Below are 55,687 nucleotides of genomic sequence, written 5' to 3' on the forward strand. Positions count from 1 at the left end.
GCCGATCGCGACGCGCCAGCAGGCGCTCCCGTATCGCCTCCGGGAGGGACGGCGAGTGGACCACGTCGAAGCGCAGTTCGACGGCGCTCTCGGTGCGGTTCACATGCTGGCCGCCCGGGCCGTCGGCGCGCAGAAAGCGCTCGACCAGCTCGGACTCCGGCACGCTGATGCTGTGGCTGACGATCAACATGCGCCGAGTTTAGCTGGCGGGCGCGGCTGCTGCTGTCGGCGACTCAGGCAGCGAGGTCACCGCCTCCGCCAGTTCATCATCGATCGGCGGCAGCGACCAGCCGAACCGCGCCAGCAGATCGCTGTACTCGCGATCCAGCGCCGCATCGATGATCATCGGCCGCCCATCCCGCGGATGCGCAAACTGCAGCCGTCGCGCATGCAGCAGCATGCGGTGGCAGCCGAAATACTGCTTGTACAAACGGTTGTGATCGCCGCGGCCGTGCTGACAGTCGCCGATGACCGGGTGGTGAATATGCGCCAGATGCTTGCGGATCTGGCGAAAGCGCCCCGTCAGCGGCTCGGCCTGCACCAGCGCGTAGCGCTGGTGCGGATAGCGGCCCAGCGCGATCGGCACCTCGATCGTTGCCAACCGCTGATAACAGGTGCTGGCCTCGCGTCGCGGCCCGGTCTCGCGCGAACCCGGCAGCGCATAGTCGATCAGGCCTTCCTCCGGTTCCGGCCAGCCGCGCACGACGGCCAGATACTGCTTGCGCACCGAGCGACCCATGAACTGCTCGCCGAGCGCGGCAGCCATCTCGCTGGAGCGGGCGATCAACAGCACGCCGCTGGTGGCTCGGTCCAGCCGGTGCGCGAGATAGACGTTGCCACCGAGCTGCTCGCGCAGCAGGTCGATCAGAAACTCCTCGGCGTTTCCGACCATCTTCGACCGATGTACCGCCAGACCGGCCGGCTTGTTGACGGCGATCAGCTCATCGTCCTGATACAGAATCTCGATCATCGGCAGCGCTCAGCGCGAGCGTGGCCAGCCGACGGCAAACGCCAGCAGGCCGGCGATGCTTTCGAGAATCGGCGGCAGCGCGCCATGCTGCGGCGCCAGCGTCCACAGCAGCGCTGCGCTGATCATCAGCGAGCTGCCGAGCAGACTGCAGACGATGAGCCGCTGCTGCTGGCGGGCGCTGTCCTGCTGCAGCTTCAGCCACAGTGGATCGGGCACGCTGCGCTGTTCGCCGCGACCGAGCTGGCGCAGCGCGTCGCGCACCAGCTCGGGAAACTGCGGGGCGTCGTGCAGCCACACCGGCAGGCGCTTGCGCACCTCGCGCAGCGTGCGCAGCGGACTGTAGCGTTCGCGCAGGATGCGCTTGAGCACCGGATGCGCCACCGCCCAGATGTCGATGTCCGGATCGAGCATGCGGCCGACGCCTTCGATATTCAGCAGGGTCTTCTGCAGCAGGATCAGCTGCGGCTGCAGCGTCAGCTCGAAGCGCTGGGCGGTGCGGAAAAGCTTGATCACCAGATCGGCGAGCGAGATCTGCGACAGCGGTCGGGTGAAGTACGGCTCGCACACCGTGCGAATCGCGGCCTCCAGTTCATCGATGCGCAGATGTGCCGGCATCCAGCCCGCTTCCACGTGCAGCTGCGCGATGCGCGCGTAGTCGCGCTCGAACAATGCGATGAAATTCTGCGCCAGAAAATACTGGTCGGTTTCCGGCAGCGATCCCATGATGCCGAAGTCGAGCGCGATGAAGCGCGGCTCCTCCAGTCGCGACGGGTCGACCCAGATATTGCCTGGGTGTGCGTCGGCGTGAAAAAAATTGTCGCGGAACACCTGCTCGTAAAACACGCGCACGCCCTTGACCGCCAGCTTCTTGCGATCCAGCCCGGCGGTATCGATGGCTGCGACATCGTCGGTGCTGATGCCGTAGACGCGCTCCAGCGTCAGCACGCGCTCGGCGGTGAGGTCCCAGTGCACGGCAGGAACGTAGAGATCGAACCCGCTGGAGAAGTTGCGTTTGAGCAGGCTGGCGCTGGCGCCTTCGCGCTGCAGATCGAGCTCGTTTTCGAGCATCTTTTCCACTTCGGCCACGACTTCCAGCGGACGTATCTTGTCGGCCTTCGGATGCCAGCGCTGTGCCAATTCGGCCAGCGAATGCAGCAGGCGCACGTCGCGTGCGATTCGCTCATCGATGCCCGGCCGCAGCACCTTGACCACCACCTGGCTGCCATCGTGCAGCGCAGCGGCATGCACCTGGGCGATGGACGCCGAGGCAAGCGGCGTTTCATCGAAATGGCCGTATAGAAGGTCAATCGGCGACTTGAGTTCACGCTCGACGATGGCGCGCGCCTCGCTGCCCGGAAACGGCTCGACCTGATCTTGCAGCAGCGACAGCTCGTCGGCGATGTCCGCTGGAATCAGGTCACGTCGCGTCGACAGCACCTGGCCGGCCTTGACGAAAATCGGCCCCAGCTCGGTCATCGCCAGCCGCAGGCGTTCGCCGCGCGAAAGCGGCCCGACGTCCACGCGCGGTTTGGCCGCCAGCGGGCGGAAGAATTTCAGCGGATTGACGCCCTTTTCCTCGCCGACCATTTCATCGACGCGATAGGCCAGCAAGATCGAGATGACCCGCAGCAGTCCCGGCACCACGCGCAGCGGCATCATGCGACGTGGTCCTGCAGGCGGCGAACCAGCCGCTGCACGCGCGATTCCAGTCGGTCGCTGCGCTCGCGCAGCGTATCCACGCCGTCGAGAAAGCCCTCGACTTCGCCCGGCGCTAGCGCGAGACGCGACTCTTCGCGCAGCCAGTCGGCGCTGTCTTCGGTCAAATGGGTGGCCGTCTCCTTGGCGTGGCTGAGCGCCTTGCGCACGGCCCTGGCAATGGGTACGCCGAGCACGTCGCCAAAGGTGCGTGCGAAGGCCTCTTCAAAATCGGGCGCAAAGGTCGTGGCCAGCTTTTCCAGCCGCCGCGCCAGTTCGGCGTCACCGGCAATGTCGACCTTGCCCGGCGAGATGCCGTCGCCGTCGCGTTTGAACAGCATCGCCAGCAGGCTGCCCGGCGTGGCGGCCACGCGCAGCTGGCTGCCGGACGCATTTTCTTCGGGCGGTCCGACCACGAGACGCGCGTTTTCCACGGTGATGGCCAGCGCGATTTCCGGCCCGCGCAGATGCAGCAGCACGCGGCGTCCGTTCAGCGCGATCAGCCGCTGCTGGGTATCCGGATCCAGCGACAGCGTGTGGTTCAGCGCGGTTTCCAGCGCGCGACCGGCGAGTCGGCGCAGCGACGGCGGCAGCCAGGAGTTGGGAGTGGCGTCAGTCATCCGGCGATTGTAGCCGGCAAGCCGGCTTCAGACCTGCATCGCGCCATCGAAGCCAAGCTGCCGCCAGGCCTCGTATACGGCGACGGCGACGGTGTTGGAAAGATTGAGGCTGCGGCTGTCCGGTCGCATGGGCAGGCGCAGGCGCCGTTCGGCGGGAATCGCTTCGAGCACGTCGCCCGGCAGGCCGGCGGTTTCGCAGCCGAACAGCAGCGCATCGCCTGCGGCAAAGTGCGCGTCCACGTGGGCAACCCTGCCCTTGGTGGTGAAGGCGAACACGCGCGGCTGGCCGATGGACTCAAGGCAAGTAGCGAGGTCGTCATGCACCATGAGGCTGGCGTACTCGTGGTAGTCCAGCCCGGCGCGGCGCAGGCGCGCATCGTCCAGTTCGAAGCCCAGCGGGCGGATCAGATGCAGCGCGGCGCCGGTATTCGCACACAGGCGAATCACGTTGCCGGTGTTCGGCGGAATCTCGGGACGGAAGAGGATGACGCGCAGCATCCGGCCATTATCGCTCAGCCCGGCGCGTATCGCGGCTGGGCAGCATCGGAAAGACTCAACCGTGCACTGCGGGGCAAACAACACCGTCGGGCTTCATCGCGCACGCGGTCGGCGCCGTCAGCAGGGCGCTGGCCACTCGATTGCCGTTGGCATGCTGCAAACCCTGCGGTCGGGCATTCAACATGGCACCCATGATCAGCGCGCACACGGCGAAGCAGGCAACGAACAGGCCGCGAAGCATAAAGGTTTCGAATTTCATGGCGTTTCTCCAGTGAGGCGGGATTACCTCTAGTGACTGGGTATTTGCAATCGCTATGCCAAGCGCCTTTTCTCATGTAAATGAATGAAATTCATAGATTTATTCGGCAGCCCAGATGATCTATGGATTGTCCGCGGACGGTTGGCCGCGGCCAGCGGACAGCCGGACAGTGCGCGTAGCGCCGAATTCGCAGTCCACTCCGCGGAGCGCGCCCTTGGAGATGATCAGCGGATGCCACCGGTCACCGGTGGTTTCGCAGCGTCATTGACGGCGGCGGGCAATTGCGGACGCCACCGCCTCCTCGCGTTACGATGTGGGGATGCCGGGTTGGCGTCGGCACTTTCTTTCAAGTCACCGCTGCGGAGTCGTCCATGCGCAAGACCCTGTTGTTGCTCGTTCCTGTACTGCTGAGCGCCTGCACCTACGGCATCACGCTGGATGATGCGGCCAAGAATGTGCGTACGGCGTGGGGTGGCGATGTGTCGGGTTGCCGCGACATGGGCAAGGTCACCGTGTCCGTGCAGGATCACATCGGCCCCGTAGATCGCAACAACATCACCGTACGCGACGAGCTGGAAGTGCTGGCGCGCAATCAGGCGGCCGAGCTGCACGCCGACACCATCAAACCGCTGGCCGACCCGACCGATGGATCGCAGCCGTGGGGCGCCTACCAGTGCGGTTCACGACCGATCAATCCGCAAGCGCGTCCGCCGGCCGCGCCGAGCAACGCCACGTCGCCGCCTGGCAACGCGCAGACCTTTCCGGTCCACGGCGGCTGAAGCGCTTTGGCCGCATCGCGATGTCCGGGCGCCGTGTGGCGTGGCGGGCATGCTGTTGACCACAGATATCCATGAATAAGCTGATCAAGGCGCCGCGCCGACTGGCCAAGCGCATCTTGCCGTTTCGGCAGAAGGCGGCGTCGAAGGCGCTACTCAACACGCTGCCGGCGTTTGCGGTACCGGCCGAGGCGATCGAGGTGCTGCCCGATCCCGCCGCGTTCCGGCAGACCCTGCTGCGGCAGATCGCGCAGGCCACGCGCCGCATCCTGATCGTGGCGCTGTATCTGCAGGACGACGACGGCGGCCGCGAAGTGCTCGACGCGCTTTACGCGGCGCACGCGAGAAATCCATCATTGGAGATCGGCGTCTTCGTCGACTGGCATCGCGCGCAGCGCGGTCTGATCGGCAAAGCCAAGAGTGAGGGCAACGCCGGTATGTACCGCGAGTACGCCGAGCGCTTCGGCCCGGGTGTGGTGATCTATGGGGTGCCGGTACAGAACCGCGAGCTGTTCGGCGTGCTGCACCTGAAAGGCGTGATCATCGACGACACCGTGCTCTACAGCGGCGCCAGCTTCAACGACGTCTACCTGGCCAAGCAGGACCGCTATCGGCTCGATCGGTATCATCGGCTGCTGCACCGTGAGCTGGCCGATGCGATGGCCGACTTCCTGCGCCGGCACTTCGTCGAAAGCGAGGCCGTGCGCCGGTTGAATGTGCCCGACGTGCCGAACACGCGCAGCCTGTATCCGGCCATCCGCACGTTTCGCGACGATTTGCAGGGTGCCCGCTACGACGTGCCGCACGATGTGCTGGGCGCCGCGGATGTGGCGGTGACGCCGCTGCTGGGATTCGGTCGCGCGGACAACCTGCTCAACGACGTGCTGCTGGCGCTGCTGCGCGGTGCGCGCCGGCGGGTAATCCTGCTGACGCCGTATTTCAACCTGCCGCGACCGGTGCGGCTGGTGATCGGTCAGCTGCTGCGCCGCGGCTGCGAGATCCACATCATGGTCGGCGACAAAACCGCCAACGATTTCTATATTCCGCCGCCGCAGCCGTTTCGCACCATCGGCCTGCTGCCGTATCTGTACGAAAACAACCTTCGCCGTTTTGCGCGTGCTCACCGCCAGCAGATGGCCAGCGGTCAGCTGAATATTTATCTGTGGCGGGACGGCGACAACAGCTACCACCTCAAGGGCGTGTTGATCGACGACGACGTGGCTGTCATCACAGGCAACAATTTCAATCCGCGCGCGTGGGCGCTGGATCTCGAAAACGGCCTGCTGTTGCGCGACCCGGGCCACCTGCTCACGGCCAAACACGAAGCGGAATGGGCGGCATTGCGGCAGCACGCCGTGCGGCTCACGGACGATCTCGCGCTGGAAAGCACGCGCAGTTACCCGGCCGAGGTGCGCAAGAATCTGAAGCGGCTCAACCGCGTGCGTCTCGATCGGCTGGTCAACCGCATCATGTAAGGCGCGTGGCGCTCAGCGCGTTCGCGCAGCGACCAGGCGATCCAGCCGCATGCACAGCCAGCGATCCACGTCCGGCCATTCATCGGCGAGGATGCTGTAGCAGACGGTGTTGCGCAGGGTCCCGTCGGGGCGGCGCTTGTGCGCGCGAAGCACGCCGTCGCGCTGCGCGCCCAGGCGTTCGATGGCGCGCTGCGAGTCGAGGTTGCGATGGTCGGTGTGAAACTCCACCGCCACGCAGTGGATCGTCTCGAACGCATGCCGCAGCAGCAGGCGTTTGCAGGCGGTGTTGAGATGGCTTTTCTGCCAGCTTTTGGCATACCAGGTGTAGCCGATGGCCAGCCGCGGCAGCTCGGGCGCGATGTCGTAATAGCGGCTGGTGCCGACGATGGCGCCACTGGTTTTTTCGCGGATGGCGAACGGCAGCATGAGGCCTTCGGCTTGCCCCTTGAGTGCGGCTTTCACGTAGGTCTGGGCCTTTCCCGGTGCCGGTGCGCTTGTGAACCACAGATTCCACAGCTCGCCATCGGCGGCGGCCGCTTCGAGTGCGTCGACGTGATCGAGGCTGAGCGGTTCCAGCGCGACGTGGTCGTCCTGCAGCGTGGTCGGTACGAGTGGTGGCATCGGTAGTCCGGTGAGATGAGCCGCGCGTGGGACGGAAACGTTGCCGGTCAGGCATCCAGGTCGGGAATCAGCTTGCTTTCCAGGCGGGCAATGCTGTCTTTCAGCAGCAGCTTGCGCTTTTTCATGCGGGTAAGCTGCAGCTCGTCGCGGCTGAGGCCTGCCGCCAGCTGGTGAATGGCCGTATCGAGGTCGCGATGTTCCACCCGCAGTTCGGCCAATAGGTGAACGATGGCGGCGTGATCCTTGACCTGCATGGCAACTGGCAACGGCTGGGGAGTAAGCCTCCTAGTCTAGCGCCGATCCCTGACGCCGTTTGTCGCCGCGAGGGTGCAAACGGCGGGCGGCTAGAATGAGGTTAATCTTTACGTTCAACCTGCCGCGCCACGAGTCGCCATGTCTGCTCAACCCGATATCCGCCGTTCGCCCGTCGCCGAGGCCGACAAGCTGGCCCGCCGCCTGCGCCACCGGGTGGGGCAGGCGATTGGCGATTTCGGCATGATCGACGAGGGCGACAAGGTGATGGTGTGCCTGTCCGGCGGCAAGGACTCCTACACCCTGCTGGAGCTGCTGCTGCAGCTGCAGGTCAAGGCGCCGGTGCGCTTCGAGCTGATCGCGGTGAACATGAACCAGAAGCAGCCTGATTTCCCCGCGCACGTATTGCCTGATTACCTGCGTGCCCGCGGCGTGCCGTTTCACATCATCGAACAGGACACCTACAGCACGGTGACGCGCGTGATTCCGGCCGGCAAGACCATGTGCAGCCTGTGCTCGCGCCTGCGGCGCGGCGCGCTTTATACGTGGGCAGCGGCCAACGGTATCAGCAAGATCGCGCTGGGCCATCATCGCGACGACATCCTCGCCACATTCTTTCTCAACATGTTCTATCAGGCGCAGCTGAAGGCGATGCCGCCCAAGCTGCGTTCGGACGATGGCCGGCACGTGGTGATCCGCCCCCTGGCGTACTGCCGCGAGAGCGACATCGCCGACTTTGCTTTGCATAGACAATTCCCGATCATTCCGTGCAACCTCTGCGGCTCGCAGGAAAACCTGCAGCGCAAGGCCGTGCAGCGAATGCTGGACGAATGGGAAACGCTGCAGCCCGGCCGCAGCGAGAACGTTTTTCGCGCCTTGGGCCGCGTATCGCCCTCGCATCTGGCCGATCGCGAACTGTTCGATTTTTCCGGCCCGGACATGCATGCTGTGGATTCGTCCGCGTGGACCGTCGACGCGACGGATGAGACGGCATTCTCGTAAGCTTGGGCGCTGCCGCATCCCCGACCGACCCCCATTTCCTGAGTAGAGTACGCACCGTGTCTTTTTTTGCATCCGTTGAAATGGCCCCCGGCGATCCGATTCTGGGCCTGACCGAAACCTTTGTGGCCGACGCGCGCCCGGGCAAGATCAATCTCGGCGTGGGCATTTACGTCGACGAACAGGGCCGTGTGCCGTTGCTGCGCTCGGTTTACGAGGTGGAAAAGGCGCTGGCCTCGGCGGCCAAGCCGCGCGGCTATCTGCCGATCGACGGGATGGCCGCGTACGACAAACTGACCCAGCGGCAGCTGTTCGGCCCGGGATCGCCCGTGCTGGAAGCCGGGCGCGTGGTCACCGCGCAGACCGTGGGCGGCAGCGGCGCACTTCGCGTGGCGGCCGACCTGCTCATGCAGGTGAGCGGCGCCAGCGGCAAAGTCGCCATCAGCAACCCGAGCTGGGGCAATCACCATGTGATTTTCCGCACCGCCGGTTTTCAGCTGCTCGACTACCGCTATTACGACGATGCCAGCCACGGCCTGGATTTCGCCGGCATGCTGGCCGATCTGGGCAAGCTGGAGCCTGGCACGGTCGTGCTGCTGCACGCCTGCTGCCACAACCCGACCGGCGTCGACCTCGACGCGGCGCAGTGGGCGCAAACGATCGACTTGCTGAAGGAGCGCCAGCTGCTGCCGTTCGTCGACCTGGCCTATCAGGGCTTCGATCAGGGGCTTGATGCGGATGCGACGGCGGTGCGCCTGCTGGCCGCCTCCGGCATCGAGGCGTTCGTGGTGGCCAACTCGTATTCCAAATCGTTCTCGCTCTACGGCGAGCGCGTGGGCGCGCTGTCGATGGTCGCGGCCAACCGCGACGAGGCGGCGCGCGTACTGTCCAAGATCAAGCAGACCATTCGCGCCAACTACTCCAGCCCGTCGACCCACGGCGCAGCGCTGGTGGCCGGCGTGCTCGGCAGCACCGAGCTGCGCGCGCAGTGGGAGCAGGAGCTGGGCGAGATGCGCGAGCGCATCCACGCGATGCGTGCCGGCATGGTCGAGCGGCTGGCGGCGCACGGCGCCACGCAGTTCGCCTTTATCCAGAGCCAGGCCGGCATGTTTTCGTATTCCGGTCTGAGCAAGGCCCAGGTCCATCGCCTGCGCGACGAGTTTGCCATCTACGCATTGGACAGCGGCCGCATCTGCGTGGCCGCGCTCAATCGCGACAACCTGGAAACCGTGGCCGCAGCGGTCGCTACCGTCAGCCGCTGAAGTCTTCCGTTCGCCATACGTCGGTGATCTTCGAGATCGCCCGGGTGGCGGCGCAGTCATTCCTGCCCTCGGGCGACCATCATTCGGATATCCATGTTTTTTCGCAATCTCACGCTGTTCCGTTTTTCCCCCGCCGTTGCCACCGATCTGAAGCGCCTTGACGAGGTGCTGGCCGAACACCGCCTGCGTCCGTGCGGGCCGATGGAAATGTTCACCAAGGGCTTCGTGCCGCCGGTCGGGCGTGGCGAGGAAGCGCCGCTGACCCACGCGGTGAAGCAGTGCACGCTGATGACCGTCGGCGGCGAGGACAAGCTGCTGCCGGCGCAGGTCATCAACGAAGAGCTCTCGCGCAAGGTGCAGAAAATCGCCGAAGAAGAAGGCCGCAAGGTCGGCGGCCGCGAGCGCAAGCGGATCAAGGAAGATCTGCTGAACGAGCTGCTGCCGCGCGCTTTCGTGCGCACCTCGCGCATGTCCAGCTACGTCGACATGAAAAACGGCTGGCTGGTGCTGGATACGTCCAGCCGCAAGTCCGCGGAAAACGCGCTGACTCAGATCCGCGAGGCGCTGGGCAGCTTTCCCGCCGTGCCGCTGGCGCCGGAAGAGGGTCCACGCGTGCTGATGACCGACTGGCTGGCCAACGGCAATCTGCCGGCGGGCCTCACCCTTGGCGACGAGTGTGAGCTGCGCGATCCGGCCACCGCCACCGGCGCCATCGCCAAGTGTCGCCGGCAGGATCTGGATGCCGAGGAAGTGAAGGAGCACCTGCGTAACGGCAAGCAGGTGTTTCTGCTCGGCCTGACCTTCGACGATCGCATCAGCTTCGTGCTGGGCGAAGACCTGATCATCCGCAAGCTGAAATTTCTCGACGTGGTGATGGACGAGCTGGGCGACAGCCAGCAGGACGCGCAGGCCGAAATGGACGCCAGCTTCGCCCTTTTGACGCTGGAACTCGAGCGTTTGCTAGGCAAATTCGAGGAGTGGTTTGGGCTGCCGCGCCCCGCTGATGGCTAAGAGCCTGTCCAGCATCTCCCCATGACCCGCGTTGAGCCGTCGCGATTGCCACGACTCAACCCTTCGGGCCGGGCCGGTTTGCGCCCAGGCCGGCGTCATCACTCGGTCGTGTACCGACGTACACTTCCTCCTTCTTCCTTGTCCTGAACGCAAACCGCCACCGGCGCGGGCCACGAGGAAACGATGGACAGGCTCCAACGAAATATCCGCCCCATTTGGACGGCTAAAGCGGCATACTGGCTGTCCGGTGTGCTCGCGCGATTGGCGAAAACATCTCCGCGACAACAGCACGACGAGGCTCAAACGGGCAGCCGTATGGCGCAACATCTCGAAGGCGATTGGCTGGAACTGGCGACGGTCAGCGGCAACAGCATCATGGTGCTGAAGGCCGCCCACCCGCGCGCGCGGCGGCTGCGCCTCACCGTCACGCCCAAGGGCGCGCGCGTGTCGTACCCGCACGGCACACATCCGGCCCAGGTCAACGCCTTCCTGCGCAGCCACGCGGAATGGCTGGAGAAAAAGCTCGCCGAGCTCAACCTGATCGTCGACCCGATTCCGCCGCTGCGGCTCGGCTACGCCACCGAGTTCCCCCTGCGCGGCGAAACGATGACGCTGGACTGGGCCGAGGGCCCGTATCCGCGCATCGAGCCCAGCGTGACCGGCCTGACCCTGGTGATTCCGCGTCCGCATACGCGCGCGCTGCCGATTGCCCGTGGCCTGCTGGCGTCCTTTCTTGAAGGGCAGATGCGCCGCGACGTTTCGCGCTGGCTGGCCACCTATGTGCCCTTGCTCGGCCTGGCACCGACCTCGCTGAAAATCCGTCCCATGAAGAGTCTGTGGGGCAGCCTGGATACGCGCGACCGCATCAATCTCGATCTGGCGCTGGCCCTGGCGCCCTCGGCAGCCCTGCGCTACGTGCTGGTCCACGAGCTGTGCCATCTCAAAGTGCGCAACCACTCCGCGCGCTTCTGGGCGCAGGTGGCCAGCCTCTACCCCGACTGGCAGGAGCAGCGCGACTGGCTGCGCGTCAACGGCGGCATGCTGAAGGCCGAGCTCGACCGCCTGGTGGCCGACGTCGCCGACTGAGCGCACTGTCCTCCCGCTTCCGCGGCACCGTTGCCATCGACACCCGTTCCGCGCACCATCCGCAGCGAACGCCGCCATGTCGGCCATGCCAGCAGGGACTGACCATGCAACCACCGATTACGACATTGGCAGCCGCGGCGTGGCTACTGTTTTTGTTTTACTGGCTGTGGAGCGCGCGGCGGGTCAAGAGTTCGGCCCGCGGCGAGCCGGTCTGGTCGCGTTTTTTCAAGTACTGGCTGCCGATCATCGTGAACCTGGCGCTGATGTTTCCGACCTCGCTGTACGAAGGCACCCTGCTGGGCACACGCTTTATTCCCGACGTTTTGTGGCTGGCCGCGCTGGGTCTGCTGCTGGCCGTGGCCGGCCTGCTGTTCGCCTGCTGGGCGCGCGCCATTCTGGGCAGCAACTGGAGCGCGGTGGTGCAGGTAAAGCAGGACCACGAGCTGATCGAGCGCGGCCCCTACCGCTACGTGCGCCATCCGATCTATACCGGCCTGCTGCTGGCGCTGGTCGGCACGGCCTTGTTACTCGGCGAATGGCGCGCCGTGCTGGGCTTCGTGCTCATGTTCGTGTCGTTCTGGCGCAAGCTGCGGCTGGAGGAAACCTGGCTCAGCGAACACTTCGGGCCGGCTTACGGCGAGTACATGCAGCGGGTCAAGGCGCTTATTCCGGGCGTGCTCTGAAATCGCCCGATAGAAACGGGCGTCTCGCCGCCGTAAATCTAATTAGAGCTTGCGCGCCTGCCGCACGTAGCGTGTGCCAAGCAATACATCCCACAGCGGCGTGGTGACGCCGAAATTGCTGTCCGGATGGTAGTGGTGCACGTGGTGCGAACCGGCCCAGCGCCGCATCAGCGGGTGCTTGAAGCGCACATGGTGAATGGTGAAGTGGCTCAGACCGTAGGCGATATAGCCCAGCGTGACCGCGCCCATCATCAAAAAAGCGAATCCGAGCGGCAGGATCAGCATCATCAGACCGGTCAGGATGAAAAGCACCGCGCCGGGAAGAAAAAACGGCAGCGAGTCGTAGCCCAAAGGTTTCTCGTGGTGCAGCTGGTGGCCCTGGGCGAAGAGCGGAATGCGCGTGTGGAACATCCAGCGATGGAAGAAGTACTCCACAAAGCTGAAGGCGAACAGGCCCAGCACGATCGCCGCCACGCCTTCCATCAGGCCACCGGCCAAATGACGCCAGCCTTCGAAGAACAGCAGCAGGGCCAGCGTTCCGTCCACGACGACTTCGGCCCAGTAATTGGCCCGTGTGGAAGACATCCGCATGACGGCGTCCACAAAGGAGCGCCACAGGGTTCGTCTTATCGGTCGTTGCACCATGCCGTCTTCTTGCAAATACACACGCATGTCTCCGGAGCTATAGGGTCATTGTCACATGTTGCTGTGCGCAAATCACAATGATGGGCCATTTGCCGCTGACTCAAAGATAACCAGCCCGACCTGACTGGCAGCGTGAATGCAGCCGCCCTGCGCGGTGGCGCTAGTGCGACAGCGCGAAGCCCGTAAGGATCTGCGCCGTGGCCTCGGGCTTTTCCAGCATCGGAATATGGTTGCAGCCGTTGAGCGTGCTGCTGCTGATGGCGGCCGAATGGGTCAGACCGTCGCGCAGGCTGTCCAGCGCCGAGAGGTCGATGATCTTGTCGTCCCTGCACCATACGCCCAGCACCGGCATCGTCAGGTCGCCGAGCCGGTTCTGTACAGCGAGATATTGCGACGGCTGGCTCAGCTCCTTGAAGTTCTGCTCGATAAAAGCTCGATCGTCCTGATTGCGCTTGATCAGCACATCGACAAAGCGTCCCGGCAGGTCCAGCGGTTTATCCAGCGCCAAGGTGGTCATACGCTCGAAGCCGGCGCGATCGTCGAAAATGAACGGGTCTTTGCCGGCCATGGCGTCGCGTGCAAACGCATTCTCCTTGTACTTCAGGCCGAACGAATCGATCAGCGCGAGCTCGCTGACGTGGTCCGGGTGCTCCGCGGCGTACACCCCCGCAATCGCGCCGCCCAGCGAATGGCCCACCAGAATAAAGCGCTGCAGCCGCAAGGCCTGTGCAAAGGCATCCAGCCGCGCCGCCTGGGCGTCGACGTTGTAGCTGGCGCCGGCGACCCGCGTCGATTCGCCCCACCCGGGCAGATCGGGGATGATCAGGTGGAAGTGCGGCGTCAGCAGCTTGGCCACGTCCAGCCACACCTCCTTGCTGTCGCCCAGGCCATGCAGCAGCACGATGGTCTGGCCCTGGCCGCCTTCGTAATAGACCCACTTCGTGTCACCGACCTGCACCGAATGCTTGTCCAGATTCGCCGCCATCGCCTGGCGCATGAAATTCGCCTTCATCAGCCACTGCGGCGCAAACAGATAGCTGCCGCCCAGCACGATGATCAGAACCCCCCCGATCCACGCGAGAAACTTCAGCCGTCGCAGCAGCAGACGTTTCCAGAGGGGGCGGGTGGCCGGGATTGGCTTGGTCGATGGGGGAAGAGCCATAGCGGAATTCTTTGAAGTGTTTCGGTGAAGACAAGCGAGTCGGTGATATCTCTAGGCCGACGCGAGCATATACGCGCCACCGTTTACTTTTTAGCAGCGCTTGCTTTTGCCAGGATTCCTTCCACCGCCTGCTGGGTCAGCGGGTGATAGCCGGGCTTGGCTTTCGCGTAGACCTGCTTGGCATAAGCGAGGCCCTCAGGCGTTTTCGCGAAGGCCTTGTACAGCGGCAGCGTGAGATAGAGACGTCCGATGCGGGTCATGTGTTCGGCCGCGGCGGGCCAGACGTCCCTATCGCCGGCGGCGATGGCGTGCACATACCAGCGCATGCCGATTTCCGCATTGGGCGTGCCGGTGAGGTGCCAGGCGGCGTCGAGTTCCTTGATCTTCGCCAGCGCGGTGACGTCGGGCAAGCGGTCGAGGAAGTACATCCACTCCTGCGTGTTCCAGCCCTTCGCATCGAGCTTGTCAGCAGTGAGTTTGTCGCCGAGAAACGCCGTGCGCTCTTTGTCGATATCGTCGAAGCGCGGCGAGTCGGGCAGCGGCGCGTCCTTGGGAATGCCCGTGCCGTAGACCCAGTCCTGCACCTCGGCCCAGCGCATCTTGTCCGGGTATTTGTCGATCAGATTGGGCTTCATATAGGCCAACATCTGCTCGGTGGTGATGCTCTGAAACGCGAAGTGGTCGAAATAGCTGCGCAGATAGGCATCGAAATCGGCGCGGCCGAAGCGCTGCTCCAGCATGCGCAGAAACCACGAGCCCTTGTCGTAGGCAACGCTGGACAGCGCGTCGTCCGCGTCGACGCCGCGCAGGTCCGGGGTCAGCTTCTGCGCGTTGGCCGGCATGCTGCCGATGCTTTTTTCCAACGCGCGCGCCGACAGCAGCGCCTCTTCGTCGGCCAGCGACTTGCCGTACACCTCCTCGGTGATGCGCCCCTGCACGTAGGTGGTAAAGCCCTCATTGAGCCAGCCGTCGCGCCATGTGGCGTTGGTCACCAGATTGCCCGACCACGAATGCGCCAGCTCGTGCGAGATCACCGACGCCAGGCTCTTGTCGCCCACCACGATGGTCGGCGTGGCGAAAGTCATGTTGGCGTTTTCCATGCCGCCGAACGGAAACGACGGCGGCAGCACGATCAGGTCGTAGCGGCCCCAGCGATACGGGCCGTAGAGTTGCTCGGCCGTGGCGATCATCTTTTCGGTGTCCTCGAACTCGTGCGCCGCCTTGTGCACCATCGAGGGCTCGGCGTACACGGCGCTGCGCGGGCCGGTCGCTTCGGCGGCGATGTCGCCCGCGGCAATGGCCAGCAGGTAGGACGGAATCGGATGCGGCTGGTCGAAGGTGTAGTCGCCGTCGAGCGGGTGCTTGGCGTCGTTCAGCGCACTCATCACCACGCGCACGTCGCTGGGCGACTTGATATGGGCGTCGTAAGTGATGCGGATCGCTGGCGAATCCTGGATCGGCACCCACGAGCGCGCGTTGATCGACTCGGACTGGGAAAACATGAAGGGCAGCTTTTTGCCCGCGGTCTGCGCCGGCGTTAGCCACTGCAGGCCGGACGCGTCGGGCGACGTAGCGTAGACGATGCGCACCTGCGTCGGGTGCGTCGGCGTGGCGATGGTGAGTTTGCTGCCGAGCGCCTTGTCGCGCGGCGCCAGCGCATAGTTCAGCGGCGCGGTTTTGCCATCGGCTGAGACGGATTCGATCGAGGCGATTTTCAGATCCCGCGTGTCCAGCACCAGGGACGTCGCCCTCGGATTTTTCCAGTCCAGTTTCAACGTCGCCTGGCCGCGCAACTCGCGCTGTGGAAAGTCGATGGTCAGATCGAGATCCAGATGCGTGACGCGGACCTGATCCGGCTGCGCGTACGAGTAGGGTTCGGCCGCCATGACGGTCAGCGGCAACGTCGATGCAGCAGCGGCAAACAGGGAAAGCAGACGCATGCAGACTCCGGAGAAAGCGAAACGCAAACGAGGAGTATGGCACTGAGGCGTTTGAGGCGGACTTGTGTCTACAGATAGCCAAGACTCAGCGCCGGCCAGTGAGAGCGGCAGATGACAGCGTCAAAACCCGCACACTCAGCTACACAAAACGATCTGCCAGCCGATCCGTCGCCCTTACCAGCTGATCAACAATCGCCGGCTCCGACGCCGCATGGCCGGCCAGCACGATGTGCAGCTCCGCTTCCGGCCACGCGGCGGCCAGATCGCAGGCGCTTTTGACGGGGCAGATGATGTCGTAGCGGCCGTGGATGATGGTGGTGGGAATGTGGCGGATGGTGTCGACATGGCGCAGCAGCTGGTCGGACTCGAACCAGCCGTTGTGGCGAAAGTAGTGGGCCTCGATGCGCGCGAGGCTGAGGGCGACTTCGGGTGCGGCGAAGCCGGCTTCGGTCTCGGGGCTTTCGGCCAGGGTGATGCCGCCGCCTTCCCATGCGCCCCACGCCTGAGCGGCGGCGAGCCGAACGGTTTCGTCGTCCGAGGTGAGCCGGCGCCAGTAGGCTTCCATCATGTTGCCGCGCTCATCGGCGGGAATGGCCGCGGCGTAACGCTGCCATTTCTCCGGCAGGATCCACGAGGCGCCGCCCTCTTCGTAGTACCAGCGGATTTCCGCCGGCCGGCACAGAAAGATGCCGCGCAGCACCAGCCCCAGCACGCGCTGCGGATGCGTTTGCGCATAGGCAAGCGCCAGGGTGGAACCCCACGAGCCGCCGAACACCACCCAGCGTTCGATGCCGAGCTTTTCGCGGATGGTTTCGATATCGGCGACGAGATGCCAGGTGGTGTTGTCGGTGAGATCGGCAAACGGCGTCGATTGCCCCGCGCTGCGCTGGTCGAACAGCACGATGCGATAGCGTGCCGGATCGAAGAAGCGCCGGTGATACGTAGCCAGCCCCGCGCCCGGACCGCCGTGCAGAAACACCACGGGTAGTCCGTCGGGGTTGCCGCACTCCTCCACGCGCAAGGTATGCACGGCATCGACGGAAAGATGCTGCGTGCGGTAGGGCTCGATCTCCGGATACATCTCGCGCATGGGCTTGCCTGTTTGTTTGAGCGACTAAGGCCTTGCGGCCTCGTCGTAGAAGCGCGACAGGTCGGCCTTGACCTGCTTCAGCGCATTGACGTCGAAATAAATCATGTGGCCGGACGGGTAGAAGCCGAATTCGATGTTCTTGCTGATCGACGGCTCCAGCCCGAGGTGTCCCAGATCGAACTGCGTGGCATAGAAAGGCGTGGCCAGGTCGTAGTAGCCGTTGGCTGAAAATACCTTCAGATGCGGGTTGCGGCGCATGGCGCCGGCCAGGTCGCCGCCCACGTACGGGGCCTGGGTGAAACCGTGGCCTTCCGTGCGCTTCCAGTCCCAGCCGCGGTTGATCACGCCGTAGTTGTTCGGCAGGTACGGACGCTCTTCGTTGAACTTCAGCTGCTCGCTGGCGTACTGGTTGAAGGCGGCGAGATAGGCGCCGGTGGCGGCATCGCTGGCGGCATCGCCTTCGGGATTCTCGCCGGCAGCGTCGGGATCGATACCGACGAAACGGCCGTCCAGACGGCCAACTGTCCGGCGCTGATCGCGCAGCAGCTCCTTGCGGAAGCGGCTGGGATCGATGCGCAGATTGGCCTCGCGGATGTAACGCGGCGACAGGCCGATGTACTGGCTCAGCTGATTCGCCACGCGGTCGGCCTCGGCTGGCGTGATCGCGTCGCCCTTGGCCAGCGCCAGCGTGTAGTCGGTAGTGGCGAACTGGCGCACGCTCGCCAGAAAGGTGGCGATGTCGGCGGGCTTGTTCGGCCGGCCTTTATCACCGACTTTGTCGTGATACCAGGCAATCGCCGCCTCGGTCGGCAGGTTGACGATGAAGGCGTGGTCGTCGCCGGTGCTGGCCCAGACGTTGAAATCGAGAATCGACGACATCAGCACCACGCCGTTGAACTCCATGCCCTGCTCCTGCAGCACTTTCACCAGCACGGCCGAACGCGTGGTGCCGTAGCTTTCGCCGAACAGGAACTTCGGCGAGTTCCAGCGATGGTTGGTGCTGACGTAGCGCGTGATGAACTTCGCGAACGCATCGGCATCCTGATCGATGCCGTAGAAGTTCTTGCCCTCGGCGCCGCCGACCAGCTGCGAGTAGCCGGTGCCGGGCGCGTCGATGAAGACCAGGTCGGTCTTGTCGAGCAGGCTGTCGTCGTTGGCGACGGTCTGGTACGGCGGCGGCGGAATCGGCTGGTCGCCCTTGTTGGCCACGCGCACCGGGCCGAACGAACCCATATGCAGCCACATGCTCGACGAGCCCGGGCCGCCGTTGTAAATGAAGGTCACCGGGCGCTTGCCGGGCTTTCCGTCGTCCACGGTGTAAGCCACATAGAAAAAGCTGACGGTCGGCTTGTCCTTGTCGTCCTTGATCAGCAGCGTGCCGGCGGTGGCCTTGTAGTTGATCGTGCGGCCGCCGATGCGCACGCTGTGCCTGGTCACCACGCTGCGTTCGGGCGGGATGGGCAGCGCGTCTTTCTTGCTGTCCTTGTCGCTCTGCGCCTTGGCGTCCGCGGGCTTGTCGTCGTCGGCATGCACGGCAGTGCCGAGGGTCAGCAGCAGCGCGAGGGCGAGCGGTGCGAGATATTTTTTACGCATGGCGATCATTCCGTGTCGATAAGGTGCGATCAGCGCGCGGGTGCGGCGCGATCGTAGAAGCCCGTCAGATCGCTCTTCAGCTGCTTCAGGGCCTCGGTGTTGAGATAGATCATGTGACCCGACGGGTAATACAGAAACTGCAGGTTGCCGCGCAGCGTCGGGTCGAGATTCATATGTGCGAGGTCGTATTCGGTGATGAAGAACGGCGTGGCGAAATCGTAGTAGCCGTTGACCGAGAGCACCTTCAGGCCCGGGTTGGTACGCATGGCGTGCGCCAGATCGCCGGCCACGTAGGCCGTGGGCAGGGGCCGGCGCTGGTCGGCCGCCTTGTGCTTCCAGTCCCAGTCCTTGCTGATGTCGCCGAAGGTGGGGCGATAGTCGAGGTCGCTGTGGTATTTCAGCTGGCCGTCCAGATAGTCATGAAATGCGCTGACGAAGGCGCCGCTGATGCCGCTGTCCGAGGCGTCGTAATCGGGGGTTTCGCCGGCCGCATCCGGGTCGACGCCGGTGAAGCGGCTGTCGTAGCGGCCCAGCGTCAGGCGCTGGTTGCGCAGCAGCTCCTTGCGAAAGCGGCCGAGGTCGATGCGCAGGTTGGCCTCTTCGATGAACGGCACCGACAGCCCCGTGTACGCGGCAAGCTGACGCGCCACGGCGTCGCGCTGGTCGTCCGGCAGGTTCTGCCCCTGGGCCAGGGCGGCGGCGTACGGGCCGCGCGCGAAGGTGCGCACCTGCTCGAGAAACGTCTTGAGATCGGCCGGCTTGTTGGCCAGCTTGTTGTGATACCAGGCCGCCGCCGCGTAGCTCGGCAGATAGCCGATATAAATTTCGTCGTAGCCGGGCAGGCGGATGCCGTAGTTGAGGATCGACGACATCAGGACCACGCCGTTGAAGCTCATGCCGTCATTCTGCAGCGCATCCACCAGCGCGGCCGAGCGCGTGGTGCCGTAGCTTTCGCCGTAGAGAAACTTCGGCGAGTTCCAGCGTTTGTTGATGCTCACGTAGCGCTGGATGGCGCGGCTGAACGCGGAGATGTCCTGGTCAACGCCCCAGAAGTCCTTGCCGGTGGCCTTGCCCAGCGGACGCGAATAGCCGGTGCCGACGGCATCGATGAATACCAGGTCGGTCTTGTCGAGCAGGCTGTCGCTGTTGGGCACCAGATGGTACGGCGCCGGCGCGGTGGCCTCGGGGCTGGCGGTTTCGATGCGCACCGGCGCGAACGAGCCCATATGCAGCCAGACGCTCGACGAGCCGGGGCCGCCGTTGTACAGAAACGTCACCGGCCGCTTGTCGGACTTGCTGCCGTCCATGGTGTACGCCACATAAAACACGCTGGCCTGCGGCTGGCCCTTGTCGTCGCGGATGATCAGCGTGCCGGCCGTCGCCGTGTACTTGATCGAATGGCCGCCGATGCTGGCGCTGTGCTGCGTGCGCACGGCGCTTTCGGTACTTGGCACCGCGGCATCGTCGGCCGCCTGCTTTTTGCCGGCGTCGGACTTCACCGGCGCGGGCGCATCGTCGGCATGGCTGGGGATGGTCGGTGCCAGCGTCAGCGCGCCAGCCAGCAGCAATGAAATCAGGTGACGCATGGAGGCCCCGTATCGGTAACGCGTTTTGGAAGTATGCGTGCCTGGTCGCGGCGGCGACCGTGACAAAAGTACTGGTTGCGTCGATCGGGCCGGATAAATGCGTCGCGTGCCGCGGCCTCACGAATTACGATGAGGGCCTGTCCGAGCGTGAGTCCCTCCTGTGAATTTTCTTCGATGACCGGCACCGAACGCCTCGACGGCCGTACGCTTGCCTGTATTGGCACTGCGCTGCTGACGTGGTCGTCGGCGTACGCGTCGATCGCTTATGCGCTGCCGTCGTTCACGCCGGGCGAAGTGGCGCTGGCCCGGCTGGGCATGGCATCGATCTGCTTCGCGCTGCTGCTGCTGATTCGACGCGTGCCCCTGCCGGCGCGCCGCGACTGGCCGCAGCTGGCGCTGCTGGGCGTGATCGGGCTGACGGCGTATCACATCTGCCTCAACTACGCGGAGACGCGCATCGCCAGCGGCACGGCGTCGATCATGTTGTCGCTGATCCCGGCAGCGACGGTTGCCGTATCCGCCGTGTGGCTGCGCGAGCGGCTGCCCGCGCGCACGCTCACCGGCTTGGGCATTGCCCTGCTCGGTGTGGTGCTGGTGGTGCTGGCCAGCGGCAAGCAGGTGAAATTTCAGCCGATGGCCCTGCTGGCGCTGGTCAGCGTGATCGCCTCGGCGATTTATTTTGTCGGGCAGAAGCCGCTGTTCGCGCGCAACAGCATGCTGGGCGTCACCGCGTTCACGTTTTTTGCCGGCACCCTGGGCGCGCTGCCGTTCGGCTGGCAGCTGCCGCAGGCGCTGGCCGTGGCGCCGTGGTCGCGTATCGCGGCGCTTGCATGGCTTGGTGTGGCTCCAACCTTTATCGGCTACCTGGCGTGGAACGCGGCGCTGCGTCGTACGTCGGCGTCGCAGGTCTCCAGCTTCATCTATTTCTCGCCGCCGATCGCCGTGCTGATCGGCATGCTGTGGCTGCACGAGCAGCCCGGTGTGCTGACGCTGGTGGGCGGTGTTATCACGATTCTCGGCGTGGTGCTGGCCAATACGCGGCGACGTGCGGCGGCGGTAGTTTCGGTGGTGGCGAACGAGGCCTCGTAGGCTCAGCTCCTGCGTCGAGTTCGATGGACCTCGCAGCAAATCAGACAAGGATTGGACCCATGCGCAGAACGGATTTATCTAAAAGCTTTCTCCGACTCGGTGTGACTTTCGCCGTGGTGATTTTTGGCCTGGGCCTTGCCTCTTGTTCCGTGGCCGCCGCCGATATCGCTACACCGAGTGCTTCTGCCAGCGTCACCGTGAGCGGTGAGGTCGGCCATCCGCTTACGCTTGACGCGGCGGCGCTGGCCAAGCTGCCGCGCGTTACCGTACAAGGCAGCGATCACGGCGTCAGCGGCAGCTGGTCGGGGGTGCCGCTGAGCGCGATTCTTTCGGCTGCCGGCGTGCCGCTGGGCGAAGCGCTGCGCGGCAAGAACATGGCCCTGTATGTACGCATCAGCGCAGCCGACGGCTATCGCGCGGTGTATGCGCTAGCCGAGCTCGATCCGCAGTTTCGTAACGAGCCGGTGATCCTCGCCGACCAGCGCGACGGCAAAGCGCTCGGTGCGAAGGAAGGACCTTTGCGCGTCATCGCGCCGACCGACCAGCGGCCGGCGCGCTGGATTCGCCAAGTAACGCGCATCGATGTGCTGCGCTCGCCCGATGCGGCCGAGCCATCGCGTTGAGTCCTTGCGAGCGCACCGATCAATAGCTCGCTGATCAGCGCTCGAACGCTTTCGGCCCACGGCGCGTTTGCTGCCGCGCGAGTGCCACCAGCACCAGCCCCACGGCAACGAAGGCCAGCAGTATCACCACCGCGTTGATCAGCACCTGCCCATAGCCCAGCGTGGGCACGTCGAGAAACGGATACGGGTACCAGCCGTTCAGCGCGCCGCGTGCCAGCGCATAGAGGAAATAGGCGGCGGGATAAACCTGCCAGGCGCCGACCTGGCGCCAGCGCAGCGATGCCTTGGGTATCACCAGCCACCAGTGCAGCAAAAACAGCAGCGGCATCACGTCATGCATGAGCACGTCCGCCAGCAGCTGCCATCCCTGCGGATGCCACAGCTGGCGCAGCAGCAGGTTGTAGATCACGCTGACGATGATGATGCTCATCGCGATCATCGAGTGGACGTCTGGACGGCCAAAAAATCGCGTCGTCGCGCCACGCGGCCCGAGCGCTGAAGCGCCAAGCGCCAGGGCAACGAGAACATTGGTGGTGATCGTGAAGTAGCCGATCCATTGCCAAAGCGCGGCCGGCACGCTGCGGCTGTGATCGCTCGCCAGTTGAATCGTGAGCGTCAGCTGCAGGGCTAGCGCGAACCAGCCGAGCAGGGCGGCGGTCGCCGAAAACGCCCTGGTTCGTTTCGCCATCAGCGTCAGCTCAGAGCTTGTAAGCCCGATGGATCGCCACGATGCCGCCGCTGAGGTTGCGCACTTCGACGCGGCCGTAGCCGGCGCGCTCCATCATGCCCTTAAGGGTCTGCTGGTCGGGGTGCTTGCGAATCGACTCCGCCAGATACTGGTAGCTGTTGGCGTCGCCGGCGAACAGCTGGCCGAGCTTGGGCAGCACCTTGAACGAATGGAAATCGTAGAGCTTGCCGAACAGCTCGCTCTGCACCCTGGAGAATTCCAGCACCAGCAGCCGACCGCCGGGCTTGAGCACGCGCAAGATGTCCGCCAGCGCCTTGTCCTTGTCGGTCACGTTGCGCAGGCCGAAGGCCATGGTCACCGCGTCGAACGAATTGTCGGGAAACGGCAGCGCCTCGGCGTTGAGCTGGGCCCAGCGCAGGCCGCTGACCAGGCCGCGATCGGTCAGGCGGTCGCGGCCGACGCCGAGCATGGCGGCGTTGATATCGCCGACCACCACTTCACCGGTCTCGCCGATCACCGGCTTCAGCAGCGCGGCGATATCGCCGGTCCCGCCGGCCAGATCCAGCACGCGGTCGCCGCGGCGCACGCCGCTGATGGCGACGAAGTGGCGCTTCCACAACCGATGGATGCCGAACGACATCAGGTCGTTCATCAGGTCGTAGCTGCGCGCGACCGAGGTAAATACCTCACCGACCAGTTTCTGCTTGTCGCCGACGGGTACGTCGCGGAAACCGAAATGGGTGGTGGAATCGGTGCTGGGCTTGGGCTGCTCGTTCATGCCGGCAATGCTACAGGAATGCGGCGTGACGGGGCCTGTGATGAAGGGTCGCGTCCGGTGGCGGCTGGTGAAAGCCGTGGTGTGGGATGTTGGGTTTCGCCGTTGGCTCAACCCAACCTACGACGTGCTTTGGTCGTGGTGATGGTCGTGCTTGTGATGTTCGGTGGCGACGTGGCGCTCGTGCAGGTCGGCGCTGGAAGCGTCGGTGAGCACGGGCTCGGCGGCCGGCTCCGCTGCGGTATCGACGGGGTCGGCGAGCAGCGCGGGCGAGACTGGCGCGGTGGCTTCTTCCTCGTCATCGAGCTTGCTGCCGCTGGCGGCGTCTTTTTCGTTGCTGCCGGGGGTGATCTTGAGAATCGAGTGGCGCACTTCGCGCGAGAGGATCACCCGGGCATCCCGAACCATGCCCTCGAGCGCGACATCGTAATCGAGCTTGCCGGCGTCGTCGGTCCACACCACGCGCCGCTCGCGCAGCTTCTGTATGAAGCCGCGGAATAGCGACTTGTCGAAGAACTCCGGCGAGGACAGCTCCTGCAGCAGGCTCAGCCGCTGCGCGGTCAGCGTGCAGGCGCTTTCCAGCTCGGCGCTGGTCAGCGTGTGCGGGCCGTTCTTGGTCAGCGCGGCGACGGTGATGTAGTAACGCTCGAAGGCCTGGATCAGGCTGCGCGCGATCACCTTCAGCTGGAACGCGCCGTCGTCCTGACCGGCGCTGCGCTCGAGCACGCGTCCGTCGCCGCTGGATTCCAGCAGGCCACGGCGCACGAAGAAATCGATGGTGTCCTGCAGCTGCGCGCCAAAGCCGTCGTCGTCCCACGGCAGGAACAGCTCGCCCTGGATGAACGGATAAATGATGCGGCCCAGCCGCAGCACCGAGGCGCGCGACATGCGCCGGTTGTTGAGGAAGCAGCAGGCGACCCAGGCAGCGGCGGCGTTGAGGTGCAGCACGTTGTTGCGGAAGTAGCTGAGCATCGGCGCCTGTTCGGCGCTGACCGTCAGCACGTCGCCCAGCGGATGCTGCACGCGGGCGATCCAGCCCATCTGCTCGCCGTAGGCGATCATGCCGGCAGGGTTCATCGGCGTCAGCGTGATGCGGTCGGAATACGGCAGCTCTTCCATCAGCGCCTTGCTCAGCGCCAGCTGCTCCAGCAGGTCGCTTTCGGCCATGGCGTGCTTGGGCGTGGCCAGCAGGGCGAGCGCCAGCAGGTTGATCGGATTGATGTCGGCCGCGCGATTGACGTTGATCTGGATTTTTTCGGCCAGCCCGTCGACCACCTTGCGCAGCCAGTCCGGTTTGGCATCCGGGTCCAGCGTGGTCTCGCGCCAGTCGGGGCTGGCGGCATCGAGCATCGGGTTCAGTTCGATCGGCTCGCCAAAGTTCAGGGTCACGTGGCCGTAGCGCTGGCGCAGTACCTTGAGGCCGCGGATCAGGCCGATCAGCGACTCCTTTTCCTTTTTCTTGCCGCTGAGTTCGCCGGCGTACGACTTGCCCTCCATCAGCTTTTCGTAGCCGATGTAGACCGGCTGAAACAGCACCGGCCGGCGCGGCGCGCGCAGGAACGCGCGCACCGTCATCGAGAGCAGGCCGGCGTGCGGCGTCAGCAGGCGGCCGGTGCGCGAGCGGCCGCCTTCGATGAAGTATTCGATCGGCACGCCGCGGTCGATCAGCTGCGCCATGTATTCCTTGAACACCACCGAGTACAGCGGGTTGCCGGTAAAGCTGCGGCGCATGAAAAACGCGCCGCCGCGGCGCAGGATCAGCCCGACGATCGGCAGGTCCAGGTTCACGCCGGCCGCGATATGCGGCACCACCACGCCCGACACGTGCAGCTGGTAGGACATCAGCAGGTAGTCGGCGTGGCTGCGGTGGCTGGGCACATAGATCACCTCGAAACCGGGCGCGGCCGCGCGCGCCTTGTCGAAGTGATGCATCGAGATGCCGTCGTACAGCTTGTTCCAGAAGTTGGAAAGCAGAAACGACGCCGAGCGCACCACCGGATGCGCGTAGTCGGCGGCGATTTCCATCACCATCTTCTGCGCTTTCTGCCAGGCCTTGGCGTGCGTGATCTTTTCCTTGGCGGCGGTGGCGGCAATTGCCGCGCGCACTGGTTCGGCGTTGAGCACCGAGTCGACCACGGTGCGTCGATGCGACAGATCGGGGCCGATCACCGTGGCGCGGATGCGATGGAAATGCGTGCGCAGCACGCGGGCGATCTTGCGGGTGAGTCGCTCCGGCGCGATCTGGCCGGCTTCGTCCATCACACTGCGCAGGGAGATCGGCGCGGAGAAGGTCACCACCGTGTCGCGGCCGTTGAGCAGTAGCGCCAGCAGCCGGTGAAAGCGCCCGACCATGACCCAGTTTTCCGAGAACAGCACGCGGAACCAGCCGGAGTCGCGGCTAGGCGCGCGGCCGACGTAGATCGATACCGGCACGATCTGGATATCGCGGTCGGGCACGCCTTCTAGCGAACGCACCAGCTGGGCCAGCGGTTCGTTGGGGCTGCCTTTTTGATGGCGCCCGAAGATCCAGCCCTCGCGGCGCGTGAGCGCAAACACCGAGCGCTTGCGACGCGTGCCGGCAAGCGACTGCATCGGATTGGGCAGGCCGGCCTCCAGGCAGGCGCGCTGAAGAATCAGCGCGTCGGACAGGCTGTCGCGTTCGATCACGTAGCACACCGGTGCGCCGGCCTGCAGGAGCGCAGCGGGCTCGGCCGGGTCGCGCCGGATGCGCACCCACGGCTGCAGCAGCTGACCGGCAAGCTGGAACCACCACGGGGCGCGTTGGCGAGCGGGATGATCCGCGCTGGACATAGTTTGCATCCGGCTATTCTAGCGGCTGCGCTGATTAGTCTTTTGTTGGCGTGCTGCTGGCCGCTGCCGGGGCGGGTGCCTGAGCGCTACTGCCGTTGGCCGCCGGTGCGACGCTTGCACTCGTACCTGCCGCGGCGGGGGCCGATGCGGCACTCGCCGGTTGGGTCAAACGCTGGTGAGCCTGGCGCACGTTGTTGACCATGTCCTCGCTGTACCAGCGGTTGTCCACCTGCACCAGCTTGGATTCGCTCGACAGCGGCTTGCCCAGCAGGGTGTAGTCGATCTTGACCAGCGCGTGGCCGTTGCTGTTTTCAAGCTCGGTGACCTTGACCGAATCCAGCGTGTCGTCCACCGATAGTCCGTAATTGGCCAGCAGCTGCTTCAGGCCGGCATAGCCGATCGAATACTTGATCATGGTGGTGTCGAAATCCATCGCGCGCAGCTGATCGGCGCTTTTCAGGTCCAGCTTGCGGGCGGTGTCCACCGCAATGCTCACCGTCTGCTTCGCCTTGGCCGCATCGAACCACGGCGCCTTCTGTGCCCACGGTCCCAGCACGTCGAGGGCGGCGTTGACCTGGGTCTTCTGTTCGGCGCTAACGCTCTTGTTTTGCGCCACGGCGTTTTTCATCATCGCCTCGCCCACGCTGATAAGAACCGGAATCTGATCCTTGTACTTGGATTCCATCATGGCCAGCTTTGGCTGAAGCTCGGCATACAGCTTGTTTTCGGCGTCCGGCCCGGTGAGCTGCTGCATGGTGTCGTTGAAGCGGGCGCGGTCCTGATCGCTGACCGGTGGCTGCATCTTCTGCTGGGAGGCCCAGTCGGCGCGCAAGGTCGCGTAGTCCGCCGGCGGCAGCGTGTGCTTCCACAGACCGTTGAAATCGCCTTTCTTGATCAGCTCGACCGAACTCTGCACGGCAGACGCCGGCGTGCTGCCGCCCGGCTGCGACGGATCGTCCTTGCTGTGGCAGGCGGTTAAAGCCAGTGCCGCCAACAGCGGCAGCAGGGCGTAACGAAGAGTCGGTACTCGCATGGTCACGTTTCTCGCAGGGAGCTGGGCCGAAGGGCGGCGCCGGGCCGGTCAGGGTAGAGGCGCGCATGATGCTGAGCAAGGGCAGAGCGAAGGATTTTGCGGCGTCACAAAAAGAAAACCCCGCGGACCGAAGCCTCGCAGGGAAATCCGGCAGAGCCGGAAGGAAATGGCCTCGCCTGCAAAGCATGTTGGTCAGCAGGTGTCGGCGAAAAGATAGTAGCCGCCGATTTAACTTAAGGCAACGCTTTTCTTTAGTTCTTCAAATCATTGAATCTATTGGCTATTAAATAGAGCCTACTGATAGCGCAGCGCGTCCAGCTTTTGTCGCCGCCTTTCATCGCGCGGGCTGCCGTAGTCGTTGTTGAACAGCGCCGGCTCCCACGAACCGTAAGTGGGATTGGGCAGCACGAACCAGCGCGTGCCGATCCAGCGTAGATAAGGCGCTATCGTCTGGCGCCGCGCGGCAACCGTGTTGGTAGAAACATCCAGAAAATCGCCCAGCTGATCGCCGAACTGCATCAGCACGCGATAGCGGCGGCTGACGAGCTGCCGGCGGCAACCTTTTTCACTGCCGGCCTGCTCGCATCCATCCACGACGGTGCCCAGCCCCAGAAGGGCGTCCGGTCCGCTGACCGGGAAACCCGCCTGGCGCAGATTGCGCAGAGTGACCTCATCCAAATCCCTGGCCCGGTTGGAGATGTAGATCACCGCCACGCCGTGGCTGGCCGCGAACCGGGTGAACTCGAGGGCACCGGGCAGCGCTCTTGCCTTGGCCTCACGACACCATGCCGCCCAATCGGCTTCGTTGAACTCGCCGCCACTCTTGATCACACGCGCCTGGTACGGCGAGTTGTCCAGCACGGTTTCGTCGATGTCCAGGATCACCGCCGGCGGCAGGTGGATGAAAGCGCCAACCCGATCGGTCTTGCTCAGCGCATCCCATCCGGTGTCCTGCATCGCCGGCAGCAGGCGTGCCTCAGCATCACGATAGGTTTGCAGATAGATCAGGTCGTGCTCGACCGCGGTCTGGCTCCACGCGACGGCGTTGAGATTGTCATCCGCGGGCACTGTTGCTGCCGAGACGGCTGGCGCTGTAGTTGCAATTGACGAATGTTGTGCCCGCGTAGGTGCGCCAGCGCAGCCGGTCAGCAGGGCGATCGCCAGTGCGACGGTAGTGAGGCGCAATGCCATGAGGATCCTTGAACGAGCAGCCGGGCAGTACGCAAGTTTACGACAGCAAATGGTCCGGACTGGCAGCGTGGCTCGCGGGCTGACAGACTGCGGGCTCCGCATTATCTTCCGGTACCACGGCATGAACTCACTATCGCCTGACCTGCGCGCGTCGCCCGCCATCGTCTACAGCAGCTACATTCTGGCTGCCGCAGCGCTGGGCGCCACGCTCGGACTGCACATGCTGTCGGCCCTGTTGGCCGGTCTGCTTGTCTACGAGCTGGTCAATGCGATGTCGCCGCTTTTCGGGCGACGGATCTCGGGCGCGCGCGCGCGGGTCATCGTGGTGGCCGCGCTGGGAGCGATCGTGGTCGGGCTGCTGATCCTTTTGATCCTCGGTGCCATCAGCCTTTTCCACAACGAGATCGGCAATCCCGAACTGCTGTGGCAGCAGCAGCTGATGCCGCTGGTGGAAAAGGCGCGCCAGCAGCTGCCCACGTTCATCGTCAATCATCTGCCCGACAGCGTGGACGATCTGCGCGTCGGCGCGGTGGATCTGGCGCGCAGGCACGCGGAGACGCTGCAGATTGCCGGCAAAGGCGCCGCGCGGGCCTTCGCGCATATTCTCATCGGCCTGGTGCTGGGCGCGATCGTGGCGCTTAGCCGGACCCGACCGGCGCATCAGGTCGGACCGCTGGCTGCGGCGCTTGCCTTGCGCTGCCAGCGACTGGCCGAGGCGTTTCACAACATCGTTTTCGCGCAGGTCAAGATCTCGCTGATCAATACGATCTGCACGGCCGTTTTCCTGCTGGGTGCACTGCCGATCCTCGGTATCCACGTGCCGCTGGCCAAGACGCTGGTGTTGCTCACTTTCGTCATCGGCCTGCTGCCGGTCATCGGCAACCTGCTGTCCAACACGGCCGTCACCATCGCCGCGCTGTCGGTATCGCTGGGCGTCGGCATCGCCGCGCTGGTTTTCCTGATCGTCATCCACAAGCTTGAGTACTTCCTCAACGCCCGCATCGTCGGTACGCAGATTCATGCGCGCGCCTGGGAGCTGCTGATTGCCATGCTGGTGATGGAAGCCGCTTTCGGGCTGGCCGGCGTCATCGCTGCGCCGATTTATTACGCGTATCTGAAGTGCGAGCTGGAAGCGGCACGGTTGATTTGACGGTTTTCAGCGGCCTGCTGCGCAATTTGTCGCAGACGTAAATAATTGCTGAGCCGCGTGCTAAAAAGAAACCGGCACGTAGCGACATTGCCCTCCAGGGAGAGGCTGGCCCCGCACCCGGCCGTTGACGACACCAAATAATCCTGCCTGCGTTTTCCGCAGGCTCCATTTTTGTTGCTCGAAACTCTGAGGGGAGTTTGAATATGATGATCAAATCAAGGATGGCCATGGCCATCCTGACGGCTTTAGCGTGGGCAGGTGGGGCTGCACACGCTCAATCTGCCTCGTCTTCGACGGAGACATCGGCGCAAGACGCGGATCAGGCACCGACGACCGCCAAGGCCAAGAAGCTCGACGTGGTGAACGTCACCGGCTCGCTGATACCACAGACCGAGATAGAGACATCCACGCCGGTTATCACGATCACGGCGGCGGACATCAAGGCCAAGGGCTTCAGCAGCGTGGCTGAAGCATTGCAAGCCACATCGTTTGCAACCGGTTCGGTGCAAGGCCAACAGAGCTCGGCATCCTTCACCCAGGGCGCCGAAACGGTGAGCCTGTTCGGTCTCAATCCGGGCTATGTGAAGTACCTGATCAACGGCCGGCCGATGGGCAATTTTCCCGCCCTCTACAACGGCAGCGATGTGTTCAACAACATCGCCGGCATTCCGGCTGATCTGGTGGACCACATCGACATCCTGCCGGGTGGCCAGTCGTCCCTGTACGGTTCCGATGCGATCGCGGGCGTGATCAACATTGTGCTCAAGGATCACGTCGACGCGCCCAGCCTGGACGCGCGTTACGGCGGCTATTCCAGCGGCGGCGGCAAAAACTATCGCCTGTCCGGAGCCGACAGCTTCAACTGGGGCAAGCTCAATGTGCTGGCCGGTTTTCAGTACGACAGCATCGATCCCATCTGGGGCTACGATCGCAGCCTGACCAAGCAAATATTCCAGAACGGACGCACGCCGGCCCAGGCGTCTTATGACGTGGTCGAGTACAGCCTGGTCGGCAACAACAACTACATGCTCGATCCGAAAAATTGCGCCAACGACGCCGCTCTGTTCGGTGGCACCGAGAAGCTGAGCACACCGAACAACAACGCCGGCAACTACTGCGGCTCGCTGTTCGAACCCGGTTACAAGACGATCACCAACTACCAGCGCACCGGTACCGCCTATGCGCACGCCACCTACGACGTCAGCGACAATTTCAAGTTGTACGGGGACCTGCTCTACCGCTATTCGGACACCCGTTATTCGGCAGGCTCCAACTACACGTTCTGGAGCAGCGCGTTCTACACCGGCCCGTTTTACGATCCCAATGCGAACGACATTGTCGCCCTGCAGAAGGTGTTTGCGCCGGAAGAGACCGGCGGCTATGCCAACACCTTTAACAAGCAGTTCGACAACTCCGTGTTTTTTACTCTGGGCGGCAACGGCACCTTCGGCAGCTCGAACTGGGACTACGACGTTAGCGTGACGCACAGCGAAGAGCACCTGACGGTGCGCAACTTTGTGCGTTTCTTCAACCCGATCGAATCCTATTTCAAATCCATCCTCGGGCCATCGCTGGGCCTGGATCCGAACTACAACTACTACCCGGTGTATTCGCCCAACTACACCAAGTTCTACTCGCCCATTTCAGTGAGCGACTTCCGCAGTTTCACCGGCTACGTGCCGACCCGTTCAAAGACTTGGGACAACCAGCTGCGCGCGCAGGTTACCGATGCCTCGCTGTTTCCGCTGCCCGGCGGTGACGCCGGCATTGCGCTGGTGGCCGAAGGCGGCAACTCGGGTTGGGATTACACCCCCGATCCGCGGCTTTTGAACGGCGATGTCTGGGGTCAGACGGACGTGCAGGGCAATGGTCATCGCAGCCGTAACGCGCTCACCGCCGAACTGCGTATGCCGCTGCTGAAGGAGCTGACGCTTGATCTGTCCGGTCGTCGGGACTCCTACAAGGCGGCGGGCACCACGGTGAGTAAATCCACGTTCATGGCGGGTCTCGAATACCGGCCGGTGGAGTCGCTGCTGATCCGCGGTCGTTACGGCAAGGCGTTCAAGGCGCCGACGCTGTCCGACGAGTTTCAGGGCCTGAGCGGTTACTACACGTACGTGCCTGATTACTACAACTGCGCCCAGCTGGGCTTTTCACCTGCGCAGATCGACAACTGCCCCACGCGCTACTCGCAGACCCAGGTGTTTGGTCAGCAGTCCGGCAATACCAAGCTGAAGCCGATCGATGCCAACGTCTGGTCTTACGGTGCGGTGTGGGCGCCGACGAGCGACCTCAATTTCACCATCGATTATTTCCACACCAGCATCAGCAACGAAGTGAACCAGCAGAGCGCCGCCGCGCTGACGCTGACGGAATACCAGTGCCGCGCGGGCATTCTCGACGTCAACTCGCCCACCTGCGTGGCGGCGCTGTCACAGGTCACCCGCGACAGCCTGGGCAATATCGTGCAGATCTACACGCCCAAGGTGAATGTGTCCAAGGAGGTCTCCAACAACCTGATCGCAAGCGCCAGCTGGCGCACCGGTCTGGGTGGTTACGGCGACCTGCTGCTGCAGAGTTCATATTCGGACACGCTGAAGCACACCATGGAGCAGTACCCCGGCGACCCGACCATCAACCTGCTCGATAGCCCCTACTACAGCACCGACTTCAAGACCAAGGCCAATGCCACCGCCACCTGGTCGAAGAATGCCTGGTCGGCCTCGCTGTATGTGGATCGCTACGGCAGCTCGCCGAACTACTACTCCACGCTCACCGCCACGTCCAAAACCTCGCCGCTGGCCGGAACGCTGGCACCGTGGATCCTGTGGAACGCCAGCGTGCGGTTCCAGGCCACGCCCGCCTTGCTGCTGTCGGTTGAGATCAACAACCTGTTCAACAGTGCGCCACCGATGGACCGCAGCTACACCGGCACAGCCGGCACGCCCTACAACACCAGCAACTACAACGTGTATGGCCGCGCGCTTTACGTAGAGGCCAACTACAAGTTCGGCAAGTGATGCCGGTGGATTGACCGGTGATAGCCTTACGGGTCCCGCCACTGGCGGGGCCCGTTTTCATTTTGGCCCATCGCGCCGACACAGCGCTCCGCCGCTCGCACTGTCGGCTGATTGGGCCCTTTGCCAGCAGATAAAAGGGGTAGCGCCATGAGCGAAGCAGCTGCGCTGCAACACCAACTGGTGGAGGCATTCAATTGCTGCGACTGGGCCGGCACCATTGCGCACGGCGAGGCGCTGCTGGCGCGTTTCCCCGATCATCCCGGCGCGCACTATCTTTCGGGTATTGCCCAGCTGGAGTCCGATAACCTGGCAAGGGCGCTGGCGCATCTGCATATCGCCAGCGAGCGCGTGCCGGATCGTGCCGACGTGCTGGCCAGCTATGCCCGCGCGCTCGTCCAGGCGCATCTGCGCGGCGAAGGCTTGCGGGTGATTACCGCGGCCGAACGCCTGCGCCCTACCGACGCGAACACGCTCGTTACGCTGGCGCTGGCGCTGAGTCGGATGCAGTTGCACTCGCGCGCTGCGCCGCTGTACGCCGATGCCGTACGCCAGCGGCCGGACGATCCGTTCCTGCGGCACAACCTGGCGACGGCGTTGCTGTTTGCTGGCGATATGAGTGCGGCCGAAAGGGAAATCGAAAGCTGCCTGCGGCTCGATCCCGAGCACTGGGCCGCCTACGACACGCGTGCCCAGCTGCGGCGGCGGGATGCCGAACGCAACCACGTGGAGGCACTGCGGACGCTGCTCGCAAAACACGAAAACAATCCGGAAGCAGTCGTCCACCTGTGCATGGCGCTGTACCGCGAATGCGATGCCCTGGGTCGCTGGCAGGAGGGCTTTGCTTACCTCGACCGCGCCAAGCACATGGATCGCTCAGGAGCGGGTCACGACCCGGCCAGGGATGCCGACATGTTCCATTCGCTGATGAAAGCTGCGCCCGATATCGCGCCCACGCGATCGGTGGACGGCGTCCCAACGCCGATATTCGTGGTCGGCATGCCGCGCTCGGGAACGACGCTGGTCGAACGCATCCTGGACAGCCACGCGGCGATCCATGGTGCCGGTGAGCTCGACCAGTTTCCGCATCTCCTCAAGCGAATGAGTGGAAGTCATACGCCGGCGCCGCTGGATCGCGATACCGTCCTGGCCGCCCGCGCCATCGACTGGCAGGCGCTGGGCGCCGAGTATCTGCGCAGCACGGCGCACGTGCGCGGCGACGCGACGCATTTCGTCGACAAGCTGCCGCAAAACTTTCTCTACATTGGATACATCGCCAATGCGCTGCCGCAGGCGCCCATCATCTGCCTGCGCCGGCATCCGCTGGATGTATGTCTGGGCAATTTTCGTCAGCGCTTCGGCGGGCAGTCGCCACTGCTCAGCTATACGCATGACTTGATGGATATTGGCCGCCACTACCTTCTGTTCGACCAGCTCATGCGCTTCTGGAAAACACGCTTGCCTGCGCGCATCCTCGAAGTGTCCTACGAGCGTCTGGTCGACCAGCAGGAGACGGTGACGCGCGAGATCCTGGCGTTTTGCCGATTGCCGTGGGATCCGGCCTGCCTGCATTTCGAGCGTAACGAGAGCGCTGTCGGCACGGCCAGCGCGGCGCAGGTGCGTGATCCGATGAACCGCCGCTCCGTCGGGCGCTGGAAGCGTTACGAGGACGAACTGCAGCCGCTGCGCGAGATGCTGCAAGCCGGTGGCATCGTCATCGACGATTGATCCTTGCCGGGCTTGGCTCTGCCGCTGTCATTCGCACGCCATGTTTGCCCCGAGGACGGTGCGCGTCGAACCTCGAGGCTGTGCTGCCGATCCGGGTCAGCGATGTCAGCTGGTCGTATCGGCTGGCGGCGTGACATCCCTTTCAAGCCGAACGCCAAGTCACCCGAAAAGAACTTGCCGAGACCGGCCTTGGATTTGGATGAATTCCGGTAATTGAAGCCAGCTACCTGTCAGCCGAGTGTCGCATTTCATGCATCCACGTTTACCCCGGCTTCTTCCAGCAGTACTTTCAATGCCAAGAGCTGAGGCTCGTATTTCTTCCAGCGCTTCAGCGCGCTTCGATAAATCGGTGAGCGGACTTGCACCCAGCTTGCCGTCGCGACCGGGCTGTTATTTTCCTCAAAGTGCAGACATCGCTCGTCCCAGCTAAGGCCGCAGAACTCAAGTATTTGCCGCGTGTGCTCTGCCTGCCCGTAAACCAGTGCTTCATAACTCACCTGGAGAATTCTGCCTGGCAATACGCGCTGCCAGTGAGCCATCAAGCGGTCGAACAATATGTAATACCTGCCGGTATCCATGAGATCGAACGAGTAGCCGAAGAACGGTGAATTTGCAGAGAAGAGCTGGCGAAAATTGCTCAGGCAGGTATCCATCGGATCGCGCCGGAGACAGATGATTTTTGCATCGGGAAGAGCCCGCGCAATGAAACCTGCGTAGAGAAAATTGTGCGGCAGCTTGTCGATGAAGCGCGGCTTGTGACCGGTGGAAGGGCGAGTGCTTGTGAGGTACAGCTTGCCTAATTCCGCCGGATCGAAATCTTTCAGCAATCGGACCACGTCCTCATCGATCAGGTTTTGCGAGGGGCTTTGCGAAAAGTGCTTCACCGACATCGCGAAGTTGAGCAGTTCGCCGGCCGAATGCACATCCGGATGGCTGGAGATGATTCTCTCCACAAGCGTGGTACCGCTGCGCGGCATGCCGATCACGAAAATCGGTTCCTGCGTTCGGTAGCCTTCTCCCGTCGTGATCGGTCGGGAGAAGGCATCGGTAATGGCCGAAAAAATTGCCTGGTCGCGAGGGCTGGAGTAGTTGCGCTTCGCACCGGCGGCGGACTTGCTGCTGACCAGATTTTCGAACGCCTCGGGATATCTGCCCAGATCTTCGTATTCTTTCGAAAGGGCCGAGTGGAGACAGGTTAGTGCGTGGTGATCCGGTTCGGTTCGGTCCAGGCCAGATAACAGCGAAGTCAATCGCGCCACGTGGTTGGAATCGATGGTCTGGCGACGCAGTTGCGCCAGCGTCAGGTGTGCCTGCCAATGATGTGGATCAAGCCGAAGGCAATGTTCGATCTCGATTTCTGCCCGTTCGATATCCCCATTCGCAACCAGACATGTCGCCAGGTTGTACCGATAGGGCGCGTGATGTCTGGCAAGGGCAACGGCGCGCTCGAAGATCGCTGCAGCGGCGGGATAATCGCCAATCTGCGAGTGGACGATGCCTAGCATGTCCAGTATCTGATGATCGCTGGACGCCAGTGATGAGGCGTAATCGGCAACCACTTTCGCCTCGCGATTCCGATTGGCCGCCGTCAGCGCCCTGGCAAAGTGAACCGCGTAGCCCAGGTTCAGAGGCTCCAGTGCCGAGGCCTTTCGGAAGCATTCGACGGCTTGCGGCAGGTGCTTCAGGTGAAAGTTCGACATGCCTGCCATGTAGTAGACGCGCGGATCACGTGGGTGCAGCGGCAAAAGTCGCGCGGCAATATCGAGCGCGGGGCTCCATGCGCGCTGCTGGAAATAATCCGTCAGTTGCGAATACAGCGTTGTAGCGTCGGTCATAAGGCATCACGATACAGATATCGGAGAGATTCGTCTGATGCGTTGAGTCGTCGGCGCTCATGGTCATTTCGTGGAAAACAAGCCGCGGTATAAGCCGCGCCACGTGGTGGAGTCCGTCAGCCGCCCGCCAACATCGCCTTGATTCGTGCCATGTGCGACTCCGCCGTTTCGCGGGTGACTTCCTTGTCCGCCTCGGGGTCTTTGCCCTGCCAGTGCAGGTCGGCCTGCGGCAGCTCCTGCAGGAAGCGGCTGGGCTGGTTGGTGTGGACGTCGCCGTAGCGCTTGGTCTTCGCCGACCACGATAGCGTTAGCAGCTCCTTGGCGCGGGTGATGCCGACGTACATCAGGCGGCGCTCTTCGTCGATGCGGCCTTCGTCGATGGAGCCTTCGTGCGGCAGGGTGCCGTCTTCGCAGCCGACGATGAAGACGAACCGGAACTCCAGCCCCTTGGCCGAATGCAGGGTCATCATGCGCACGGCGTTGCCCGGCTCGTCGCGATCGGCGTGGCTGAGCAAGGCCAACTGGGCGGCGAGATCGCCGGCGCTGTTGCCTTTCTGCATCGCGCGAAACCAGTCGGCGAGTTCTTTCAAATTGCCGAGTCGGCGTTCGCGCAGGCTGGCATCGGGCGTGCTGGCGATGATCTGCGCGGCATAGCCGGTGCGGGCCAGGATCAGCTCGACCAGGTCGGCGGCGTTCTGATGCAGCGAGGCGCTGCGCAGCTCGTCGAGCAGGTTGGCGAACGAGGCCAGCGCGGCGGCGGGGCGCGGCGTGAGCTGGCGTAGCACGCTGTCGCTGCGGGTGGCGTCGAGCAGCGACGTCTGCCGGCTTTGCGCAAGCTGGCCGAGTTTCTCCAGCGTGGTCGAGCCGATCTCGCGCTTGGGCACGTTGACCACGCGCAGGAACGCCGCGTCGTCGCTGGGGTTGGTCAGCAGGCGCAGGTAGCACATCACGTCCTTCACCTCGGCCCGGTCGAGAAAGCTCAGCGCGCCGGTGAGGTGATAGGGAATTCTCGCCAGGCGAAAAGCTTTTTCCAGCGGACGCGCCTGGAAGTTGCCGCGGTAGAGGATGGCGATGTCGTGCCAGCGCGCCTTGTGCTTTTCCGCCAGCGTGGTGGCGATTGCCGCGACGCGCTCGGCCTCGTGCTCGGCCTCCTTGCATTCCAGTACGCGGATCGGCGGCCCTTCGGGATGCTCGCTCCACAGCTTCTTTTCGTGCAGGTGCGGGTTGTTGGCGATCAGCTGGTTGGCCGCGCGCAGGATGCGCTTGCCGCAGCGGTAGTTCTGCTCCAGCTTGATCACCCGCAGATTTGGCCAGTCGCGGCCGAGCTGGTCGATGTTCTCGGGGTTGGCACCGCGCCAGGCGTAGATGGACTGATCATCGTCGCCGACGCAGGTGATGCCGCCACGTTCGCCGGTAAGCGCCTTCAGCAGGCGGTACTGTGCGTCGTTGGTGTCCTGGTATTCGTCGACCAGCAGGTAGCGCAGGCGTTCCTGCCAGGTTGCGCGGCACTCGGCGTCGCTTTCCAGAATGCGCAGCGGCAGCCGGATCAGGTCGTCGAAATCCACCGCGTTGAAGGCCGCCAGCCGCTGCTGGTACATGTCGTAGATGGTGGCAGCCTCCAGCTCGCGCGGACTGCGCGCGGCGGCCAGCGCCTCTACCGGCGACAGGCCGACGTTCTTGGCGCGGCCGAGCAGGTTGCGGATGCCGAAGAGCACGTCGTTCTTCGCACCCTTGGGCGCCAGCTCCTTGACGATGGCGCCGCTGTCGTCCGAGTCGAGTACCGAAAAGCCGCGGCGCAGGCCCGCCCGCGCGTGCTCGATCTGCAGGAATTTCAAACCCAGCGCATGGAACGTACAGACGGTCAGCGCCTGCGCATCCTCGGCGCTGACCAGCTGGCCGACGCGCTCGCGCATCTCGCGGGCGGCTTTGTTGGTAAAGGTGATGGCGGCGATTTTCGAGGCGCTGAGGTGCCTGCGCGCAATCAGCCACGCAATCTTCTGAGTGATCACCGAGGTCTTGCCCGAGCCCGCGCCGGCCAGCACCAGAAGCGGGCTGTCGCAGTGTTCAACGGCGGCCAGTTGTTGCGGATTGAGCATGATGGGATACGCAGCGTGGGTTGGTGATGGTAGCAAAGGGCGGGGTTGGAGCAGGGGCGAGGGACGAGTAGCGAGTGCGCCCTTTGGCGCTGTTGGTCATTCATCAGCCCCGGTGGATGCAGAACACACCGAGTTGGCCAAAGTCGTCTCTCGCCCCTGCTCCGTCACCCAACCCGCATGTCGTCTCCGCGCTACCATGCGCGTTCGACCGTCCGACGCGTGCCCATGGCCAAGCTCTACTTCTACTATTCGGCGATGAATGCCGGCAAGACCACCTCGCTGCTGCAGAGCGCGTACAACTATCACGAGCGCGGCATGCGCACGTTGATCCTTACGCCCGCGCTGGACAATCGCTACGGCGAGGGCGTAGTGGCGTCGCGCATCGGTCTGAAGGCGCAGGCCCGACGCTTTGCTGGCGAAGAAAATCTGCTTGCCCTGGTCGAAGCCGATGTTGTCGCCAACGGCGCGCTGCACTGCGTCTTCGTTGATGAAGCGCAATTTCTGACGCGCGCGCAGGTCTGGCAGCTCAGCGACGTGGTCGACCGGCTGACGATTCCGGTGCTGGCCTTCGGCCTGCGCACCGATTTCCGCGGCGAGCTGTTCGAAGGCAGCCAGTATCTGCTGGCCTGGGCGGACAACCTCGAGGAGATCAAGACCATCTGCCATACCGGCCGCAAGGCCACCATGGTGGTGCGGGTGGACGAACACGGCCGCGCGGTGAAAGATGGCCCGCAGGTTGAGATTGGCGGCAACGAACGCTATGTCTCGGTCAGCCGCGCCGAATTCAAGAAAATCAGCGAGGGCAGCGCCAGTATCGAGCTGCAGCAGACGGTATTGCCGCTGAACGACTAGCGCGCTGCGCACTCACCCGAACACGAACCACGACCAGGAAACCCGCATGAGCCAACCGATCATCATCCCCGCCTGGCAGCGCCCGCACTGGCAGCCCAGCGACGAGGAGATCCTTCTGCAGTTCTACGTGTTCGGCAAGTTCGAGGCGGTGCGTGTGCCTTCGGCGGATTACGGCAGTCCGGGCCTGCCCGCCGGCATCGAGGCGGTGAACCACAATCACGCCAGCCTGCGCCAGTGGGAGGGCTATCCGCTGAAGGGCGGCATGGGCCGTATGTTCAAGGACGATGCGCCCGATGCGTACAAGCTCGCAGTGGACGCGCCCGAGGTGATGGTCGTGCGCGGCACGCTCGCGGACAGCGAGGCCACCGGCTACCTGCGCGACACCTTCGGCGTGCTGGCCGGTCTGCTCGATATCGGCGGCGTGGCGATTCTCGATCCGCAGACGCTGAGCCTGCTCGACGCCGATGCGTGGCGTCGCCGTTTCCTCGTGCGCGATGGCGCGCCGATCCGCAGCCATGTGCTGATCATGCGCGACGCGGAGTCCGAGCCGGATCATTCATGGATCCATACCCGCGGCATGCGCAAGTTCGGCCGCCCCGACATCAGCATCCGCGGTGTGCCCGATGCGCTCAGCGAGCACGCGGGCATCCTGTGCGAAAAGCTGGTCGAACTCGAAGCGCTGGGCGCGCACTTCGTCGACGGTCAGGCGCTGGAAATCGACGGTCTAGGCGCCAGCGTCGTCGCGCAGCTGGGCGGCGGCCTGGATGACGAGGATTTCAACAATACGTTTGTCGAGTTTGAGTGGCCTGAGTAGGGAAGAGCGGGGGCGAGAGATGAGTCGCGAGGGCGCTTCAGTAGCGGCCGCCTGACGGGTTATCGCGATCCGTTTCCATCGATCCGAGTGACGCGTAGGTTGGCGGTGAGCGCAAGCGAACCCCAACACCCGCCGCAGATCCCGTTGGGGTGACAACTCGCTCCTGCGAGTTGCCCTACGGGCCATTCGCTGCGCGAATGTTCGTTCCGGCATCCTGCCTCCACTGTCGCTTGCGCTCACCGCCAACCTACGCAGCTGCCAACCTGCGTTGAACGGTCACTTCTGGCAGCGCGGGCACCAGAACGTCGACCGCTGCCCAAGCACCACCTGTCTGATCGGCGTGCCGCATACCTTGCATGGTTCGCCGGCACGGCCGTAGACGTTGAGCTCGCGGAAGAAATAGCCCGGTGCGCCGTCGGGGTTGAGAAAATCGCGCAGGGTCGTACCGCCGCGCTCGATCGCCCAAGCCAGGATGCGTTTAACTTCGGCGGCGAGTGAAGCATAACGCTCGCGCGACACCTTGCCCGCCGCGCGGCGCGGGTCGATGCCGGCGGCGAACAAGGCTTCGCTGGCGTAGATGTTGCCAACACCGACGACGTTGGCGTTGTCCATCAGAAACAGTTTCACCGCGGCACTGCGCCCGCGCGAGCCGCGCCACAGCGTGTCGCCCTCGAACGCGTCGGTCAGCGGCTCCGGACCGAGCGCCGCCAGGAGCGGGTGCAGTTCGCCGAAAGGCTGCCACAGCAGGCTGCCAAAGCGGCGCGGATCGGTGAAGCGCAGCACGCGGCCGCGGTGTTCGGCGGTGCTTTCAAGCACGATGTCGACATGGTCGTGCTTGCCGATCGGCGCGTCCGGCGGCAGCACGCGCAGCATGCCCGACATGCCCAGGTGCAGCATCGCGCTGCCGGCCGCGGTGTGGATCAGCAGATACTTCGCGCGCCGCTCGACGCTGTCGATCACCTGCCCTGGAAGCCGTTCGCTGACTTCCGGCGGAATCGGCCAGCGCAGGTCGTTTCGGCGTAGCGTCACTGCCGCGACGCGTCGACCGGCCAGATGCGGCTCGATACCGCGTCGGGTGGTTTCGACTTCGGGCAGTTCAGGCATGCATCAATTCCAGTCGGCGTGGAAACTGCCCAGCTTGTCGATACGCTCGAACGTGTGCGCGCCGAACAGGTCGCGCTGCGCCTGAATCAGGTTGGCCGGCAAGCGCTCGGAACGGTAGCCGTCGTAATAGGCAATGGCCGAGCTGAAGCCGGGCACGGGCACGCCGATGCGCACGGCCGCGGCCACGACTTCGCGCAAGGCCTCCTGATACTTCTGCGCGATCTTGCCGAACGTCGGCGCCAGCAGCAGGTTGGCCAGCTTGTCGTCGTGCTTGTAGGCGTCGGTGATGTCCTGCAGAAAGCGCGCGCGAATGATGCAGCCGCCGCGCCAGATCTTGGCGATGGTGCCGTAGTCGAGCTTCCACTGGTATTCCTCGGCCGCCGCACGCAGCTGGGCGAAGCCCTGCGCGTAGGAGACGATCTTGCTCAGATACAGCGCACGGCGGACCGACTCGATGAAGGCCTTGCGATCACCCTTGAACGCCTTGGTTTTCGGGCCGTGCAAATAGTTGCTCGCGGCGACGCGCTCATCCTTCAGCGAGGACAGCACGCGCGCAAACACCGCTTCGGTGATCAGCGGCAGCGGCACGCCGAGGTCGAGCGCGCTCTGGCTGGTCCACTTGCCCGTGCCCTTCTGCGCGGCGCGATCGAGAATCACGTCGACCAGGTCCTTGCCGGTTTCCTCGTCCTTCTTCTGGAAAATGGTGGTGGTTATCTCGATCAGATAGCTGTCGAGCTCGCCCTCGTTCCACTTGCGGTAAACCTTGGTCAGCTCCTTGTTGGACAGACCCAGCACGTGCTTGAGCACGGAATAGCTTTCCGCGATGAGCTGCATATCGCCGTATTCGATACCGTTGTGCACCATCTTGACGTAATGGCCGGCGCCGTCGTCGCCCATGTAGGCCACGCACGGCGCGCCATCAGACGCCTTGGCGGCGATTTCGGTGAGGATGGGTTCGACCAGATCGTACGCATCGCGCGGACCGCCGGGCATGATGGACGGGCCGTGCAGCGCGCCCTCCTCACCGCCGGAAACGCCGGTGCCGATGAAGTGGATGCCGGCCTTGGCCAGCTCCTGGTTGCGCCGGATGGTGTCCTTGAAAAAGGTGTTGCCGCCGTCGATCAGCACGTCGCCCTTGCTCAGCAGCGGCTTCAGCTCGGCGATCACCGCATCGGTACCCGCGCCCGCCTGCACCATCAGCAGAATGCGCCTCGGCTTTTCCAGCGAGGCGACAAACTTTTCAATCGTGTAGCTGGGGACGAACTTGGCGCCGGGGTTGTCCTTAATCACTTCGTCGGTCTTCTCGCGACTGCGGTTGAAGATCGACACCACGTGACCGCGGCTTTCGATATTCAACGCCAGATTGCGGCCCATTACCGCCATGCCGACCACGCCGATGACACCCTTGCCGGAGGAGACAGCGCTTTTTCTGGCGACCGTTTTCTTCGCGCTGATCTTTTTGGCCGCCACCTTTTTGACAGCGGATTTCCTGGCCGGTTTGGCGACTACTTTCTCGCTTGCTGCCGGCTTGCGTTTCACGGGCGTGGCCATGGGTCGGACTCCTGCTGTCGATGCATGAAAGATGGGGCGCAGACTGCGCCGCGCAAGGTGAAGCTAAGGTAGCTTGTCGGCCTGGCCGCGTGATGCTCGGGGCATATAGCGAACCGAGACCAGCGCCACGCGTCCGTCGACGCGCACGTAGCACTGCGGGCCGGTGACCGATATCTCGCCGAAATCCAGCGCGTGGCCGTCCAGCTTCAGCGTGGCGCTGGGCGGGGTCAGGCCGATGCGGGCCGCGTCGAAATCGCCGGCCGGCCGCCAGCGCAGCACCGATGCGGCGGCTGTTTCGGTGAGCTCGACCAGGCGCCCGTCATCGGCGCGCACCGCGGCGCCGTCGATGCGGTACCAGTGCCCGCCGCGCTTCGCGTAATGCTCGGTTGGCGCATTGCCGATATGCACTTCAACGCGCGAAATGGCCGATGGCTCCAGTGCCAACAGCGTCCCGGGCGCTTCCTGATTTTCCTGTCGCCATTGCCACGCCGCGAAAGCCAGTATGGCAATGGCGACAAGCAATAGCGACAAACGATGGCGAACCGAACGACGCATCGTTCAACGCCGCCGCCGGCGCCATACGATGAGCGTGCCGATCAGCAGCAGCAGCACGGGCAGCCCGATCAGAAAGCCGACGCTCACGGCGCTGAGCTCGTCCTGCGATATCTGCATGATCCGGTCCGGCGCGCCGCGCGGCGGCAGATCCACCAGCTTGTCGTCACCGAGCAGCCAGTCGAACACGCGCTCGCCCAGCGCACGGTTGCCGCCGTTGCCGAGGAAGCTGTTGGAAAGAAAATCGCCGTCGCCGATCACCACCACGCGCTGCTCGCTCTTGTCCGGGCTCGGCGAGAGCCGGCTCAGGGCAAAGCCGAAATCCAGCGGCCCCTTCAACTCACCGGCTGCGCCATCGAAGCGGATGTCGGAAGGTTGCGTGTTATCGATCGGCTTGAACTCGGTCCAGCTCTGCGGACTGGAGCGCAGGAAGGCATGCACGGCCCAGTCGCCCTGCGCGACCTGCGCCAGCGCCGACACCTGCGGGAACAGCGTGGTCAGAGTGAAGCCGCGGGTGATCGCGTTGGGCACGTAGTCGCCGAGCGCAATCATGCGGGGATCCTTCAGACCCAGCGCGGCACCCGAGCCATCGACCAGCACGCCGGGCAATACCCGAACGCTCAGCGCGGCGGATAGCGGACCGAGCCCCAGATCGCTGTTGCCCGGTTCGGTCAGCCACAGCAGGTTGCCGCCGTTCTGCACATACGTCACCAGCGCCTGCACGGCGCCAGGCGGCAAGGGCAGGGTCGGGCTGGCAAGCACCACCAGATCGGTGTGTTCCGGCACCGCCGAGGCCTGCGAAAAGTTGAGCGGCACGGCGCGCATGCCGCGACCTTCCAGCTGCGCCATGAAGGTGCCGAGGTCGGCGTTGGCCTTGCCGTCGGCGCGGCGCTCGTCGTCGCCGGTGACGAAGGCCACGATGCGGTCGTTGCCGCGCACCAGTCGCTCCAGCGCATTGGTGAGACTGCGCTCGGAAAGTTCATCCAGCCGCTGTTCGCGGCCGCGGTAGTGGACGATCAGCGCGCCATCCACGGTGATGCCCAGCTCGCGCATCTTCGCCGGGTCCAGCTGCGGGTCGACGAAATGCAGCGTGAGGTCGGGTTTTACCTGCTGATAGCGCTGCAGATAACCGGCCACGGTCTGGCGCAGATCACCCTGCGGATTGGCGTAGCTGACGATGTCCACCGGACCGTCGAGCGTGGCGAGCACCGCGCGGCTTTCCGGCGACAGGCTGCTGCGCCCGTTGGCGGTCCAGTCCGACTCGTGAAAAATGCGCGTGCTGAGGTAGCCCACGGCGCCGGCGACAAGCAGAAGGATCAGCGCGAACAGCCAGCCGTCCAGACGTCTAAACAAAGTGCGCATCAGCCGCGCTCCCTTTCGGCGGACAGCCGTTGCGTGGCCAGGGCCAGCGACACCGCGATCAGCAGCACAAACCACACGATGTCGGTGGTCGACACCAGCCCGCGCAGCATTGGCTGAACGTGCGAGCTCATGGCCAGCCAGTTGATGGCGCCGCCGTTGATCCCGGCCATCTGCGCGCCTAGGTTGACGCTCCACAGCGCCAGCGTGATCACCAGTGCGGCGGCCGCGGCGATCGCCGGGTGCGAAGCAAACGCCGAGCAGGCGATGCCCAGCGCCGCCAGCGAGGCCAGCATGAGGGTAAGCCCCAGCGCCGCCGCTGCCAGCTTGCCCCAGTCGAGGCTGATGAGATGAGCCAGCGCCAGCGGCATCGCCAGCGTCAGCAGCAGCCACAGCAGCAGCCATCCCAACACGGCCAGATATTTGCCAAGCACGATGCGCGAGGCCGTCACGCCCGCGGCGAACAGCAGCGGCAGCGTGCCGTTGCGCCGCTCGCCGGCGATTACCGACATGGTCAGCAGCGGCACCACCAGAAAACCGAGCTGAACCAGCTGGGCCAGCAGCGGCACGGCCACCAGGTCGGTAAAGCCGGGGCTGTCGGGCAGCGCGGCGCGCTGCATCTGCGACGCGAGAAAGCCGCCCATCAGCAGGGTGAAGTTCCACGCCAGCCACGCCAGCGTGATGGCGGCCAGCACCCAGGCTAGCGGACGCACGATCAGGCGACGCCATTCCAGCCGCGCCACGGCGGAGGTATTCCTCGCGAAATAACTCATGCGGCGCGCGCCGCGCCGGCGTCGCCGTGCATGGCAATGTCGAAAAAGGTTCGCTCCAGCGCCGCGTGATCGTCGCCCTGCACGAGGCCGTCGTGGCGCAGGGTGCCCTCATGCAGGATGACGACGCGGTCGCAGACGGCGGTGACTTCGGTCAGCAGGTGCGTGGACAGGATCACCGCCGTGCCGCTCGCTGCCTGTTCGCGAATCACCGAGCGCAAGGCGGCAACCTGTACCGGATCGAGCGCGTTGGCCGGCTCGTCCAGCACCAGCAGGGCCGGGCGGTGCAGCAGGGCGCAGGCCAGCCCGAGGCGCTGACGCTGGCCCTGCGAGAGCACGCCGGCCAGGCGATGCGCCAGCGGCTGCAGTTCCAGCCGTTCGATGATTGCGGTGCGGGCCTCGCGGAGCGCCTTAGCCTTGAAGCCGCGCAGGCGGCCGTGGGCGTCGAGGTGTTCGCCAACGGTGAGTTCGGGCCACAGGGGCGCACGCTCGGGCAGCCAGCCGATCAGCCGGCTCGCCAGTTCGGGATATTCGAGGAAATCCTCGCCATTCAGCTGGATGCCACCACTGTCAGGGCGCATAGCGCCGGCAATCATCGACAGCGTGGTCGATTTGCCGGCGCCGTTGACGCCCAGCAGGCCCAGCACCTGACCGCGCTGCAGCTGAAGATTGAGCCCCTCAACGGCGCGGCGGCCGGCGCGGCGGCGGGTGAGACGGTCCAGTTGCAGAACGGGAGCTGAGGATAGGGTGTTGGCAGTCATTGCCTGATTGTCATCGCGACGCCATGGTTAAACAACAGGTCGTCATCATGGCGCCGCCACATGCCTTTTTCACATTCTCTCGCTTGACCAGCTGCTACTATTTATGATGAGACCATGCTGGCAAGTACGGAATTCGCCAACTAGACTCATCTGACTCACTACCTCTTGGTGTCTCTATGCTCGACGCGGTGCTGAACTTCCTCAACAACGGTGTCACCGGCGCAAGCTGGGGCGACATGTTGATCTACCTGCTGGTCGCGACCCAGCTCACCATCTTCACGGTGACGCTGTATCTGCACCGTAGCCAGACGCACCGCGGCGTGGATTTTCATCCGGCGCTGGCGCACTTCTTCCGCTTCTGGGGCTGGATCAGCACCGGCATGGTGACGCGTGAGTGGGTGGCCGTGCATCGCAAGCACCACGCCAAGGTCGAGACGGTCGACGACCCGCACAGCCCGATGATCTACGGCATTAAGAAGGTGTTCTGGGACGGCGTCTCGCTGTACCGCGAGGCCTGCTACTCCAAGCAGGACATGGAGCAGTACGGCCGCGGCACGCCCGACGACTGGGTCGAAAACAACGTCTATGGCGCCCACCCGTACTGGGGTCCGACGCTCATGCTGCTGATCAATCTCGCCCTGTTCGGCGTGATCGGTGCGGCCATCTGGGCAATTCAGATGATCTGGATCCCGTTCTGGGCGGCCGGTTTCGTCAACGGTATCGGCCACTGGTGGGGTTACCGCAACTTCGAGAGCGCCGACACCGCCCGCAACCTGATTCCGTGGGCTTTCTGGATCGGCGGCGAAGAGCTGCACAACAACCATCACGCATTTCCGAGCTCGGCCAAATTCGCCCTGCGCAAGTGGGAATTCGACATCGGCTGGGCGGCGATCTGCGGCCTGCGCGCTATCGGTCTGGCCAAGGTGCTGCGAGTGGCGCCCTCGCTCGACGTGCGTCCCAACGTACCGCTGCCGGACGCCGACACGCTGCGCGCCGTGCTGACGCATCGCTTCCAGGCCATGACCGATTTTTACCGCGGCGTGATCGTGCCGACCATCGGTGAGGAAGCGCAGCACGCCGGCGAAAGCCTCAAAGCCGTGCCGCGCCGCCTGCGCCGCGCGCTGGCCGACGGCGGACGCTGGCTCGACAACGAAGGCCGCGATCATCTGCAGGCAGCTTTGGCCAAGCGTCCGACGCTGAGCACGGTGTACGACTTCCGTAATCGCCTCGCGGCGTTGATGGAGCAGCGCGGCGCCGATCAGGCCCTGCACGGACTGCAGCAGTGGATTCGTGAAGCCGAGGAAAGCGGCATCCGCGCCCTGCAGGATTTTGCGCAGAGGCTGAAAGGTTACGCGGTCGCCGCGCACTAAGCCGAGCGCATGTTTTTACCAAAATACCCGCCTTTTCGGCGGGTACTTTTTGTTTGGCGAGATGCGCATGACTGCGCGCGCTTAATTATTTTTGATGCCGATGGCGTTTCTTGCCCGGAAATTGGCCTGATATAAGGCCCCCCAGCGCGGTCGCGCAACGTCTTGCCATGCGTGCTGGCTATCAGTCGAGAAAGCGATCGGCGCGGGCGGCATCGGGCATCCTGCACTGCGCGCGTTGACCAAATAGACGATAGCGGTGTCGCGCCACCCAGCGATAGGCCGGGTCGCGAATAAAGCGCGGCACGGCACGAATCGCCCAGGCCATGATCTTCCAACCTCGGCCAAGCCCGCTGAGTACGCGGATGAGCGCCTCGGTATCGGTGAACCCGGCGCCGTCCTGCACCAGCAGAAACGATGATGGATCGTCTGGCGAAAGGCCGTGCGTCTGCAGCAGGCGTCGGCCGTGGTTACCCTGCATGGCCGCAAGACGATATCGACCGGTGCGATCGTGGCGCAGTAGAAAGTCCACCCAGCGGTTGCACAGCAGGCAGACGCCGTCGAACACCACGATCGGCCGAGTATCCGTATTCATCAAAGATCTCCGGCGAGCGCGAAATGCCGCCAGGTGCGGGGCTAGGGTAACCGGGACATGGGTGTGTAACGTGTAGCGTCCGTTTTTGACACGCAGCGAACCAGACAGGGAAGTGGAAGCAAGTTCATGCCTCTCCGATGCGGACTGCCCGGTGGGGTCGGTGCCGCTAGCGCCAAAAGAAAACCCGCCATGAGGGCGGGTTTTCTGTCGCGGCGTTGAAGCCGCTGCTACCGGGTGGCATGCGCTTGCGCGCGATCGATTACTTGATCTTGCCTTCCTTGTAGATCACGTGCTTGCGCACGACCGGATCGTATTTCTTGAATTCGAACTTTTCCGGCGTGTTCTTCTTGTTCTTCTGCGTGGTGTAGAAGTGGCCGGTGCCGGCCGAAGAGATCATGCGGATCTTGTCTTGTGTCTTGTTAGCCATGGCTCAATCCTCAGACCTTGTCGCCGCGGGCGCGCATCTCGGCAATCACGGCTTCGATGCCGTTCTTGTCGATGGTGCGCAGGGCATTGTTGGAAACGCGCAGCTTGATCCAGCGATTCTCGCTGGCAACCCAGAAGCGGCGCTCGTGCAGGTTGGGCAACCAGCGACGGCGGGTGCGGTTGTTCGCATGCGAGACATTGTTGCCGGTCTGCACACCTTTACCGGTGACTTGACATACACGGGCCATAACGACCTCCTAGATTGGGTTTCAAGGCCGAGGCGCGTTGCCAGGATCCATGAGAACCGCGGATTCACCACCCGTTAGCCAGGGCAGTATCGGCCCAGCGGCGACTGGCGCCACGCGATGCTGGAGAGTGTTTCCAACGCAATGATCGCAAGGCCCGCATCGCGTGGCGGGCTCCCCGAAGTATCGGGTCGGCACTGGCTAGCCGCGTATCATCGCAGAAACACCGGGCTGCGCGCAATCAACCGCACCGATTCGTCGATCACCCGGCGTGCGCGCCGCGGGGATGTATGGAACAATCCACCTCTTTTTTGTTCCACATAGACTAACGACCCGAGGAAATTCCGATGGCAGAAATGATCACCAACGGCCAGGCCAATGGCCAAGCCGACCAGCCGCAGCTGGTGGTGCAGAAGATCTATGTGAAGGATGTTTCCTTCGAAGTGCCCAACGCGCCGCAGATCTTCCAGGACGTCAACGAAACCGAGCAGCCGCAGGTCCAGCTGAATCTGGGGCAGAAAGTCACCGACATGGGCAACGACCAGTTCGAAGTGGTGCTGAGCCTCACGTTGACCTGCACCGTCGGCCAGCGCACCGCGTATCTGGCCGAAGTGGAGCAGGCCGGCCTGTTTGGCATCGCCGGCTTCAACGAGATGGACCAGGCCGGCATCATCGGCAGCTACTGCCCAAACCTGCTGTTTCCGTACGCCCGCCAGACGATCTCCTCGCTGGTGCTGGAAGGCGGTTTCCCGCCGTTCCTGCTGCAGCCGATCAACTTCGATGCGCTGTTCGCCGAACAGCAGCGCCGCATGATGGGCGGCGACGAGGCCCCGGCCACGCTCAACAGCTGAAGTTGAGCGCTGGACATGGCTGAACGTTCCACTCTGGCGGTGCTCGGCGCCGGCTCCTGGGGTACCGCGCTGGCGGCGCTCACCGCACGCAACGGCGTGCCGACCACGCTGTGGGGGCGCGATCCGCAGGCCCTGGCCGAGATGGCCGCCAGTCGGTGCAACCAGCGCTATCTGCCGGATATCGAACTGCCCGAGCAGCTGCACTACGAAAGCGATCTGGCCGCCGCCGTGCGCGGCGCCAGCATCGTACTGATCGTGGTGCCCAGCCACGCATTCGCCTCGATGCTTCAGGAGCTGGCGCCGCTGCTCGATGCCCATACGGCGATTGCCTGGGCGACGAAAGGCTTCGAGCCCGGCACCGGCCGGTTCCTGCACGAACTGGTGGCGCAACAGCTGCCGGGCCGGCCGGCAGCCGTGATCACCGGCCCGTCGTTCGCGCGCGAAGTGGCGGCGGGTCTGCCCAGCGCCGTGACCGTGCATTCGGAAAACGCGGCCTTTGCGCAAACCGTGGCCAGCCTGCTGCATGCGCCGAACCTGCGGGCCTACTCAGGCGGCGACATGCTGGGCGCGGAGCTCGGCGGCGCCATGAAAAACGTGCTGGCCGTGGCCACCGGTATCGCCGACGGCATGGAGCTGGGGCTGAACGCCCGCGCCGGCCTGATCACCCGCGGCATGAACGAAATGCTGCGCCTCGGCTTGGCGCTGGGCGCGCGGCCGGAAACGCTGATCGGACTCTCCGGCCTGGGTGACCTGGTGCTCACCTGCACCGGCGATCTTTCGCGCAATCGGCGGCTCGGTCTGGCGCTGGGCCGCGGCATCGCGATCGACGAGGCCGTGCGGCAAATCGGTCAGGTGGTGGAAAGCGTGCTGACCGCCGACGAAGTCGCCCGACTGGCCGACAAGCATGGCCTTGATCTGCCGATCAGCGCGGGCGTGCGCGCCGTGCTGCACGGCGACGTGACGCCGGTCAACGCGCTGCGATCGCTGATGGCGCGCGAGCAGAAGCCGGAATATCCGCGCGGCCTTTTCGGCGCCGGTTAGCCGGTCTGGCCGGCCCGGTGCCGGCCGCTCGCGCGACGGTTTGTAAAGACCGCGGCGCAACGACGGTTGCAAGTCTCCCGGCACTGCTAAGCTCGGTGTTTTGGTCGTCGCCACGGGCCGCATGCGGATGCATCAACCGGACGAAAAAGAGCAGGCCGCGGCGCCCGCCGCAGGCGATGAGGAGACGCTGCCGCTGGCGTGGCGGCGCCTGCTGGCTGCGCCCAAGCCGGTGGCCGCCGAAGACCACGGCGTGCTCGGTTTCTTCCTCGAAGTGATGCCCGAAGAGGGCGCCGTCTACGCGCATATCGACGTGGCGCCGGTGCTGCTGGCGCAGCTGGAGAACGGCCGCTACACGCGCCCGGTGCCGCTGGACAGCAAGCATCTTGGCCAGCTGCCGCTGCAGCCGCACGAGCAGCGCCTCGCCGCCACGGTGCTCGGCCTGCCGCAGAGCCTGCGCAAGAGCCGCAGCTACGCCCGGCTCAGTGGTCACGTCGGCGACACCTTGCTGGCCGAAGTGCTGGATACCGCGCCGTGCTTTCTGGGTGGCCTGGCCGGGTTGCGCCTGTCGCGCGGCAAGTCGCATCCGCTCAACTGGCATTGGGTGATGGAGTCCGACGGCAGCCAGCGCCTGCTGCCGCAGTTGTCCAGCAATCAGCGGCTGCTGCGCATCGACAGCCTGTGGTACCTCGACGCCGAGCGCGCCACGCTGGGCATGCTCGACGCGGCCGCGGAGGAAACGCTGTGGCTGGAGCTGCCGCCGCTGAAACACGAGCACGGCAAGCGCCTGCGCAGCCGGCTGCCCAACAGCCGCCTCGCCACGCGCGTGCCGCTGCCGCAGGTCTTTGGCGAGCTGCGCCGCTCGCAGCTGGCGCCCAAGCCGGTGCTGACCCTGCATGCGCTCACCCGACACGCGCGGCTGGCCGCTGGCACGCCGCCGCTGGGCTATGCGCGGCTGGCCTTCGACTACGCCGGCGAGCGTCTGCCTGGCCGCGGCGGCGATCCGCTGGTGCGCCGCGTGCGCAACGGCCAGCTGGTGGAAATCACCCGCCGCCGCGCCGACGAGCTCTCGGCGATGGAGCAGCTCGAGCACGCCGGCCTGACTCCCGGCGTCGATACCGAAGGCCTGCCCTGGGACGTCGCCGATACCTTGCCCGACGACGCGTGGCTGTTTCCCGGCACCGGTTACGCTGGGGCGCTCGAGGTCAACACGCCGGCGCGCTGGCTGGCGCTGCGGCCGAAGCTCGAGCAGGAAAACTTCCAGGTCGAATACGCGCCGAGCTTTCCGTTCGAAGTGCTCGAAGGCCCGGTGCGCTGGTACGGCCACGCGGTCGAGGACACCGACGATCACGCCTTCGATCTGGAAATCGGCATCGAACTGGACGGCCAGCGGCACAACCTGCTGCCCGCCGTCGCCCAGGCGCTGACGGAAAATCAGCTGAGCCTGCGCCCCGCGCCGAACGAACCCGAGGATGCCGTGTGGTACGCACCGGTCGACGCGCGCCGACGCGTGCCGGTGCGGCTGAAGGAGCTGCGCGGCCTGCTGGCGCCGCTGGCCGAATACCTCGAAAAGCCGCGCAAGAAACTTCACCTGCCGCGCGTCCAGGCCGGTCGGCTGGAGGAGCTGGTCGACGCCATGCCCGGCGGCAGCGCGCTGGAGGCCTCCGAGTCGCTGCGCGGGTTTGCCGGGCGCCTGCGCCATGCGGCCGAGCGCGCCAGCGACGAGGTGCCCGAAGGCCTCACCGTCGAGCTGCGTCCGTATCAGCGCGAAGGTCTGCGCTGGTTGAACGCGCTGGCGGAAGCTGGCGTCGGCGGCGTGCTGGCCGATGACATGGGCCTGGGCAAAACGCTGCAGCTGATCACGCATCTGCTGTCGCTGAAGCAGGGCGGCGCGCTGAGCCAGCCGGCGCTGATCGTGGTGCCGACCAGTCTGATTCCCAACTGGCAATCGGAAATCGCCCGCTTTGCGCCGATGCTGAAGGTGCTGACCCTGCACGGGCCGCAGCGCGCCGAGGAATTCGCCCAGCTCGGCGCGCAGGACATCGTGCTGACCAGCTATGCGCTGCTGCCGCGCGACGTGGTGCCGCTGCGCAAGCAGCCGTTCGCGCTGATCGTGCTGGACGAGGCGCAGCAGGTAAAAAACCCGCGCACGCAGGCGCGCCGCGCGCTGCTCAGCCTGCGCACCTCGCGCTACGTCTGCCTCACCGGCACGCCGCTCGAAAACCATCTCGGCGAGCTGTGGTCGCAGGTCGATCTGGCCGTGCCCGGTTTGCTGGGCGACGAAGGCGCGTTCCGCCGCTTCTATCGCGTGCCGATCGAAAAGCAGCACGACGAGGAATGCCAGCAGCGGCTCAATCTGCGCCTCGCGCCGTTCATCCTCCGACGCACCAAGGCGCAGGTGGCGCAGGAGCTGCCGCCGAAAACCGAAATCACCCGCCGCGTGGTGCTCGAAGGCCGCCAGCGCGATCTGTACGAAGGCCTGCGCCTGTCGCTGGCCGAAGAGCTGCGCGAGGTCATCGCCCAGCGCGGCATCGCGCACTCCGGCATCGTGGTGCTGGACGCGCTGCTCAAGCTGCGCCAGGTCTGCTGCGATCCGCGCCTGGTGAAGCTCGAGGTCGCGCGCGGCGTGCACGAGTCAGCCAAGTTCGAGATGCTGATGGAGATGCTGCCGGCGCTGCTCGACGAGGGTCGCAAGGTGCTGCTGTTCTCGCAGTTCACCGGCATGCTGAAACTGATCGCCGCCGAACTCGATAAACGCCGCATCCGCTACGTCACCCTCACCGGCGAAACGCGCGATCGCGCCGAGCCCGTGCAGCGTTTCCAGAACGGTGAGGTGCCGCTGTTCCTGCTGTCGCTGAAAGCCGGCGGCGTCGGCCTCAATCTCACCGCGGCCGACACCGTCATCCACTACGACCCGTGGTGGAACCCCGCCGCCGAAGCGCAGGCCAGCGACCGCGCCCATCGCATCGGCCAGGACAAGCCGGTTTTCGTGTTCCGCCTGATCACCAGCGGCACCGTCGAAGAGCGCATCGAAGAATTGAAAGCACGCAAGGCCGAACTCGCCGCCGCCGTGCTCGAAGGCGGCGGCAGCCGCGAAAAGCTCAGCTTCGATCAGGGCGATCTGGATGCGCTGCTGGCGCCCGGCTAAATATCTGAATCCAGATTTTTGACATCATCCGCACGGCTTTATTTGCCGAAGCGCGTGAGCTCAATCGCGCGACGCGATCTCGTCGATATGGTGAAGCATGTCGGCGGGGTCTTCGTAGACGCGGAACGCGCCGGCCTGCTGCAGTTCGGCAATGCCATAGCCGCCGGACAGCAGACCCACGCCGAGCGCGCGGGCACGCTGCGCGGCGAGCATGTCCCAGACGCTGTCGCCGATGACCAGCGCGTTGCGGATGTCCACGCCCAGCCGATCGGCGGCGGCGATGAACAGGTCGGGGTCGGGTTTGGCGTGGCGCACCTGATCGCGCGTCACCACCGGCACCGTGGTGGGGTCGACGCCGAGCGCGGCCAGATTGTGGCGCGCAGTTTCCATCCGACCGCTGGTGGCGATCGCCCAGGGGAATTTGTTTTCGGTGAGGAAATCCAGCAGCTCGCGCGCGCCGGGCAGCGGTTGCACCGCATCGGCCGCGGCCAGCCGACCAAAGGCCGCGGCGTGGTTGTGGCGGAGGCGCAGCAGTTTGTCGTCGCTGATGGTGACACCGGTTTCGCGCAGCAGCATGTTGAGAAACAGGCCGCCGCTCATGCCGATGCGACGGTGGATGCGCCACACCGAGACCGGCACGCCCTCGGCATCCAGTGACTCCTTCCACGCCAGCACATGCTGGTAGACGCTGTCGACCAGGGTGCCGTCGAGATCGAACAGAAACGCGGTTTTATCAAGCGACATGAGAACTCCGGCGGCGCAAAATTAACGAACGATTATGTCAGGCCGGATGTGACGACCGCGCGGCGCACCGCACGATCTCGTTTTGCGAACGCTGAAGAACGCTGACGTTCTAGTCGCGGCGATTCAGCAGCGAGCCGCCCGATTCCACGATCGCGAGCGCTGCGGCGCCCACCAGGCCGGGCTCCGGATTCATGATCGCCTGCGTTGGCACCTTTTCCATCGTGTCGCGGAAACGGCCCTTTGCCTCGAAGCGCTCGCGGAAGCGGCCGCGCTCCATCCACGGCAGCAGGATCGGCACCAGGCCGCCAGTGAGGTATACGCCGTCCCAGGCGCCGATGGTCATTACCAGGTCGCCGGCGACGCTGCCGAAGATGCCGGCGAAGGTTTCCACCACCTGCACGCACAGCGGGTCGCTGTTGCTGTTGGCGCGCTGACTGATGTCTTCGGGCTTCAGCGATTCGGGCGTCTTGCCGGCGATCTCGCACAGCACGTCATACAGGTTGACCAGGCCGTTGCCACAGATCAGCCGCTCGTTGGACACGCGGCCGTAGCGCTGGTTGAGGCGCTTGAGAATTTCGATATCTTCCGGCGAGTGCGCCGCGAAGCCGGCGTGGCCGCCTTCGGTCTGCAGCACGCTGCACTTGCCCTGGCGGATCAGCAGGCCGCCCACGCCAAGCCCGGTGCCGGGGCCGACGATGACGAAGGTCTGCTCGTCCTGCGTGCCGGGTTTGGGCAGCGGCAGGCCGCCGACAGGCACCAGATCTTTCGGCTGCAGCAGCATGACCGCCATGCTCTGGGCGGCAAAGTCGTTGACCAGATGTACCGACTCCATACCCAGTTCGGCCTGCAGCTTCGGCGCGGAGATCGCCCACGGATTGTTGGTGATCTGCACCGTCTCGCCTTCGCTGATGCGCCCGGCGGCGGCGATCAGCGCACGGTTGGCTTCCAGCCCGCTGTCCTTGAAGTACTGGCGTGTCGCGTCGGCCAGCGAGGCGAAGTGGTTGACGTGATAGCGCCGTACGGTGTCCATCTGCAGCGGCGTGGCCCCGTTCGGGTCGGACAGGGCAAATCGCACATTGGTGCCGCCGAGATCGGCTAGCAGGGTCGGGGCGGAAACACGCATCAGAGCTCCATCGGACAAAGCGGAAAACGCCAAGCCTGCCGGGAATGCCGCCCATCGTCCAGCCTTGCGGTAAATCACGGCGCCTCTTGTCGCGCTGCGAGGCGGCAAAACCGCGCCGCTCGCGCGTT

51 protein-coding genes (2 of these 51 running past the window's edge) are annotated in these 55,687 nt (G+C 64.5%); 18 read left to right on the top strand and 33 right to left on the bottom strand.

Features of this window, described 5'->3' with window-relative positions; genetic code table 11:
- The 6 genes in view from arfB to ACDK93_RS02095 are tightly spaced (at most 55 nt apart) and all read right to left on the bottom strand, a layout consistent with a single transcriptional unit that may run on beyond the window.
- Window positions 1-190 carry the beginning of an alternative ribosome rescue aminoacyl-tRNA hydrolase ArfB gene (gene arfB, locus ACDK93_RS02070; RefSeq protein ID WP_458070931.1) on the bottom strand. 233 nt of this gene lie to the left of the window's left edge, so 190 of the gene's 423 nt are visible here — the first part of the coding sequence; its start codon is at window positions 188-190; its stop codon lies off the left edge, out of view.
- 9 nt (window positions 191-199) lie between these two features.
- Window positions 200-970: a pseudouridine synthase gene (locus ACDK93_RS02075; RefSeq protein WP_458070932.1), complete on the bottom strand. Its 771-nt coding sequence runs from the start codon at window positions 968-970 to the stop codon at window positions 200-202.
- Window positions 971-979: 9 nt separating this feature from the next.
- Window positions 980-2,620 carry a ubiquinone biosynthesis regulatory protein kinase UbiB gene (gene ubiB, locus ACDK93_RS02080; protein ID WP_458072321.1) on the bottom strand — a complete coding sequence of 547 codons (1,641 nt, stop codon included), beginning with the start codon at window positions 2,618-2,620 and terminating at the stop codon, window positions 980-982.
- 5 nt (window positions 2,621-2,625) lie between these two features.
- Complete coding sequence (locus tag ACDK93_RS02085) at window positions 2,626-3,285, bottom strand: ubiquinone biosynthesis accessory factor UbiJ (RefSeq protein WP_458070933.1); 660 nt, start codon at window positions 3,283-3,285, stop codon at window positions 2,626-2,628.
- A gap of 27 nt (window positions 3,286-3,312) precedes the next feature.
- Window positions 3,313-3,783: a tRNA (uridine(34)/cytosine(34)/5-carboxymethylaminomethyluridine(34)-2'-O)-methyltransferase TrmL gene (gene trmL / locus ACDK93_RS02090; protein ID WP_458070934.1), complete on the bottom strand. Its 471-nt coding sequence runs from the start codon at window positions 3,781-3,783 to the stop codon at window positions 3,313-3,315.
- Window positions 3,784-3,838: 55 nt separating this feature from the next.
- On the bottom strand, window positions 3,839-4,042 hold the full coding sequence (locus tag ACDK93_RS02095) for a hypothetical protein (protein WP_179478271.1): 204 nt from the start codon (window positions 4,040-4,042) through the stop codon (window positions 3,839-3,841).
- Window positions 4,043-4,413: 371 nt separating this feature from the next.
- On the opposite strand from ACDK93_RS02095, the gene ACDK93_RS02100 reads away from it, so the two are divergent.
- Entirely contained in the window at window positions 4,414-4,821 is a 408-nt protein-coding gene (locus ACDK93_RS02100; RefSeq protein ID WP_458070935.1) for a DUF4156 domain-containing protein, read from the top strand.
- 71 nt (window positions 4,822-4,892) lie between these two features.
- Window positions 4,893-6,293, top strand: a complete 1,401-nt coding sequence (pssA, locus tag ACDK93_RS02105; RefSeq protein ID WP_458070936.1) for a CDP-diacylglycerol--serine O-phosphatidyltransferase — start codon at window positions 4,893-4,895, stop codon at window positions 6,291-6,293.
- A 12-nt stretch (window positions 6,294-6,305) separates the two neighbouring features.
- On the opposite strand, the gene ACDK93_RS02110 is transcribed toward pssA, so the two are convergent.
- Both ACDK93_RS02110 and ACDK93_RS02115 read right to left on the bottom strand, forming a co-directional pair.
- Window positions 6,306-6,914: a GNAT family N-acetyltransferase gene (locus ACDK93_RS02110; protein WP_458070937.1), complete on the bottom strand. Its 609-nt coding sequence runs from the start codon at window positions 6,912-6,914 to the stop codon at window positions 6,306-6,308.
- Between the two features lie 47 nt (window positions 6,915-6,961).
- Window positions 6,962-7,168: a YdcH family protein gene (locus tag ACDK93_RS02115; protein WP_458070938.1), complete on the bottom strand. Its 207-nt coding sequence runs from the start codon at window positions 7,166-7,168 to the stop codon at window positions 6,962-6,964.
- 139 nt (window positions 7,169-7,307) lie between these two features.
- Between ACDK93_RS02115 and ttcA the strand changes: the two genes are divergently transcribed.
- From ttcA to ACDK93_RS02140, 5 genes are all read left to right on the top strand, one after another.
- Entirely contained in the window at window positions 7,308-8,168 is an 861-nt protein-coding gene (gene ttcA, locus ACDK93_RS02120) for a tRNA 2-thiocytidine(32) synthetase TtcA (protein ID WP_458070939.1), read from the top strand.
- Window positions 8,169-8,224: 56 nt separating this feature from the next.
- On the top strand, window positions 8,225-9,427 hold the full coding sequence (locus tag ACDK93_RS02125; RefSeq protein WP_458070940.1) for an amino acid aminotransferase: 1,203 nt from the start codon (window positions 8,225-8,227) through the stop codon (window positions 9,425-9,427).
- A 93-nt stretch (window positions 9,428-9,520) separates the two neighbouring features.
- Window positions 9,521-10,438 carry a recombination-associated protein RdgC gene (locus ACDK93_RS02130; protein ID WP_458070941.1) on the top strand — a complete coding sequence of 306 codons (918 nt, stop codon included), beginning with the start codon at window positions 9,521-9,523 and terminating at the stop codon, window positions 10,436-10,438.
- A gap of 315 nt (window positions 10,439-10,753) precedes the next feature.
- Window positions 10,754-11,524 carry a M48 family metallopeptidase gene (locus ACDK93_RS02135; protein ID WP_458070942.1) on the top strand — a complete coding sequence of 257 codons (771 nt, stop codon included), beginning with the start codon at window positions 10,754-10,756 and terminating at the stop codon, window positions 11,522-11,524.
- A 104-nt stretch (window positions 11,525-11,628) separates the two neighbouring features.
- A complete protein-coding gene (locus ACDK93_RS02140) occupies window positions 11,629-12,207 on the top strand; it encodes a methyltransferase family protein (RefSeq protein WP_458070943.1) in 579 nt (192 codons plus the stop codon).
- A gap of 42 nt (window positions 12,208-12,249) precedes the next feature.
- Here ACDK93_RS02140 and ACDK93_RS02145 read toward each other — a convergent pair whose 3' ends face one another.
- The 6 genes from ACDK93_RS02145 to ACDK93_RS02170 all read right to left on the bottom strand — a co-directional run bounded on the left by ACDK93_RS02145 (window position 12,250) and on the right by ACDK93_RS02170 (window position 20,223).
- Window positions 12,250-12,798 carry a sterol desaturase family protein gene (locus tag ACDK93_RS02145; RefSeq protein WP_458070944.1) on the bottom strand — a complete coding sequence of 183 codons (549 nt, stop codon included), beginning with the start codon at window positions 12,796-12,798 and terminating at the stop codon, window positions 12,250-12,252.
- Between the two features lie 214 nt (window positions 12,799-13,012).
- The gene (locus ACDK93_RS02150; RefSeq protein ID WP_458070945.1) at window positions 13,013-14,014 is read right to left on the bottom strand and encodes an alpha/beta fold hydrolase; all 1,002 of its coding nucleotides are present in this window, start codon (window positions 14,012-14,014) and stop codon (window positions 13,013-13,015) included.
- A gap of 83 nt (window positions 14,015-14,097) precedes the next feature.
- Window positions 14,098-15,954 carry a M1 family metallopeptidase gene (locus tag ACDK93_RS02155; protein ID WP_458070946.1) on the bottom strand — a complete coding sequence of 619 codons (1,857 nt, stop codon included), beginning with the start codon at window positions 15,952-15,954 and terminating at the stop codon, window positions 14,098-14,100.
- 139 nt (window positions 15,955-16,093) lie between these two features.
- A complete protein-coding gene (gene pip / locus ACDK93_RS02160) occupies window positions 16,094-17,044 on the bottom strand; it encodes a prolyl aminopeptidase (protein WP_458070947.1) in 951 nt (316 codons plus the stop codon).
- 24 nt (window positions 17,045-17,068) lie between these two features.
- The gene (locus ACDK93_RS02165) at window positions 17,069-18,637 is read right to left on the bottom strand and encodes a S10 family peptidase (protein WP_458070948.1); all 1,569 of its coding nucleotides are present in this window, start codon (window positions 18,635-18,637) and stop codon (window positions 17,069-17,071) included.
- A gap of 29 nt (window positions 18,638-18,666) precedes the next feature.
- Window positions 18,667-20,223, bottom strand: coding sequence for a S10 family peptidase (locus tag ACDK93_RS02170; protein WP_458070949.1), 1,557 nt, complete (start codon window positions 20,221-20,223; stop codon window positions 18,667-18,669).
- 174 nt (window positions 20,224-20,397) lie between these two features.
- Here ACDK93_RS02170 and ACDK93_RS02175 point away from each other — a divergent pair, with 174 nt between their 5' ends.
- Together ACDK93_RS02175 and ACDK93_RS02180 are read left to right on the top strand one after the other, a co-directional pair.
- Window positions 20,398-21,312, top strand: coding sequence for a DMT family transporter (locus ACDK93_RS02175; protein WP_458070950.1), 915 nt, complete (start codon window positions 20,398-20,400; stop codon window positions 21,310-21,312).
- Window positions 21,313-21,371: 59 nt separating this feature from the next.
- Entirely contained in the window at window positions 21,372-21,935 is a 564-nt protein-coding gene (locus ACDK93_RS02180; RefSeq protein WP_458070951.1) for a molybdopterin-dependent oxidoreductase, read from the top strand.
- Between the two features lie 34 nt (window positions 21,936-21,969).
- On the opposite strand, the gene ACDK93_RS02185 is transcribed toward ACDK93_RS02180, so the two are convergent.
- The 5 genes from ACDK93_RS02185 to ACDK93_RS02205 form a co-directional block, all read right to left on the bottom strand.
- Window positions 21,970-22,623: a Pr6Pr family membrane protein gene (locus ACDK93_RS02185; protein WP_458070952.1), complete on the bottom strand. Its 654-nt coding sequence runs from the start codon at window positions 22,621-22,623 to the stop codon at window positions 21,970-21,972.
- A gap of 10 nt (window positions 22,624-22,633) precedes the next feature.
- Entirely contained in the window at window positions 22,634-23,401 is a 768-nt protein-coding gene (gene ubiE / locus ACDK93_RS02190) for a bifunctional demethylmenaquinone methyltransferase/2-methoxy-6-polyprenyl-1,4-benzoquinol methylase UbiE (RefSeq protein WP_458070953.1), read from the bottom strand.
- Between the two features lie 117 nt (window positions 23,402-23,518).
- Entirely contained in the window at window positions 23,519-26,218 is a 2,700-nt protein-coding gene (gene plsB, locus ACDK93_RS02195) for a glycerol-3-phosphate 1-O-acyltransferase PlsB (protein WP_458070954.1), read from the bottom strand.
- Between the two features lie 25 nt (window positions 26,219-26,243).
- A complete protein-coding gene (locus ACDK93_RS02200) occupies window positions 26,244-27,242 on the bottom strand; it encodes a hypothetical protein (RefSeq protein ID WP_458070955.1) in 999 nt (332 codons plus the stop codon).
- A 294-nt stretch (window positions 27,243-27,536) separates the two neighbouring features.
- Window positions 27,537-28,433, bottom strand: coding sequence for a 5'-nucleotidase, lipoprotein e(P4) family (locus ACDK93_RS02205; RefSeq protein ID WP_458070956.1), 897 nt, complete (start codon window positions 28,431-28,433; stop codon window positions 27,537-27,539).
- A 121-nt stretch (window positions 28,434-28,554) separates the two neighbouring features.
- Between ACDK93_RS02205 and ACDK93_RS02210 the strand changes: the two genes are divergently transcribed.
- From ACDK93_RS02210 to ACDK93_RS02220, 3 genes are all read left to right on the top strand, one after another.
- Complete coding sequence (locus tag ACDK93_RS02210) at window positions 28,555-29,583, top strand: AI-2E family transporter (protein ID WP_458070957.1); 1,029 nt, start codon at window positions 28,555-28,557, stop codon at window positions 29,581-29,583.
- A gap of 227 nt (window positions 29,584-29,810) precedes the next feature.
- A complete protein-coding gene (locus ACDK93_RS02215) occupies window positions 29,811-32,603 on the top strand; it encodes a TonB-dependent receptor domain-containing protein (RefSeq protein ID WP_458070958.1) in 2,793 nt (930 codons plus the stop codon).
- Window positions 32,604-32,750: 147 nt separating this feature from the next.
- Window positions 32,751-34,328 carry a sulfotransferase gene (locus tag ACDK93_RS02220; protein ID WP_458070959.1) on the top strand — a complete coding sequence of 526 codons (1,578 nt, stop codon included), beginning with the start codon at window positions 32,751-32,753 and terminating at the stop codon, window positions 34,326-34,328.
- 248 nt (window positions 34,329-34,576) lie between these two features.
- Here ACDK93_RS02220 and ACDK93_RS02225 read toward each other — a convergent pair whose 3' ends face one another.
- Both ACDK93_RS02225 and ACDK93_RS02230 read right to left on the bottom strand, forming a co-directional pair.
- The gene (locus ACDK93_RS02225) at window positions 34,577-36,163 is read right to left on the bottom strand and encodes a tetratricopeptide repeat-containing sulfotransferase family protein (RefSeq protein WP_458070960.1); all 1,587 of its coding nucleotides are present in this window, start codon (window positions 36,161-36,163) and stop codon (window positions 34,577-34,579) included.
- A 116-nt stretch (window positions 36,164-36,279) separates the two neighbouring features.
- Window positions 36,280-38,259, bottom strand: a complete 1,980-nt coding sequence (locus ACDK93_RS02230) for a UvrD-helicase domain-containing protein (RefSeq protein WP_458070961.1) — start codon at window positions 38,257-38,259, stop codon at window positions 36,280-36,282.
- Window positions 38,260-38,484: 225 nt separating this feature from the next.
- On the opposite strand from ACDK93_RS02230, the gene ACDK93_RS02235 reads away from it, so the two are divergent.
- The gene (locus ACDK93_RS02235) at window positions 38,485-39,111 is read left to right on the top strand and encodes a thymidine kinase (protein WP_458070962.1); all 627 of its coding nucleotides are present in this window, start codon (window positions 38,485-38,487) and stop codon (window positions 39,109-39,111) included.
- 46 nt (window positions 39,112-39,157) lie between these two features.
- Window positions 39,158-39,925: a hypothetical protein gene (locus tag ACDK93_RS02240; protein ID WP_458070963.1), complete on the top strand. Its 768-nt coding sequence runs from the start codon at window positions 39,158-39,160 to the stop codon at window positions 39,923-39,925.
- A 276-nt stretch (window positions 39,926-40,201) separates the two neighbouring features.
- On the opposite strand, the gene mutM is transcribed toward ACDK93_RS02240, so the two are convergent.
- The 6 genes from mutM to ACDK93_RS02270 all read right to left on the bottom strand — a co-directional run bounded on the left by mutM (window position 40,202) and on the right by ACDK93_RS02270 (window position 46,022).
- A complete protein-coding gene (gene mutM, locus ACDK93_RS02245) occupies window positions 40,202-41,029 on the bottom strand; it encodes a bifunctional DNA-formamidopyrimidine glycosylase/DNA-(apurinic or apyrimidinic site) lyase (RefSeq protein ID WP_458070964.1) in 828 nt (275 codons plus the stop codon).
- 3 nt (window positions 41,030-41,032) lie between these two features.
- Complete coding sequence (gene gndA, locus ACDK93_RS02250) at window positions 41,033-42,580, bottom strand: NADP-dependent phosphogluconate dehydrogenase (protein WP_458070965.1); 1,548 nt, start codon at window positions 42,578-42,580, stop codon at window positions 41,033-41,035.
- Window positions 42,581-42,643: 63 nt separating this feature from the next.
- Entirely contained in the window at window positions 42,644-43,135 is a 492-nt protein-coding gene (locus tag ACDK93_RS02255; protein WP_458070966.1) for a hypothetical protein, read from the bottom strand.
- Window positions 43,136-43,138: 3 nt separating this feature from the next.
- Window positions 43,139-44,494, bottom strand: a complete 1,356-nt coding sequence (locus ACDK93_RS02260) for a GldG family protein (RefSeq protein WP_458070967.1) — start codon at window positions 44,492-44,494, stop codon at window positions 43,139-43,141.
- A complete protein-coding gene (locus tag ACDK93_RS02265; protein WP_458070968.1) occupies window positions 44,494-45,264 on the bottom strand; it encodes an ABC transporter permease in 771 nt (256 codons plus the stop codon). The genes ACDK93_RS02260 and ACDK93_RS02265 overlap by 1 nt, the downstream gene beginning before the upstream one ends.
- On the bottom strand, window positions 45,261-46,022 hold the full coding sequence (locus ACDK93_RS02270; protein ID WP_458070969.1) for an ABC transporter ATP-binding protein: 762 nt from the start codon (window positions 46,020-46,022) through the stop codon (window positions 45,261-45,263). The genes ACDK93_RS02265 and ACDK93_RS02270 overlap by 4 nt, the downstream gene beginning before the upstream one ends.
- A gap of 176 nt (window positions 46,023-46,198) precedes the next feature.
- Between ACDK93_RS02270 and ACDK93_RS02275 the strand changes: the two genes are divergently transcribed.
- Entirely contained in the window at window positions 46,199-47,392 is a 1,194-nt protein-coding gene (locus ACDK93_RS02275; protein ID WP_458070970.1) for a DesA family fatty acid desaturase, read from the top strand.
- A gap of 181 nt (window positions 47,393-47,573) precedes the next feature.
- On the opposite strand, the gene ACDK93_RS02280 is transcribed toward ACDK93_RS02275, so the two are convergent.
- The 3 genes from ACDK93_RS02280 to rpmB all read right to left on the bottom strand — a co-directional run bounded on the left by ACDK93_RS02280 (window position 47,574) and on the right by rpmB (window position 48,658).
- Window positions 47,574-47,984, bottom strand: coding sequence for a thiol-disulfide oxidoreductase DCC family protein (locus tag ACDK93_RS02280; RefSeq protein ID WP_458070971.1), 411 nt, complete (start codon window positions 47,982-47,984; stop codon window positions 47,574-47,576).
- A gap of 259 nt (window positions 47,985-48,243) precedes the next feature.
- Entirely contained in the window at window positions 48,244-48,411 is a 168-nt protein-coding gene (gene rpmG, locus ACDK93_RS02285) for a 50S ribosomal protein L33 (protein WP_072759007.1), read from the bottom strand.
- 10 nt (window positions 48,412-48,421) lie between these two features.
- A complete protein-coding gene (gene rpmB / locus ACDK93_RS02290; RefSeq protein WP_179478178.1) occupies window positions 48,422-48,658 on the bottom strand; it encodes a 50S ribosomal protein L28 in 237 nt (78 codons plus the stop codon).
- Between the two features lie 344 nt (window positions 48,659-49,002).
- Here rpmB and secB point away from each other — a divergent pair, with 344 nt between their 5' ends.
- The 3 genes from secB to ACDK93_RS02305 all read left to right on the top strand — a co-directional run bounded on the left by secB (window position 49,003) and on the right by ACDK93_RS02305 (window position 53,692).
- Window positions 49,003-49,506 carry a protein-export chaperone SecB gene (gene secB / locus ACDK93_RS02295; protein WP_458070973.1) on the top strand — a complete coding sequence of 168 codons (504 nt, stop codon included), beginning with the start codon at window positions 49,003-49,005 and terminating at the stop codon, window positions 49,504-49,506.
- A 15-nt stretch (window positions 49,507-49,521) separates the two neighbouring features.
- Complete coding sequence (locus ACDK93_RS02300) at window positions 49,522-50,547, top strand: NAD(P)H-dependent glycerol-3-phosphate dehydrogenase (protein WP_458070974.1); 1,026 nt, start codon at window positions 49,522-49,524, stop codon at window positions 50,545-50,547.
- Window positions 50,548-50,674: 127 nt separating this feature from the next.
- On the top strand, window positions 50,675-53,692 hold the full coding sequence (locus ACDK93_RS02305; RefSeq protein ID WP_458072322.1) for a DEAD/DEAH box helicase: 3,018 nt from the start codon (window positions 50,675-50,677) through the stop codon (window positions 53,690-53,692).
- Window positions 53,693-53,752: 60 nt separating this feature from the next.
- On the opposite strand, the gene ACDK93_RS02310 is transcribed toward ACDK93_RS02305, so the two are convergent.
- From ACDK93_RS02310 to ACDK93_RS02320, 3 genes are all read right to left on the bottom strand, one after another.
- Complete coding sequence (locus tag ACDK93_RS02310; RefSeq protein ID WP_458070975.1) at window positions 53,753-54,436, bottom strand: HAD family hydrolase; 684 nt, start codon at window positions 54,434-54,436, stop codon at window positions 53,753-53,755.
- Between the two features lie 109 nt (window positions 54,437-54,545).
- Window positions 54,546-55,559 carry a glucokinase gene (gene glk / locus ACDK93_RS02315; protein ID WP_458070976.1) on the bottom strand — a complete coding sequence of 338 codons (1,014 nt, stop codon included), beginning with the start codon at window positions 55,557-55,559 and terminating at the stop codon, window positions 54,546-54,548.
- 126 nt (window positions 55,560-55,685) lie between these two features.
- Window positions 55,686-55,687: a 2-nt sliver of a S53 family peptidase gene (locus ACDK93_RS02320; protein WP_458070977.1), read on the bottom strand. Its footprint extends 1,525 nt past the window's final position; a 2-nt sliver of its 1,527-nt coding sequence is all that appears in the window; its start codon lies off the right edge, out of view; only part of the stop codon is in view: it crosses the right edge, with 2 bases visible at window positions 55,686-55,687.

The organism is Rhodanobacter sp. BL-MT-08 (assembly GCF_054161255.1).

What these genes read in the sequence shown, in the direction of transcription:
- ACDK93_RS02100 (WP_458070935.1), top strand. Translation starts at nt 4,414, where the DNA reads ATGCGCAAGACCCTGTTGTTGCTCGTTCCTGTACTGCTGAGCGCCTGC.
- ACDK93_RS02175 (WP_458070950.1), top strand. Translation starts at nt 20,398, where the DNA reads ATGACCGGCACCGAACGCCTCGACGGCCGTACGCTTGCCTGTATTGGC.
- ACDK93_RS02135 (WP_458070942.1), top strand. Translation starts at nt 10,754, where the DNA reads ATGGCGCAACATCTCGAAGGCGATTGGCTGGAACTGGCGACGGTCAGC.
- ACDK93_RS02170 (WP_458070949.1), bottom strand. Translation starts at nt 20,223, where the DNA reads ATGCGTCACCTGATTTCATTGCTGCTGGCTGGCGCGCTGACGCTGGCA.
- ACDK93_RS02265 (WP_458070968.1), bottom strand. Translation starts at nt 45,264, where the DNA reads ATGAGTTATTTCGCGAGGAATACCTCCGCCGTGGCGCGGCTGGAATGG.
- pip (WP_458070947.1), bottom strand. Translation starts at nt 17,044, where the DNA reads ATGCGCGAGATGTATCCGGAGATCGAGCCCTACCGCACGCAGCATCTT.
- ACDK93_RS02150 (WP_458070945.1), bottom strand. Translation starts at nt 14,014, where the DNA reads ATGGCTCTTCCCCCATCGACCAAGCCAATCCCGGCCACCCGCCCCCTC.
- ACDK93_RS02210 (WP_458070957.1), top strand. Translation starts at nt 28,555, where the DNA reads ATGAACTCACTATCGCCTGACCTGCGCGCGTCGCCCGCCATCGTCTAC.
- ACDK93_RS02130 (WP_458070941.1), top strand. Translation starts at nt 9,521, where the DNA reads ATGTTTTTTCGCAATCTCACGCTGTTCCGTTTTTCCCCCGCCGTTGCC.
- rpmG (WP_072759007.1), bottom strand. Translation starts at nt 48,411, where the DNA reads ATGGCTAACAAGACACAAGACAAGATCCGCATGATCTCTTCGGCCGGC.
- ACDK93_RS02240 (WP_458070963.1), top strand. Translation starts at nt 39,158, where the DNA reads ATGAGCCAACCGATCATCATCCCCGCCTGGCAGCGCCCGCACTGGCAG.
- pssA (WP_458070936.1), top strand. Translation starts at nt 4,893, where the DNA reads ATGAATAAGCTGATCAAGGCGCCGCGCCGACTGGCCAAGCGCATCTTG.
- rpmB (WP_179478178.1), bottom strand. Translation starts at nt 48,658, where the DNA reads ATGGCCCGTGTATGTCAAGTCACCGGTAAAGGTGTGCAGACCGGCAAC.
- ACDK93_RS02225 (WP_458070960.1), bottom strand. Translation starts at nt 36,163, where the DNA reads ATGACCGACGCTACAACGCTGTATTCGCAACTGACGGATTATTTCCAG.
- ACDK93_RS02140 (WP_458070943.1), top strand. Translation starts at nt 11,629, where the DNA reads ATGCAACCACCGATTACGACATTGGCAGCCGCGGCGTGGCTACTGTTT.
- ACDK93_RS02165 (WP_458070948.1), bottom strand. Translation starts at nt 18,637, where the DNA reads ATGCGTAAAAAATATCTCGCACCGCTCGCCCTCGCGCTGCTGCTGACC.
- secB (WP_458070973.1), top strand. Translation starts at nt 49,003, where the DNA reads ATGGCAGAAATGATCACCAACGGCCAGGCCAATGGCCAAGCCGACCAG.
- ACDK93_RS02310 (WP_458070975.1), bottom strand. Translation starts at nt 54,436, where the DNA reads ATGTCGCTTGATAAAACCGCGTTTCTGTTCGATCTCGACGGCACCCTG.
- ACDK93_RS02305 (WP_458072322.1), top strand. Translation starts at nt 50,675, where the DNA reads ATGCATCAACCGGACGAAAAAGAGCAGGCCGCGGCGCCCGCCGCAGGC.
- ACDK93_RS02215 (WP_458070958.1), top strand. Translation starts at nt 29,811, where the DNA reads ATGGCCATCCTGACGGCTTTAGCGTGGGCAGGTGGGGCTGCACACGCT.
- glk (WP_458070976.1), bottom strand. Translation starts at nt 55,559, where the DNA reads ATGCGTGTTTCCGCCCCGACCCTGCTAGCCGATCTCGGCGGCACCAAT.
- ACDK93_RS02115 (WP_458070938.1), bottom strand. Translation starts at nt 7,168, where the DNA reads ATGCAGGTCAAGGATCACGCCGCCATCGTTCACCTATTGGCCGAACTG.
- plsB (WP_458070954.1), bottom strand. Translation starts at nt 26,218, where the DNA reads ATGCAAACTATGTCCAGCGCGGATCATCCCGCTCGCCAACGCGCCCCG.
- mutM (WP_458070964.1), bottom strand. Translation starts at nt 41,029, where the DNA reads ATGCCTGAACTGCCCGAAGTCGAAACCACCCGACGCGGTATCGAGCCG.
- trmL (WP_458070934.1), bottom strand. Translation starts at nt 3,783, where the DNA reads ATGCTGCGCGTCATCCTCTTCCGTCCCGAGATTCCGCCGAACACCGGC.
- ACDK93_RS02075 (WP_458070932.1), bottom strand. Translation starts at nt 970, where the DNA reads ATGATCGAGATTCTGTATCAGGACGATGAGCTGATCGCCGTCAACAAG.
- ACDK93_RS02180 (WP_458070951.1), top strand. Translation starts at nt 21,372, where the DNA reads ATGCGCAGAACGGATTTATCTAAAAGCTTTCTCCGACTCGGTGTGACT.
- ACDK93_RS02110 (WP_458070937.1), bottom strand. Translation starts at nt 6,914, where the DNA reads ATGCCACCACTCGTACCGACCACGCTGCAGGACGACCACGTCGCGCTG.
- ACDK93_RS02220 (WP_458070959.1), top strand. Translation starts at nt 32,751, where the DNA reads ATGAGCGAAGCAGCTGCGCTGCAACACCAACTGGTGGAGGCATTCAAT.
- ACDK93_RS02205 (WP_458070956.1), bottom strand. Translation starts at nt 28,433, where the DNA reads ATGGCATTGCGCCTCACTACCGTCGCACTGGCGATCGCCCTGCTGACC.
- ACDK93_RS02275 (WP_458070970.1), top strand. Translation starts at nt 46,199, where the DNA reads ATGCTCGACGCGGTGCTGAACTTCCTCAACAACGGTGTCACCGGCGCA.
- ACDK93_RS02145 (WP_458070944.1), bottom strand. Translation starts at nt 12,798, where the DNA reads ATGCGGATGTCTTCCACACGGGCCAATTACTGGGCCGAAGTCGTCGTG.
- ACDK93_RS02235 (WP_458070962.1), top strand. Translation starts at nt 38,485, where the DNA reads ATGGCCAAGCTCTACTTCTACTATTCGGCGATGAATGCCGGCAAGACC.
- ACDK93_RS02260 (WP_458070967.1), bottom strand. Translation starts at nt 44,494, where the DNA reads ATGCGCACTTTGTTTAGACGTCTGGACGGCTGGCTGTTCGCGCTGATC.
- ACDK93_RS02270 (WP_458070969.1), bottom strand. Translation starts at nt 46,022, where the DNA reads ATGACTGCCAACACCCTATCCTCAGCTCCCGTTCTGCAACTGGACCGT.
- ACDK93_RS02200 (WP_458070955.1), bottom strand. Translation starts at nt 27,242, where the DNA reads ATGCGAGTACCGACTCTTCGTTACGCCCTGCTGCCGCTGTTGGCGGCA.
- ACDK93_RS02230 (WP_458070961.1), bottom strand. Translation starts at nt 38,259, where the DNA reads ATGCTCAATCCGCAACAACTGGCCGCCGTTGAACACTGCGACAGCCCG.
- ACDK93_RS02280 (WP_458070971.1), bottom strand. Translation starts at nt 47,984, where the DNA reads ATGAATACGGATACTCGGCCGATCGTGGTGTTCGACGGCGTCTGCCTG.
- ubiE (WP_458070953.1), bottom strand. Translation starts at nt 23,401, where the DNA reads ATGAACGAGCAGCCCAAGCCCAGCACCGATTCCACCACCCATTTCGGT.
- ACDK93_RS02095 (WP_179478271.1), bottom strand. Translation starts at nt 4,042, where the DNA reads ATGAAATTCGAAACCTTTATGCTTCGCGGCCTGTTCGTTGCCTGCTTC.
- ACDK93_RS02085 (WP_458070933.1), bottom strand. Translation starts at nt 3,285, where the DNA reads ATGACTGACGCCACTCCCAACTCCTGGCTGCCGCCGTCGCTGCGCCGA.
- ACDK93_RS02255 (WP_458070966.1), bottom strand. Translation starts at nt 43,135, where the DNA reads ATGCGTCGTTCGGTTCGCCATCGTTTGTCGCTATTGCTTGTCGCCATT.
- ACDK93_RS02185 (WP_458070952.1), bottom strand. Translation starts at nt 22,623, where the DNA reads ATGGCGAAACGAACCAGGGCGTTTTCGGCGACCGCCGCCCTGCTCGGC.
- gndA (WP_458070965.1), bottom strand. Translation starts at nt 42,580, where the DNA reads ATGGCCACGCCCGTGAAACGCAAGCCGGCAGCAAGCGAGAAAGTAGTC.
- ACDK93_RS02155 (WP_458070946.1), bottom strand. Translation starts at nt 15,954, where the DNA reads ATGCGTCTGCTTTCCCTGTTTGCCGCTGCTGCATCGACGTTGCCGCTG.
- ACDK93_RS02300 (WP_458070974.1), top strand. Translation starts at nt 49,522, where the DNA reads ATGGCTGAACGTTCCACTCTGGCGGTGCTCGGCGCCGGCTCCTGGGGT.
- ttcA (WP_458070939.1), top strand. Translation starts at nt 7,308, where the DNA reads ATGTCTGCTCAACCCGATATCCGCCGTTCGCCCGTCGCCGAGGCCGAC.